The 53,124-nt window shown below is 47.7% G+C and carries 44 protein-coding genes and 1 tRNA gene (1 of these 45 cut by a window edge); 30 read left to right on the forward strand and 15 right to left on the reverse strand.

From position 1 onward, the window contains the following. The 6 genes in view from RJ32_RS10510 to RJ32_RS10535 are tightly spaced (at most 60 nt apart) and all read right to left on the reverse strand, a layout consistent with a single transcriptional unit that may run on beyond the window. A protein-coding gene (locus RJ32_RS10510) for a hypothetical protein (RefSeq protein ID WP_034822090.1) crosses the window boundary here: on the reverse strand, positions 1 to 784 show its 5' portion. The gene continues 176 nt to the left of window position 1, outside the view; 784 of the gene's 960 nt are visible here — the first part of the coding sequence; it begins with the start codon at positions 782 to 784; its stop codon lies off the left edge, out of view. Positions 785 to 805: 21 nt separating this feature from the next. Further along, complete coding sequence (locus RJ32_RS10515) at positions 806 to 1,096, reverse strand: hypothetical protein (protein ID WP_034822093.1); 291 nt, start codon at positions 1,094 to 1,096, stop codon at positions 806 to 808. A gap of 37 nt (positions 1,097 to 1,133) precedes the next feature. Beyond that, positions 1,134 to 1,568 (reverse strand): Holliday junction resolvase RuvX, encoded by a 435-nt coding sequence (gene ruvX, locus RJ32_RS10520; RefSeq protein WP_034822096.1) that lies wholly within the window; start codon positions 1,566 to 1,568, stop codon positions 1,134 to 1,136. After that, complete coding sequence (locus tag RJ32_RS10525; protein WP_034822099.1) at positions 1,565 to 2,122, reverse strand: YqgE/AlgH family protein; 558 nt, start codon at positions 2,120 to 2,122, stop codon at positions 1,565 to 1,567. Before RJ32_RS10525 ends, ruvX begins: the two co-directional genes overlap by 4 nt. A 60-nt stretch (positions 2,123 to 2,182) precedes the next feature. Then, positions 2,183 to 3,127 (reverse strand): glutathione synthase, encoded by a 945-nt coding sequence (gene gshB, locus RJ32_RS10530; RefSeq protein WP_034822102.1) that lies wholly within the window; start codon positions 3,125 to 3,127, stop codon positions 2,183 to 2,185. A 10-nt stretch (positions 3,128 to 3,137) separates the two neighbouring features. Then, positions 3,138 to 3,869, reverse strand: a complete 732-nt coding sequence (locus tag RJ32_RS10535) for a 16S rRNA (uracil(1498)-N(3))-methyltransferase (protein WP_034822105.1) — start codon at positions 3,867 to 3,869, stop codon at positions 3,138 to 3,140. A 115-nt stretch (positions 3,870 to 3,984) separates the two neighbouring features. Between RJ32_RS10535 and metK the strand changes: the two genes are divergently transcribed. From metK to tgt, 11 genes are all read left to right on the forward strand, one after another. Beyond that, entirely contained in the window at positions 3,985 to 5,130 is a 1,146-nt protein-coding gene (metK, locus tag RJ32_RS10540; RefSeq protein ID WP_011235442.1) for a methionine adenosyltransferase, read from the forward strand. 91 nt (positions 5,131 to 5,221) lie between these two features. Beyond that, positions 5,222 to 7,222, forward strand: coding sequence for a transketolase (gene tkt / locus RJ32_RS10545; RefSeq protein WP_034822108.1), 2,001 nt, complete (start codon positions 5,222 to 5,224; stop codon positions 7,220 to 7,222). Then, the gene (gene epd / locus RJ32_RS10550) at positions 7,223 to 8,248 is read left to right on the forward strand and encodes an erythrose-4-phosphate dehydrogenase (protein ID WP_034822110.1); all 1,026 of its coding nucleotides are present in this window, start codon (positions 7,223 to 7,225) and stop codon (positions 8,246 to 8,248) included. Between the two features lie 18 nt (positions 8,249 to 8,266). After that, the gene (locus tag RJ32_RS10555; RefSeq protein WP_034822114.1) at positions 8,267 to 9,448 is read left to right on the forward strand and encodes a phosphoglycerate kinase; all 1,182 of its coding nucleotides are present in this window, start codon (positions 8,267 to 8,269) and stop codon (positions 9,446 to 9,448) included. Positions 9,449 to 9,478: 30 nt separating this feature from the next. Next, the gene (fba, locus tag RJ32_RS10560; RefSeq protein WP_034822116.1) at positions 9,479 to 10,543 is read left to right on the forward strand and encodes a class II fructose-bisphosphate aldolase; all 1,065 of its coding nucleotides are present in this window, start codon (positions 9,479 to 9,481) and stop codon (positions 10,541 to 10,543) included. A gap of 37 nt (positions 10,544 to 10,580) precedes the next feature. Beyond that, positions 10,581 to 11,366: a YdiY family protein gene (locus RJ32_RS10565; protein WP_051018782.1), complete on the forward strand. Its 786-nt coding sequence runs from the start codon at positions 10,581 to 10,583 to the stop codon at positions 11,364 to 11,366. 118 nt (positions 11,367 to 11,484) lie between these two features. Beyond that, positions 11,485 to 13,407 (forward strand): methyl-accepting chemotaxis protein, encoded by a 1,923-nt coding sequence (locus RJ32_RS10570; protein ID WP_034822121.1) that lies wholly within the window; start codon positions 11,485 to 11,487, stop codon positions 13,405 to 13,407. 91 nt (positions 13,408 to 13,498) lie between these two features. Beyond that, on the forward strand, positions 13,499 to 14,179 hold the full coding sequence (locus RJ32_RS10575; RefSeq protein WP_011235435.1) for a TIGR00153 family protein: 681 nt from the start codon (positions 13,499 to 13,501) through the stop codon (positions 14,177 to 14,179). Between the two features lie 14 nt (positions 14,180 to 14,193). Then, complete coding sequence (locus RJ32_RS10580; protein WP_034822123.1) at positions 14,194 to 15,465, forward strand: inorganic phosphate transporter; 1,272 nt, start codon at positions 14,194 to 14,196, stop codon at positions 15,463 to 15,465. A 93-nt stretch (positions 15,466 to 15,558) separates the two neighbouring features. Then, a complete protein-coding gene (queA, locus tag RJ32_RS10585; RefSeq protein ID WP_034822125.1) occupies positions 15,559 to 16,614 on the forward strand; it encodes a tRNA preQ1(34) S-adenosylmethionine ribosyltransferase-isomerase QueA in 1,056 nt (351 codons plus the stop codon). A gap of 31 nt (positions 16,615 to 16,645) precedes the next feature. After that, a complete protein-coding gene (tgt, locus tag RJ32_RS10590; protein WP_016341397.1) occupies positions 16,646 to 17,761 on the forward strand; it encodes a tRNA guanosine(34) transglycosylase Tgt in 1,116 nt (371 codons plus the stop codon). On the opposite strand, the gene RJ32_RS10595 is transcribed toward tgt, so the two are convergent. Further along, on the reverse strand, positions 17,737 to 19,074 hold the full coding sequence (locus tag RJ32_RS10595) for a protein kinase (protein ID WP_034822127.1): 1,338 nt from the start codon (positions 19,072 to 19,074) through the stop codon (positions 17,737 to 17,739). The genes tgt and RJ32_RS10595 overlap by 25 nt on opposite strands. A gap of 201 nt (positions 19,075 to 19,275) precedes the next feature. Between RJ32_RS10595 and RJ32_RS10600 the strand changes: the two genes are divergently transcribed. The 7 genes from RJ32_RS10600 to RJ32_RS10630 all read left to right on the forward strand — a co-directional run bounded on the left by RJ32_RS10600 (position 19,276) and on the right by RJ32_RS10630 (position 26,483). Next, on the forward strand, positions 19,276 to 20,034 hold the full coding sequence (locus tag RJ32_RS10600; RefSeq protein WP_034822129.1) for a glycosyl transferase: 759 nt from the start codon (positions 19,276 to 19,278) through the stop codon (positions 20,032 to 20,034). Positions 20,035 to 20,090: 56 nt separating this feature from the next. Beyond that, positions 20,091 to 20,306, forward strand: a complete 216-nt coding sequence (gene rpsU / locus RJ32_RS10605; protein ID WP_011235429.1) for a 30S ribosomal protein S21 — start codon at positions 20,091 to 20,093, stop codon at positions 20,304 to 20,306. 139 nt (positions 20,307 to 20,445) lie between these two features. Continuing rightward, the gene (gene dnaG, locus RJ32_RS10610; RefSeq protein WP_034822131.1) at positions 20,446 to 22,191 is read left to right on the forward strand and encodes a DNA primase; all 1,746 of its coding nucleotides are present in this window, start codon (positions 20,446 to 20,448) and stop codon (positions 22,189 to 22,191) included. A gap of 102 nt (positions 22,192 to 22,293) precedes the next feature. Further along, positions 22,294 to 24,123: an RNA polymerase sigma factor RpoD gene (rpoD, locus tag RJ32_RS10615; protein ID WP_034822133.1), complete on the forward strand. Its 1,830-nt coding sequence runs from the start codon at positions 22,294 to 22,296 to the stop codon at positions 24,121 to 24,123. A 25-nt stretch (positions 24,124 to 24,148) separates the two neighbouring features. After that, on the forward strand, positions 24,149 to 24,925 hold the full coding sequence (locus tag RJ32_RS10620) for an amidohydrolase (protein ID WP_011235426.1): 777 nt from the start codon (positions 24,149 to 24,151) through the stop codon (positions 24,923 to 24,925). Positions 24,926 to 24,943: 18 nt separating this feature from the next. Continuing rightward, the gene (locus RJ32_RS10625; RefSeq protein ID WP_034822135.1) at positions 24,944 to 26,362 is read left to right on the forward strand and encodes a HAMP domain-containing sensor histidine kinase; all 1,419 of its coding nucleotides are present in this window, start codon (positions 24,944 to 24,946) and stop codon (positions 26,360 to 26,362) included. A gap of 45 nt (positions 26,363 to 26,407) precedes the next feature. Next, positions 26,408 to 26,483: transfer RNA gene (locus RJ32_RS10630), tRNA-Ile, on the forward strand. A 99-nt stretch (positions 26,484 to 26,582) separates the two neighbouring features. Here the strand turns inward: RJ32_RS10630 and RJ32_RS10635 are convergent. Together RJ32_RS10635 and RJ32_RS10640 are read right to left on the reverse strand one after the other, a co-directional pair. Continuing rightward, positions 26,583 to 27,524 carry an NYN domain-containing protein gene (locus RJ32_RS10635; RefSeq protein WP_034822182.1) on the reverse strand — a complete coding sequence of 314 codons (942 nt, stop codon included), beginning with the start codon at positions 27,522 to 27,524 and terminating at the stop codon, positions 26,583 to 26,585. A 252-nt stretch (positions 27,525 to 27,776) separates the two neighbouring features. Then, positions 27,777 to 28,394, reverse strand: coding sequence for a DMT family transporter (locus tag RJ32_RS10640; RefSeq protein WP_235598947.1), 618 nt, complete (start codon positions 28,392 to 28,394; stop codon positions 27,777 to 27,779). Positions 28,395 to 28,466: 72 nt separating this feature from the next. On the opposite strand from RJ32_RS10640, the gene RJ32_RS10645 reads away from it, so the two are divergent. The 8 genes from RJ32_RS10645 (at position 28,467) to RJ32_RS10680 (ending at position 37,233) form a co-directional block, all read left to right on the forward strand. Beyond that, a complete protein-coding gene (locus RJ32_RS10645) occupies positions 28,467 to 28,853 on the forward strand; it encodes a LysR substrate-binding domain-containing protein (RefSeq protein ID WP_235598948.1) in 387 nt (128 codons plus the stop codon). Between the two features lie 127 nt (positions 28,854 to 28,980). Then, positions 28,981 to 29,520 carry a hypothetical protein gene (locus tag RJ32_RS10650; RefSeq protein WP_235598949.1) on the forward strand — a complete coding sequence of 180 codons (540 nt, stop codon included), beginning with the start codon at positions 28,981 to 28,983 and terminating at the stop codon, positions 29,518 to 29,520. A 20-nt stretch (positions 29,521 to 29,540) separates the two neighbouring features. Beyond that, on the forward strand, positions 29,541 to 30,824 hold the full coding sequence (locus tag RJ32_RS10655; protein ID WP_034822138.1) for a hypothetical protein: 1,284 nt from the start codon (positions 29,541 to 29,543) through the stop codon (positions 30,822 to 30,824). Positions 30,825 to 30,845: 21 nt separating this feature from the next. Continuing rightward, on the forward strand, positions 30,846 to 32,279 hold the full coding sequence (locus RJ32_RS10660) for a hypothetical protein (RefSeq protein WP_034822141.1): 1,434 nt from the start codon (positions 30,846 to 30,848) through the stop codon (positions 32,277 to 32,279). Between the two features lie 41 nt (positions 32,280 to 32,320). Next, positions 32,321 to 34,303, forward strand: a complete 1,983-nt coding sequence (locus RJ32_RS10665; RefSeq protein WP_034822144.1) for an SUMF1/EgtB/PvdO family nonheme iron enzyme — start codon at positions 32,321 to 32,323, stop codon at positions 34,301 to 34,303. Between the two features lie 137 nt (positions 34,304 to 34,440). Then, positions 34,441 to 35,211 (forward strand): MotA/TolQ/ExbB proton channel family protein, encoded by a 771-nt coding sequence (locus tag RJ32_RS10670; protein ID WP_011235411.1) that lies wholly within the window; start codon positions 34,441 to 34,443, stop codon positions 35,209 to 35,211. 13 nt (positions 35,212 to 35,224) lie between these two features. After that, entirely contained in the window at positions 35,225 to 36,283 is a 1,059-nt protein-coding gene (locus tag RJ32_RS10675) for a VWA domain-containing protein (protein WP_034822147.1), read from the forward strand. Further along, positions 36,283 to 37,233 (forward strand): vWA domain-containing protein, encoded by a 951-nt coding sequence (locus RJ32_RS10680; RefSeq protein ID WP_034822150.1) that lies wholly within the window; start codon positions 36,283 to 36,285, stop codon positions 37,231 to 37,233. Before RJ32_RS10675 ends, RJ32_RS10680 begins: the two co-directional genes overlap by 1 nt. Here RJ32_RS10680 and RJ32_RS10685 read toward each other — a convergent pair. Continuing rightward, on the reverse strand, positions 37,230 to 39,419 hold the full coding sequence (locus RJ32_RS10685) for an OsmC domain/YcaO domain-containing protein (protein ID WP_034822153.1): 2,190 nt from the start codon (positions 39,417 to 39,419) through the stop codon (positions 37,230 to 37,232). The two genes, RJ32_RS10680 and RJ32_RS10685, sit on opposite strands and share 4 nt — an antisense overlap. A gap of 201 nt (positions 39,420 to 39,620) precedes the next feature. On the opposite strand from RJ32_RS10685, the gene RJ32_RS10690 reads away from it, so the two are divergent. Beyond that, positions 39,621 to 41,030: a YdgA family protein gene (locus RJ32_RS10690; RefSeq protein WP_034822156.1), complete on the forward strand. Its 1,410-nt coding sequence runs from the start codon at positions 39,621 to 39,623 to the stop codon at positions 41,028 to 41,030. A 70-nt stretch (positions 41,031 to 41,100) separates the two neighbouring features. On the opposite strand, the gene kynU is transcribed toward RJ32_RS10690, so the two are convergent. Further along, the gene (gene kynU, locus RJ32_RS10695) at positions 41,101 to 42,348 is read right to left on the reverse strand and encodes a kynureninase (RefSeq protein WP_034822159.1); all 1,248 of its coding nucleotides are present in this window, start codon (positions 42,346 to 42,348) and stop codon (positions 41,101 to 41,103) included. Then, positions 42,345 to 43,184: a S9 family peptidase gene (locus RJ32_RS10700; protein ID WP_034822162.1), complete on the reverse strand. Its 840-nt coding sequence runs from the start codon at positions 43,182 to 43,184 to the stop codon at positions 42,345 to 42,347. The genes kynU and RJ32_RS10700 overlap by 4 nt, the downstream gene beginning before the upstream one ends. A gap of 190 nt (positions 43,185 to 43,374) precedes the next feature. On the opposite strand from RJ32_RS10700, the gene RJ32_RS10705 reads away from it, so the two are divergent. After that, positions 43,375 to 45,732, forward strand: coding sequence for a TonB-dependent receptor (locus tag RJ32_RS10705; RefSeq protein WP_034822165.1), 2,358 nt, complete (start codon positions 43,375 to 43,377; stop codon positions 45,730 to 45,732). 66 nt (positions 45,733 to 45,798) lie between these two features. Here RJ32_RS10705 and RJ32_RS10710 read toward each other — a convergent pair whose 3' ends face one another. The 3 genes from RJ32_RS10710 to RJ32_RS10720 all read right to left on the reverse strand — a co-directional run bounded on the left by RJ32_RS10710 (position 45,799) and on the right by RJ32_RS10720 (position 49,341). Next, entirely contained in the window at positions 45,799 to 47,493 is a 1,695-nt protein-coding gene (locus RJ32_RS10710; protein ID WP_034822167.1) for an alkaline phosphatase, read from the reverse strand. Positions 47,494 to 47,584: 91 nt separating this feature from the next. Then, positions 47,585 to 48,856: a mechanosensitive ion channel family protein gene (locus RJ32_RS10715; protein WP_011235402.1), complete on the reverse strand. Its 1,272-nt coding sequence runs from the start codon at positions 48,854 to 48,856 to the stop codon at positions 47,585 to 47,587. Beyond that, positions 48,853 to 49,341, reverse strand: a complete 489-nt coding sequence (locus RJ32_RS10720; protein ID WP_034822170.1) for a DUF962 domain-containing protein — start codon at positions 49,339 to 49,341, stop codon at positions 48,853 to 48,855. Before RJ32_RS10720 ends, RJ32_RS10715 begins: the two co-directional genes overlap by 4 nt. Before the next feature lie 168 nt (positions 49,342 to 49,509). Between RJ32_RS10720 and RJ32_RS10725 the strand changes: the two genes are divergently transcribed. Continuing rightward, positions 49,510 to 51,429 carry a hypothetical protein gene (locus tag RJ32_RS10725; protein WP_034822173.1) on the forward strand — a complete coding sequence of 640 codons (1,920 nt, stop codon included), beginning with the start codon at positions 49,510 to 49,512 and terminating at the stop codon, positions 51,427 to 51,429. 146 nt (positions 51,430 to 51,575) lie between these two features. Beyond that, on the forward strand, positions 51,576 to 53,124 hold a 1,549-nt coding region (locus RJ32_RS15440; protein WP_034822176.1), incomplete at its 3' end, for a methyl-accepting chemotaxis protein.

Genomic DNA, 53,124 nt, shown 5'->3' on the forward strand with positions numbered 1-53,124 from the left:
CGTGCTCAGGCAAATAAATAATGGCCATTTTGGGCGTTTCGATAATTTGCTTTATAACCGAGGTCATTAAGGTGACTTTGCTGTCGCAGTCCCCCTGATTGTAATAAAGCAACTGGTTTGGAGGGACAAAGCCATCGCCCCGGCTATCCAGTTTGCTGTTTAAGTCGTTGTACGGTATTTGCTGAATAAAACTGGCGACATAGTTGATGTAATTTCTTTGGGTATTCGTACCCAGCTGTTCACCAATGGCCTGTATTAACGGTCTTAGAGTTGGAGTAACTTCACTGGCTATAGCCGGGTGGTCGGGAATAATACCCTGCTCTCCGGGAGGCAGGGTCAACTGACGGTAGAAGTTTGCATCCAGATAGTCATGCCAACGTTCGTTATAGTAATCACGCAAACGCCTTTTGTAGTCGTTAAACTGTTGCTGTTTTTGTGCTGTTCTGGCGTTTGCCGTAACTAACTCAACGGACTGCTGGCGCGGAGTTAAACGAGCCTGAATGCCTTGCCACTGCTGTTGCTTAATGTAACGGTTGAGTTGATGTGCCAGTTCGCGTTGACTGCGTTCACGATTAAACCCGCGGTAACGTTTTAGTGGCTGTAGGAACTCTTTTTTATCGACCTGGAAACTGAATGACTGTTGACGGTCATCGAAATCGCGCCACTGGTAAGAAAAAACAAGTTGTTCGTTATCGGTTTCATTAAGCTGGAAAAAGTTTTGGCTGTAGGCGACAGAGGGGATGACAAAGAGTAACCAGACAACAGCACAGAGTTTATGTGTCATTCTGGTTACTCCCGTTAATTTCTAGAACTTCATTTCTGTAATAGGACTGTCTTCAAATTTAAGGTCAACTTGATACTCGACGCCACCGGCACGAACAAAAAAGTAGGTTTTATCTTTTTTAAAGACTTCCTGCAGAGTTACAATCCGGAAACCCGGGCGACGCTCAGCCGACATGTCCGTTAATTCTACAGAGCCGCGCGAAACCAATATGTTTTGGTAACGAGGACCAGTAATTAAAAGCAGTTTTTTATTTTCATCTTTCAGTAAAATGGTGTTACCGGTTACTGAATAGGGTTCTTCATTACCAAACAAGGCCAGCTCCTATCGCTTTAACTTATTACTGACGACACTATAACGAATTATCGCTTTTTGGCAAATAACCGTTCATAAAATCTTCAACAATAATTAATGCAGCCTGACTATCAACCGCACCTTTTTTCAGTTTACGAAAGCCTCCTTCAGCAAACAGGCTTTCTCGTGCCGAGGTCGAAGTCAGGCGTTCGTCCTGAAATGCTACGGGTAAACCGAAGCGCCCATGTAAACGGTTACCAAACTTTTTGGCTCTTTGAGTTAGCGGCTGTTCGGTGCCATCCATATTTAAGGGCAGACCCACTACCAACTGTTCGGGCTGCCATTCGGCAAACAGCTTTTCAATCAGTTGCCAGTCGGGAATGCCTTCTTTGGCCTTAATAGCTGCTAAAGGCGATGCGGTTGCTGTTATGGTCTGGCCCACTGCAACGCCAATACTTTTGGTGCCAAAATCAAAGCCTATTACTGTGCTCATGCGTGTCCTACATCCGGCCCCAGTTGCCACACGTCAAACCCCAGTTGCTCGGTGGCTTTTCGCCAACGTTCGGAGGGTGGAGTATTGAACAGCAGCTCCGGGTCTGCCGGAATAGCCAACCAGGAATTTTCCCCTAGCTCCTCTTCCAGTTGTCCGGCCTCCCAACCTGCGTAGCCTAAAGTCAGAAGAAACTGCGGTGGCGCAGCCGATGATCCAAGAGCTTCCAGAATATCGCGCGAGGTGGTCACCATAATATCGTCACTCATCTTCTGGCTTGCGCGCCAATTGTCCTGCGGAGGGTGGATCACAAAGCCACGCTCACGGCCTACAGGCCCGCCCTGATAAACGCTGCCCTGTAAGTGCTGGTTATTTTCCGGGTAAACAATTTCCAGTTTATCCAGCAGCGAGGTTACGCTTAAATCGGCCGGCTGATTAATAACTAAGCCCATAGCGCCTTCTTCATTGTGCTCGCAGATATAGGTCACGGTCCGTTTAAACATTGGATCGTTCAGCATAGGTGTTGCTATCAATAAATGGTTCTGCAAACTGTTCATCGATTCACCGACTCCTTAACGATAATCTCTACTTACAACATGGGGGCGCATAGTTGAATTTCAATTCAGTTTTGCTTCTATTGCCTTAAAGACCTGTTCAGCAATATTAATGTCGTAGGCGTTTTCAATTTCGCGCATACAAGTTGGGCTGGTCACATTTATTTCCGTAATGCGATCACCAATAACGTCCAGGCCAACAATAATGAGCCCACGTTTTTTCAGTTCCGGTGCGACTTTACGAGCCAGAGCCCAGTCACTGTCAGATAAAGGCTGAGCGCGCCCGCTGCCTCCGGCGGCAAGGTTTCCACGGGTTTCTCCGGCGCTGGGAATACGCGCTAAAGAATAAGGCACAGGCTCACCATCAATAATTAAAATGCGCTTGTCGCCGTCTTTAATCTCTGGCAAGTACTTTTGCACCATGGCGTAGCGCTGACCTTTCTCAGTCAGAGTTTCAATAATAACGCCTAAGTTACTGCCATCGGCGCCCACTTTAAAAATTGAAGCGCCTCCCATACCGTCCAGCGGTTTTAAAATCACCTCACCATGCTTTTTATGGAAAGCTTTAATGACATCCGCTCTGGAACTCACTAGCGTGTCGGCAATAGAATCCGCGAACCACGAAGTAAAGAGTTTTTCGTTGCAGTCACGCAGGCTCTGCGGTTTATTCACCACCAGACTACCGCGTTGCTCGGCCAGTTCCAGAATCTGCGTGGCGTATAAAAACTCGCTGTCAAAAGGCGGATCTTTACGCATCATAATGACGTCAAAATCCTCCAGCGGACGGTATTCACTGTCGCTTAAGCTGTAAAAGTCCGTCTTTTGATCTTGAACGCGAACTTCCCGTGCAAAGGCCATTGGTTGACCGTTATCAATAACTAAGTCGCCCATTTCCAGATAGAAACACTGATAACCACGTGCCTGAGCTTCCAACAATAAACGAAAGCTCGTGTCTTTTTCGGTTTTAACGGTGGCGATAGGGTCCATCACCATAGCTAATTTCTTCATGTAAACTCCTTTAGCTTAAATCGCCAAACTGGTACTGCACGGCGGTTAGCGCTGAAAGCGCGGCGGTCTCTGTTCTTAGTACTCTTGGTCCTAAACGCATGGGTTTAAACCCTTGCCGCTCTGCGGCACTGACTTCAGTATCAGTGAACCCGCCCTCTGGACCAATCAATAATTGTATTCCCTTATCGGCCTGCTGGAATGACGACAACGGCTGGGTGGCGGTTGGGTCTAAGGTTAGGCGCAACCCTTCAAAGCTGCTTTCAATAAACTCAGTGAGTTGCTGTGCTGGCCTTACTTGTGGAACCACACTACGGCCACATTGCTCGCAGGCAGAATGGACAATTTTCTGCCATTGCAGCTGTTTCTTCTCCAGCCTGTCGCCACTTAATTTAACACAGCAGCGCTCACTAAACAGTGGGGTAATTTCGGTTACCCCCAGTTCTACCGACTTTTGCAGTACAAAGTCCATACGGTCACCGCGCGAAACAACTTGTGCTAAATGAACATTGACCGATGACTCAGATGCGTTAGCCTGACTGTGGGTGGCAATAAACTGTGCTGATTTTTTTTGAACCGAGGTAATTTTCGCCTCATAGTTCTGCCCGTCACCGTTAAATAAAACAATGCTATCACCTACGTTCAAACGCAATACTTTGATCAGGTGCTGGAAAGCATCCGGACTCAATTCGGTTTCAGTTTGTAAGCTTATAGAGGCGGGGTGATAAATCCGCGGTACTCGCATGTCGTCAGCCTTATTCGGACTTTTAGACGTCCAGAAGTAGAAAAAAACAGAGTGATCGGTTACATTATGCAACCAGTATTAAACGATTTCATTAAAATTAAGGAATAGTGGGCATATGTCACGTCACCTGTTTACCTCAGAGTCAGTGTCCGAAGGGCATCCGGACAAAATTGCCGACCAGATATCCGATGCAGTTTTAGATGCAATTTTAGCAAAAGATCCTAAAGCCCGTGTTGCTTGTGAAACCTACGTGAAAACCGGCATGGTACTGGTTGGTGGTGAAATTTCGACAAAGGCCTGGGTTGATGTCGAAGACTTGGCGCGTCAAACCGTAAAAGATATTGGTTACCGACACTCTGACATGGGTTTTGATGGTGCTTCGTGTGCTGTCTTAAATGCCATTGGTAAGCAAAGTGGTGATATCAATCAGGGCGTTGACCGTGCTAACCCGGAAGAGCAGGGCGCCGGTGATCAGGGCTTAATGTTTGGTTATGCCTCAAACGAAACCTCCGTTTTAATGCCTGCTCCTATTACTTACGCGCACCGGGTTATGCAGCGTCAGTCGGAAGTACGCAATAACGGTACACTGGACTGGTTGCGTCCGGACGCGAAAAGTCAGCTGACCTTCGTTTATGAAAACGGTAAGCCAGTCGCCATTGATACAGTCGTGCTTTCCACTCAGCACCGAGAAGACATTACTCAGGAAACGCTGCGCGAAGCGGTGATGGAAGAAATTATCAAGCCTGTATTGCCGGAGCAATGGGTTTCAAAAGACACACAGTTTCACATTAACCCAACCGGCCGTTTTGTGGTCGGCGGGCCTATGGGCGACTGCGGGCTGACCGGGCGTAAGATTATTGTCGATACCTATGGCGGCATGGCGCGTCATGGTGGTGGAGCCTTCTCGGGTAAAGACCCGTCAAAAGTTGACCGCAGTGCGGCTTATGCCGCGCGTTATGTTGCTAAGAACCTGGTCGCTGCGGGTCTGGCTGAACGTTGCGAGCTGCAAATTTCTTACGCCATTGGTGTGGCTGAGCCAACCTCAATTAGCATCGATACCTTTGGTACGTCTAAGCACTCAGAAGAGCAATTAATTGCGCTGGTTCGTCGTCATTTTGACTTACGTCCATATGGATTAATCAAAATGCTTGACCTGGAACGCCCAATCTATAAACAGACAGCGGCATACGGGCATTTTGGCCGGGACAACCTGCCGTGGGAACAAACCGACAAAGCTGCCGATTTACAGGCTGATATTTAAACAAAATATTGCCTATAAATTTGCTTGTACCCCCTGAAATGTGGAGAATACGCGCATCGCAAGTTGCTCTTCATCTTCCAGGGGGTTTTTCATGTCAGAACGTCAATATCTCGCCAATGCCATCCGCGCGCTTAGTATGGATGCGGTTCAGAAGGCCAAGTCAGGCCACCCCGGAGCGCCCATGGGTATGGCGGATATCGCAGAAGTTCTCTGGCGTGACTATTTAAAACATAACCCTCACAACCCAGGCTGGGCTGATCGCGACCGTTTTGTGTTATCTAACGGGCACGGGTCAATGCTAATTTACTCGCTATTGCATCTGTCCGGTTATGACCTGAGCATTGAAGACATTAAACAATTCCGTCAGTTAGACTCAAAAACCCCGGGTCACCCTGAATACGGCTACACCCCTGGTGTAGAAACCACTACCGGGCCGCTGGGCCAGGGACTTGCAAATGCCGTGGGTATGGCGCTGGCCGAGAAAGTACTGGCTGCGCAATTTAACCGCGACAACCATGAAATTGTTGATCACCACACCTACACTTTCCTGGGCGACGGCTGTTTGATGGAAGGCATTTCGCACGAAGTTTGCTCTCTGGCCGGCACTTTAGGCTTAGGTAAGCTCATTGCCTTTTACGATGACAACGGCATTTCCATTGACGGCGAAGTAGAAGGTTGGTTTACCGACGATACCGCAAAACGTTTTGAGTCTTACGGCTGGCACGTAATTAATAAAGTTGATGGACACGATTCAGCTGCCATAACCCGTGCGATTGATGAAGCCCGTGCGAATGACGACAAACCGACTCTTATTATCTGCAAAACGGTAATTGGCTATGGCGCACCGAACAAACAAGGTTCTGAAAGCTGCCATGGAGCCCCGCTGGGTGACGACGAAATTGTTGCTGCGCGTAAGCAATTGAACTGGCCGCACCAAGCCTTTGAAGTACCGGCCGATGTTTACCAAAAATGGTCTGCGGTGGATAAAGGCGCAGCAGTTGAGTCCTCCTGGAATAAGCGCTGGGTTGCGTATGAGCAGGAGTATCCGCAGCTGGCAAAAGAACTGAAGCGTCGTTTAAACGGCGAACTGCCTGAAGGGTTTGAGAATACGGTGCACAATTACGCGAAGCAGTTACAGAGCAGCCCTGAAGCGGTAGCGACTCGTAAAGCCTCACTGAACGTACTGAATGAATTCGGTCCTAAACTACCGGAACTGCTAGGCGGCTCCGCCGACTTAGCTGGCTCAAACTTAACCTTATGGAACGACGCAAAAGGTATTACTGCCGATGACGCCAGTGGTAACTATGTGTTCTACGGAGTCCGCGAGTTTGGCATGTCTGCCATAATGAATGGCGTTACTTTGCACGGCGGCTTTAAAGCCTATGGGGCTACCTTCCTGATGTTTATGGAATACGCGCGCAACGCCGTGCGTATGTCTGCGCTTATGAAGCAGCCCAGTATTTTTGTTTACACTCACGACTCTATAGGCTTGGGTGAAGACGGGCCGACGCACCAGCCGGTCGAGCAACTGGCTAACTTACGTCAAACACCAAACCTGCAGTGCTGGCGTCCGTGTGACCAGGTTGAAACAGCCGTAGCCTGGGGAGCCGCAGTACAAAGCAATAAAACTCCGTCTGCTTTAGTGTTCAGCCGTCAGGGTATGCAACAGCAAGAGCGCAATGACGACCAGTTAACGAATATTGCCCGCGGTGGTTATGTGCTGAAAGACAGTGACGGCGAGCCGGACGTTATTTTAATTGCGACAGGTTCTGAAGTTGACTTAGCCGTTAACGCCTTTGAGCAACTGACTGAAGAGGGGCACAAGGTGCGCGTTGTTTCTATGCCGTCGACCAATGTGTTTGATATTCAGGATGCTGAATACAAAGAGTCGGTGTTGCCATCGAGCGTGACTCGCCGCGTTGCCGTTGAAGCTGGTATTGCCGACTTCTGGTACAAATACGTGGGGCTTAACGGTGACGTCGTTGGCATGACAACCTTTGGTGAATCTGCTCCGGCCGGCGACTTATACAAACACTTTGGCATTACCACAGAAAACACCGTGGCTGCCGCTAAACGTTTGTTGGGAGCTTAAATGAGCGAACCGGCTCGTATTGCGATTAATGGTTTCGGCCGCATTGGCCGGAGCTTTTTGCGCGCGTTATACGAAAACGGCTATCGCGACAGCGTGCAGGTAGTGCTTATTAACGAGCCTGCGGCGTCGGAAGCGATAGCGCATTTGCTTAAATACGACTCAAGCCACGGTCGTTTTGGAGAAAAGGTAACACAGTCGGGCGATGCGCTGACGGTTGCCGGAGATGATATCGCTTTAACTCATCAGACCGAGATTGAAGCCATTGACTGGCGCGCTCATGAGGTCGATTTTGTTGTTGATTGTACCGGTGTATTTGGCAGTCAGGCCGACGGTCAGCTTTATCTGCAGCAAGGCGTAAAACGAGTGTTGTTTTCTCATCCCGGCAAGCCGGACGTTGATTTCACCGCAATTTATGGCGTGAATGAAAAAGAGCTCACCGTTGACCATAAAGTGGTGTCGAATGGCTCCTGCACAACAAACTGCATTGTGCCGGTCATTAAAGTACTGGACGATGCTTTCGGAATAGACTCCGGTGCGATTACAACCATTCACTCAGCTATGCACGACCAGCAGGTTATTGATGCATACCATCCGGATTTAAGACGAACCCGCGCCGCCGGACGTTCTATTATTCCGGTAGACACCCGGCTGGCACGAGGCATTGAACGAATACTGCCGCACTTAGAAGGCCGTTTTGAAGCCATTGCCGTGCGCGTGCCAACCACCAATGTGACCGCTATGGATTTAAGCGTTACGCTAAACAGCGACGCCACTATTGAGCAAATTAATCAGGTTTTACGTGAGCAGAGCGAGCGGCAGCTGGCGGGTATACTGGATTACACCGAAGAGCCTTTAGTTTCAATAGATTTTAACCATGACCCACATTCATCCATTGTTGATGGCACGCAAACCCGTGTTAGTCACAAGCGGCTGGTTAAGCTGCTGTGCTGGTGTGACAACGAATGGGGTTTTGCGAATCGCTTGCTGGACACAGCAAAAACGATGGCTGAACAAACAGAACATTAAGCTTAGAGAGGATATCGCATGTCTGTCATTGCTATGACTGATTTGGATTTAAGTAACAAGCGCGTACTTATTCGTGAAGATTTAAACGTTCCGGTTAAAGACGGAAAAGTCACTTCCGACGCGCGTTTGAAAGCCGCACTGCCCAGCATTCAGCAAGCGTTGAAAGCTGGCGCTAAAGTCATGGTAATGTCTCATCTGGGTCGTCCAACTGAAGGCGAGTACGACGAAGAGTTTTCGCTGCAGCCTGTTGTTGATTACTTACAAGATATGCTGGATTGCCCGGTACGCTTATGTAAAGACTACCTCGACGGTATTGAACTAAAGGCCGGGGAACTGGTAGTTTTTGAGAATGTCCGCTTTAATGTTGGCGAAAAGAAGAATAATGACGAGCTTGCTAAAAAATTAGCCAGCTTATGTGATGTCTATGTAATGGACGCTTTTGGCACCGCGCATCGAGCTCAGGCATCCACTCATGGTGTGGCTAAATACGCACCAATTGCTTGCGCAGGGCCTTTGCTGGCCGGCGAATTAGACGCTTTAGGCAAAGCACTGGAAAATCCGAAGCGCCCGCTAGTGGCTATTGTCGGTGGTTCTAAAGTATCGACAAAACTGACGGTATTAGAGTCCTTGTCCGGTGTTGTTGACCAGTTAATTGTGGGCGGCGGTATTGCGAACACTTTTGTTGCGGCGGCAGGCCATAATGTGGGTAAGTCGCTTTACGAAGCGGACTTAACCGACGAAGCTAACCGTTTAATGGCGCAGGCAAAAGCTAAAGGCGGCGACATTCCATTACCTGTCGATGTAGTAACAGGTAAAGAGTTCAGCGCAGAAGCCAAGGCAGAGACTAAAGCCGTTAATGCTGTTGCTGACGACGATATGATTTTTGATATTGGCCCTGACACCGCAGAGCAATTAGCGTCTATGCTGAAAAATGCAGGAACCATTGTCTGGAACGGGCCGGTAGGTGTGTTTGAATTTGAGCAATTTGGGCATGGTACAAAAACCATAGCCGAAGCGATTGCGCAAAGCGATGCGTTTTCAATTGCCGGAGGTGGCGACACTTTAGCAGCAATTGATCAATACGCTATCGCTGATAAGATTAGTTATATCTCGACAGGTGGTGGGGCATTCCTTGAATTCCTCGAAGGTAAAACATTACCAGCCGTTGCTATTTTACAAGAACGGGCTAACGACGCCTGAACACAAGTTTTTTAATTAAGGAGTATTTTTATGGCCCTGGTGTCATTACGACAGTTACTAGACCATGCCGCAGAACACGATTACGGCGTACCGGCGTTTAACGTCAACAACTTAGAGCAAATGCGCGCCATTATGCAAGCCGCCGATGCCACTGACAGCCCGGTTATCGTGCAGGCCTCAGCTGGTGCTCGTAAGTACGCCGGTGCACCTTTCCTGCGCCACTTAATTCAGGCTGCGGTTGAAGAATGGCCCCATATTCCGGTGGTTGTTCACCAGGATCACGGTACTTCTCCGGCGGTATGTCAGCGTTCTATCCAACTGGGCTTTAGCTCGGTAATGATGGATGGCTCATTGCTGGACGATGGCAAAACGCCTGCAGAGTACGATTACAATGTAAAAGTAACCAGACAAACCGTAGAAATGGCACACGCTTGTGGGGTTTCTGTTGAAGGCGAATTAGGTTGTCTGGGCTCACTGGAAACCGGTGAAGCTGGTGAAGAAGACGGTGTTGGTGCTGAAGGTAAGTTGTCACACGAACAGCTACTGACTGACCCTGAAGAAGCGGCGGAATTTGTTAAAGCAACAAACGTTGATGCCCTGGCAATTGCCTGTGGTACGTCACACGGTGCTTACAAGTTTACGCGTCCACCAACAGGCGATATTTTAGCCATTGACCGCATTAAAGAGATTCATCGTCGCATTCCGGGTACACACTTAGTTATGCATGGCTCATCATCTGTACCGCAGGAATGGCTGAAAATTATTAACGAATTTGGCGGCGAAATTCCGGAAACCTATGGTGTACCGGTTGAACAAATTCAGGAAGGTATCAAACATGGTGTGCGTAAAGTGAACATCGATACCGATTTACGTTTGGCTTCAACGGGTGCTATTCGTCGTCATTTGGCCGAGAATCCGTCAAACTTTGATCCGCGCAAATTCTTTACCGCGGCAACCAAAGCGATGGAAGACATTTGTCGCGCGCGCTATGAAGCCTTTGGTTGTGCGGGTATGGCGAGTAAAATAAAGCCAATTAATTTAGAAACAATGTTTCAGCGTTACGAAAACGGCGAATTAGACGCCATAGTTAAGTAACGAAGAACTTTATAAAAGATACAGATACGAGGTTAGTGTGCGACTTTCTTTATTATTCGCTAGTTTGTTTTTACCCGTTGTAGCAAGTGCGCAAACGTTTATGTTTGACGATGCTGACGACATTGATACTGAAACCGTAGAAGAGTGGGAAGCCAGCGCCGAATTCGGCCTGCTTTACACCTCAGGTAACACTGAAACAGAAAGTCTGAAAGGCAAGTTTACCGCATCGCGGGACGTGCAGAACTGGCGCCATAAAGGTGTTTTCGATTATTACACCTCGGAGCAGGAGAACCAGGATACTGGTGAGAGCGTAGAAACCGCTGACCGTATGTTTATATCGGCTCAGAGCAACTACAAGTTTGCACCAGATAGCCGTGACTCATTGTTTGTCTTCGGTTCCTATGAAGAAGATGAATTCAGTGGTTTTAACTATCAGGCTACTGTCGCAACGGGTTATGGTGCTCGTTATCGTTATGATCAAGACATTTACGCCGACTATGAAATTGGTCCGGGTTATTCACGCACCAAACCTGTGCAGGTTGAAGGTGAGCCGCCGGTTGAATCCGATGGCTCAATGATTCTGCGTGTAGCTGGTAGCTTAAACTGGAAAATCAGTGAAAACTCACGTTTCAGCGCCTTACTTTCTTCTGAAGTTGGTGAAGACAATACGAAGAGCAAAGCCGAGTTGTCAGTCTCAGCAAACATCAACAGTTCGCTGGCTATGAAGGTGTCACTGGGAGCAAACCATAACTCTCAGGTTGCTGATGAAAGTATCGAGAAACTTGATACTGAAACAGCTGTTACGCTGGTTTATTCTTTCTAAGAAAACTTAGCGTTATACCTCAGAAAACCTCAGAGCCGTGGCAATTGCCGCGGCTTTTTTCATTAAGCTGTCATAAAAACGTCTTAAGCTAGCCCGGTGATATCAACTGGGCTTATTTATGCGCGTTTCAACTTTTAGTCGTGTTTCTTCTTTTTCTTTGCTGGGCTTGTCGTTGGTGTTTTTGTCAGTGCTTATTTGGGCTAATAGTCAATTGCAGCACTTTGAACAACAGCAGAATATTTACTCATCGATAAAAGAGAAACTGATGGTTGAAGTAGTAACCGAGCTCAGTGGTTATCTGCAATCGGGGAATGCGCTTTTACTGAACCAGGCCGAGGCCTCGGTCAATGAGGTGAACGCCCAGCTTGGTACACTGAATTTAGTCTCCACTTCGGTTATGCAGGAACAGTTGGATATCATCCGCAGCAGAATATCTGACGACTACCGCGCCATAGGTAAACTCTCTGGTCAGGAGGCTGCTCTGCTAGTAAATGCCGAGCGGTCTTTATTTAACGAATTATCTCGTTTGTTTGACTACGTGCAAAAAGGTAGCAGCAATAACCCGGCGGCTGCCGAAACTTATCAAAGTATCGGTAGCGACTTAGTGTTATTAATTGCTGACCTGGTGCATACGCGGGAACGTTTATCTAATGGTGAGGCCGAGGAGCAGGCACTGGAGCAAGTGCTTACCGCTATGCAAAAAGAAATTGCCCGGCTGCAGCAATTACCCAAGCTAGGTGTAAAAGAAGAGCTGCCCGACCAGTCAATGATGCTTGTACCGCGAGAAGCCAAAGAGCTGGGGCCGAAAATCATTTCAGAAATGAACAGCTTAATTCAGCGGTACCCAAAAGAGCTGTCCTCTACATTACAGCTTATTCAGTCGAGACGTGAAGCCTTTGCTTCGATTTCCGATGACATTGCCAACATTCAGTCACTGGCTGTAAAGGTAGAGCAGAGTCTCTTGAAAGATCAGCAAGCCAGCCTGATGCAGATAAAGCTGAGTCTTGTGGCCTTGGTGGCGGTGCTGTTGGTGTTTGCCATACTGAACTTTGTGTTACTTAAACGCATGGTTCTGACGCCTCTGCGAAGCTTACGCAATGCCATGGAGACTTTGTTGGTTAAGCAGGAACTCAACTATTTACCTAACGCCGATCGTGACACCGAGATGGCGGAGATTGCCCGGTTCTTTAACGGCATACTTGAACAGACTCAGCGTAGCGACGAGGAAAAGTCTCAGCAAATGACGGTAGTTAATGAAGCGTTGAAGCGGGTAATACAAGAGTTACAGCAGATTGTGCAATCCTCTGCCGATACGCAGTCATCCGCATCGGATACTATTCACGGTATTACTGAACTGAGCGAATTAACTGAAGAATTAAACCAGTGCACCAATACTCTGGAAAAGAATGCGCTAGATACCCAAGACTCAATGAAACAGAGTCGCCAACATATTCTTAAATTAAGAGACGCCTCAGAGCTGAATGAAAAAGCGATTGAGACGGCCAAACGCTCCGCCGAAGAGCTGGACCATTCGGTAAATGAGGTAAAAGACGCGCTGTCCATTATTTCAGGCATTGCCGATCAAACCAATTTACTGGCGCTGAATGCCGCCATTGAAGCTGCCAGAGCGGGAGAGCAAGGGCGCGGTTTTGCAGTGGTGGCTGACGAAGTCCGGCAGTTGGCGCAGAAAACACAGTCCTCTCTTGGTGGTATTAACGACTCTCTGAACCAACTGACGGACGCATCGCTTTCCATTGAAAAAGGCTACCAGGACATTGCCGAGGCAAGTCATTCGCAACAGCAATTCGTTGAACGCCTGGTAGAAACTGCAAATGAGGTTTCTGCTCAGGCGCAGGCTTCAACCGAGGAAGCTAAAACTTCATTTCGGTTGGCGGAGCAGCAAACAGACAAAGTTAACGGATTCTCAGTGCAGTTACAGCAATTAGTCAACGAAATGGACAACGCACACCAGTTGTTAAGACAAGTGGAAGCTGAAGTGGATACTCAGCGAACTCAAATAGAACGGGCGTTCAGCGAGTGATGAATTAATCAAATCTTACGGTTCCCTTTACCTTTAGATTTCGCTAACATTCGCCGCAGCTAACATCGGCTGAAAAAAATCGGATAATGTTATGTCAGTGAACTCATTTCTTGGGGTATTTGCAAAGTCCCCTATTAAACCGATGATTGAGCACATGGACGAAGTGCACCGCTGCGCTTATGCGCTTAAAGATTTCTTTAAAGCGGTTTATTCGAAGGATTGGAAAAGCGCAGAAGTGGCTCGTGCAACCATCGTAAAACACGAATCAACCGCGGATGATATGAAGCGTAAAATCCGTTTGAACCTTCCCAGTGGCTTATTTATGCCTGTAGAGCGAGCGGACTTGCTTGAGCTGGTTTCTCAGCAGGACAAAATTGCCAATAAAGCCAAAGACATCTCCGGTCTGGTTACGGGGCGTGAGTTGATTATCCCGGAACCACTGATTAAAGATTTTGATGCTTACTTAAACCGTTGTCTGGATGCGACCGATAAAGCCCGCGAAACCATCGGCGAGTTTGATGACTTGCTGGAAACTGGTTTTAAAGGACGCGAACGAGACCTTGTCGATAACTTCATTATAGAACTTGATGCCATTGAAGCCGACACCGATCAACTTCAAATTAAACTGCGTCAGGATCTACGTAAAATCGAGCTCGATATGAACCCTGTAGATGCGATGTTCTTATACCGTATTCTTGACTGGGTTGGCGACTTAGCCGACCTGGCTGAACGAGTCGGTGCACGTTTCGAACTAATGCTAGCGCGCGTCTAAGCGGAGTCTGATTTATGGATATTATTTCTAGCTATAGCGTCCTGCTTATCGGGATGGCCGCGGTTTTCGGTTTCTTTATGGCCTGGGGTATCGGCGCAAATGATGTTGCCAATGCTATGGGTACCTCCGTTGGATCCAAGGCGCTGACCATAAAGCAGGCGATTGTTATCGCAATGGTTTTTGAGTTTGCGGGGGCTTACCTGGCGGGTGGTGAGGTTACCTCAACCATTCGGAAGGGGATTATTGACTCGGCTTACTTTGTCAATCAGCCAGAACTGCTTGTGTTCGGTATGATTTCAGCGTTATTAGCTGCCGGGTTCTGGCTCTTAATTGCCTCTTATCTTGGCTGGCCGGTATCAACCACTCACTCCATTATTGGTGCCATTGTTGGTTTCTCTGCTGTCGGCGTTAGCATGGAGTCGGTACAGTGGGCAAAAGTCGGGGGGGTGGTTGGAAGCTGGGTCGTCACTCCGGCCATATCCGGGTTCATTGCTTACCTCATATTTATGAGTGCACAGAAGCTCATTTTTGACCGCTCTAATCCGTTAGCAATGGCCAAGCGTTATGTTCCTTACTATATGGGGTTAGCGGGCTTTGTGTTGTCGCTGGTCACCATCAAAAAAGGTCTTAAGCACGTAGGGCTGAATCTTGGCAGCATTGAAGGTTTCCTGTGGGCATTAGGTATTGCGGTACTGGTGTTTGCTATCGGAAAGTTTGCCATTGGACGTCTTAAATTTAACCCCTCAGACGACAAAGACATGCACTACACCAACGTAGAGAAAGTCTTTGCAGTACTGATGGTGGTCACTGCCTGTGCGATGGCTTTCGCGCATGGCTCAAATGACGTGGCTAACGCTATTGGTCCTCTTGCTGCAGTGGTGAGTGTGGTAACCAGCGGTGGTGATATTGGCAGTAAAGCGACATTGGCCTGGTGGGTTCTGCCTTTAGGTGCGGTTGGTATTGTTGCTGGTCTGGCTATGCTGGGTAAACGTGTTATTGCCACCATTGGTAATGGTATTACGCACTTAACCCCCAGTCGTGGTTTTGCGGCGGAACTTGCTGCTGCGTCAACCGTGGTTCTTGCCTCAGGTACCGGGCTACCAATTTCTACTACCCAGACTCTGGTAGGTGCGGTGTTAGGTGTCGGTATGGCGCGAGGCATTGCCGCTCTTAACCTCGGTGTTGTGCGTAACATCGTTATATCCTGGGTAGTTACACTGCCTGCAGGTGCTATTATGTCGATTGCTTTCTTCTACATTTTAAAAGCAATTTTCGGCGTAGCATAAACTTGCGATAAACAGGCAGCCTGCAACAGTGACAGGCTGCCTACTTTCCAGTAAAATCCGCGCTTCACTACATCTCGCAATTACAGCACGGATATGTCAGATACCAATCATTCTACTTTAAAAGTCAGTGACTTTTCATTTGAGCTACCCGATGAGCTTATTGCCCGCTATCCGCAGGAGCAACGTAGTGCCAGTAGGTTGCTCTCGGTAAAAGCCAGTGAAAACAGCATTGAGCATAAACACTTTAAAAATATTGTGGATGAGATAAACGCCGGTGACTTGTTGGTGTTTAATGACACCCGGGTTATTCCTGCGCGTTTGCTGGGCGAAAAAGTGTCCGGTGGTAAAGTCGAGGTTCTGGTCGAGCGACTACTGGATGACCATAGGGTGCTTGCGCATGTCCGTGCTAACCGCGCTCCCAAAGCGGGTGCTGAATTGCTGTTGGAAGGCCACGTAAAGATAACCATGCTGGCGCGCCACGACGCACTCTTTGAACTGAAGTTTGAACATGACAAGACGGTACTGGAACTGCTTGAGCAATACGGGCATATGCCTTTGCCGCCGTACATTGACCGTCCGGATGAAAGCTCTGATAAAGAGCGTTACCAAACCGTTTATAACCGCGAGCCGGGTGCTGTTGCTGCCCCTACCGCCGGTCTGCATTTTGACGACGAGATACTGCAACAGCTGCGCGATAAAGGCGTGAACTTTGCCTATGTGACTCTGCACGTAGGCGCCGGAACCTTCCAGCCGGTGCGTGTGGAAGACATTAACGACCATGTTATGCATAGCGAATACGCGAAAGTCAGTGCTGAAACCTGTAACGCCATTAAGCAGACCAAAGCCTCGGGTGGCCGGGTTATTGCTGTAGGCACAACTTCGGTTCGTTCGCTGGAATCGGCCGCTCAGGCATCAACTGATGAAAGCATAAAACCGTTTTTTGATGACACCGATATTTTTATTTATCCGGGTTATGAATTTAAAGTGGTCGATAGCATGATAACCAACTTTCACCTGCCCGAGTCCACGCTCATTATGCTGGTTTCGGCATTTGTTGGTCGTGATTTAATTATGAAGGCTTATAATGAAGCCATTAAAGAGCGCTATCGCTTTTTTAGCTACGGCGACGCCATGCTGTTACAGCGCTAAACTTAATACACTGAAGTGAATACTTATGACAATGAAATTTGAATTAGACAAAACCAGTGGTCGCGCGCGTCGTGGGCGCATGGTATTTGAACGTGGAACCGTAGAAACGCCAGCGTTTATGCCGGTAGGTACTCTGGGTACCGTAAAAGGTATGACACCAGAAGAGGTAAAAGACACCGGCGCACAAATCTGCCTGGGTAATACCTTTCACCTAATGCTGCGTCCGGGGACGCAAATTATCCAGCAGCATGGCGACTTGCACGACTTTATGAACTGGGACAAGCCTATTCTGACCGACTCCGGCGGTTTTCAGGTGTTCAGTCTGGGTGAGCTTCGTAAAATTACCGAAGAGGGCGTGACTTTCCGTTCGCCCATTAACGGTGAGAAAATACTGCTGACCCCGGAAAAGTCTATGCAGGTTCAACGCGAGCTGGGTTCAGATATTGTCATGATATTTGATGAATGCACGCCGTTTCCTGCCACGCAGGCAGAAGCACGCAGTTCAATGGAGCTTTCGTTGCGCTGGGCCGAACGCTCTAAACAAGAACACGGTGAGAGCAAAGCCGCGTTGTTCGGTATTATTCAGGGCGGCATGTACGAAGAGCTGCGCGATATTTCTCTGAAAGGTCTGACCGATATCGGGTTCGACGGTTACGCTATTGGTGGTTTGTCGGTAGGTGAGCCGAAAGAAGATATGATGCGCATTTTAGAGCACACTGCGCCGCAAATGCCCGAGCAAAAACCTCGCTATTTAATGGGTGTGGGCAAGCCGGAAGACTTAGTTGAAGCCGTGCGTCGCGGCATTGATATGTTCGACTGCGTTATGCCAACGCGTAACGCGCGTAATGGTCACTTATTTATTAGCACTGGCGTAGTAAAAATTCGTAATGCAGTGCACCGTACAGACACCTCTCCGCTGGATGAAAACTGCGACTGCTACACCTGCAAAAATTATTCGCGGGCGTATTTGCACCATTTGGATCGTACCAATGAGATGTTGGGGTCACGCCTGAATACCATTCATAACCTGCGCTTTTATCAAAAAGTAATGAGTGATATGCGCGACGCACTGGATGCCGGTACTTTTGATGACTATGTAAAAGAGTTTTACCGCTTAAGAGATCAATCCGTCCCGGCACTGGACTGAGACTTATCGATTTCAGTACGTAATTGCTGGTAGCGATCGACATCAGGCTGGTGCTTGATCGCTGCTTCTACTGAACTCAGCGCAGATGCTTTCCATCGTTCAACTAAATGTGGTTGTTCGCTATTAAGTTCAGCGAGACCTAAATACATTTCTGCCCGCAAATAATGGGCAGCCGCTTTTTCTTCATAGATATCCGGGTTACCCAGTTCATTAATGGCATTAAGCAGCATAGTCGTGCGTTGTGAGCGGGTAAAAATGTTGTCTGAACTTAGCACAAAATGAGCGCGTTCAGAGTGGTACTTAAGCAGCTCAGGACTGCTTGCTACAGCGTCGTCGAAGTGGGTAAGCGCTAACTCAGCCTGCTCCGCTGCCTGTTGAAGCTGGCCGCCGTTGGCAAGATGTCGTGAATAATGAGCAAAAACAAGCGCATGTGCGTATTGGTTCTGTTCAACCGAGTAACCATCCAGCAAATGTCGGTTTGTCTGCTCCCGCAAAAAAATGAACAAGACAAAAATAATAACCAAAATGGCAGCACCACCAGCCCCCAGCCAGAAGAAACGTTTTCTTAACTGATAGTTTCGGAGCCAGCCATCAAGCTCCTGCTGAAGCTCACGGCAATGTTGAAAGCCCTCGTTCGGTTCTGCGGAGAGTGCCTTCTTTATTATGCGACTGAGTTCGGCAGGAAGTCGGTTACGGTGCGCTATTGGACGCAGAAAAAACTGCTCCGGCTTCATGTTGGTCAGTAACAACAACAATAACGCGCCCAGTTGGTATATATCGCGCTTAATGGTTGTGGGTGAACTCGGCGCTGCAATACTCAAATCAACCAGAACCGCGGAATTATTGCTCTCGCCTTCAGCTTTGTCTGCTGAGCGGATCATAATGTTCTGGGCGGTAATATCGTTGTGAGCGTAACCGGCCTCGTGCATACGACAAACCCCGTCAGTAAGAGATTTAACCACTTTGGCGGCGTCATAAACAGACAGGCAACTGCGTTGTTTGCTTAAAGGTTTTCCTTCAATGTACTCAAGCACCATAAATAATGAAGAAGAAGAAACTTCCGGCTCGCCAACATCAAACACGCGACAAAGAGCAGGGTGGTCAACGCTGGATAGCAAACGCGCTTCATTTACCAACCTGTGCCGACTGACAATAGAGGGCGAGCGGGCAAACTTAATTGCAACCGTGCGTTTTAAACGCTGGTCGTAGGCTTTATAGACCAGGCCACTACCACCTTGCCCCAGTAACTTTATCGACTGGTAACGTGCTGGTATTGGATAGGGAAAATTGTTGTCCGGATGTACTTCAGCCAAACTTTTATCCTTACTACTTAAGCTCAAATCCAGTCTAACGATGACAAACACCAAACAACAGGTTTTGAGGAAGAGCTTACAGTGTATGCATTAAATGACGTCAATTGACATCAAATAAAAATAATTGGTCTATTGCTTAAAAAATATTCTAGATAGGCTATGATAAGTTTCATAAAAATAATAAAGCAGGGGTTAACACTGATGCGGGAAAACAGCGATGTTTTGGCAAACAGTGGATTCAGGCAGTCCGTCGAAGTCCAAATTAAAGATAACCAGAGCTATAAACGTTTAAATATGACGCTGGTGGGTCAACAGCATCCCGATTATCTTATTCTGGAACTTTCCAGACAGTATTGCTGGCAAGATATCTTGCCAATGCTGGCTACAGAAAAGAATGTTGCAATAAAAACGGTCTCTCCAAAAGGCGAGCAGGTAACCGGCGTGGTCGACATTCTCCACATTACTCAATACCCACAAAAACTTTTGTTTGTCAGTTACCCCAGAAATGCCAGTGTGGAAATTCTGCGGTCGTCACCAAGGGTTGGCGTAAATTGCGATGCAAGACTCCAGCTGCAGCTAAAAGATAAACTCGGTGAGCCTCTTACCGGTAAAATTGTGGATATTTCCAATAAAGGTATCGCATTTAATTACTTTGGCACCTCGCCGGTTAATATCGAGGACAGCAGAGGCTTAGAAGCTGAAGTCAGAGTCAAAACTGACGACGAAACCATTTTGCTTCAGCAACTGATAACCCGAAGTATTCGGTCGGTCGGCCCGCAGTTATGGCAACTCGGTTTGTCGTACAAAGAAAAACCAAATAATTTACAGGATTTAGTCAGTAAGCTTTTCCTTCACTCTACGCCAGTCCGCGAACTGCTTAGCGATAATGACCCTGGATGGGATGCTTCGGATAACACTTTACAAGGCGAATCTGAGTCGGTACAATTCAGCACCAATTGAACCCGTAGTGGTTAATTTTTAACCGAAACAGATAATTTACCCGAGGTGATTTTTTAATGCCAGTCGTTAAAGTGAAAGAAAACGAGCCGTTTGACGTAGCTTTGCGTCGCTTTAAGCGCTCTTGTGAAAAAGCAGGTGTTCTCTCTGAAGTTCGTCGTCGCGAGCACTATGAAAAGCCGACTTCAGAGCGTAAGCGCAAGAAAGCTGCTGCGGTAAAGCGTCACGCGAAAAAACTGTCTCGTGATAACGCTCGTCGTACTCGTCTTTACTAAGACCATACCTACGACAATTTGAGTGTTCACTTTTCCGTAAAGTGCTGAAAGCCGTGACTATATCGTCGCGGCTTTCGTGTTTCTGCTACTTTTTGTTTTCGCAACTTTCTTGTTTTCGCAACTTCGGTATTGAAACAATATGGCAGGCCTGATCCCCAAAAGCTTTATCCATGATTTGCTCGAACGAGCAGACATTGTTGAAATAGTTGATAGCCGCGTACCGCTGAAAAAGGCCGGTAGAAACCATCAGGCCTGTTGCCCGTTCCATAATGAGAAAACGCCGTCGTTTACCGTTAGCCAGGATAAGCAGTTTTACCATTGCTTTGGCTGTGGGGTGCACGGTAACGCTATTGATTTTCTAATGGAATTTGACGGTTTAAACTTTCCCGATGCGGTGGAAGAACTGGCCGGCATTATGGGAGTTGAGGTTCCTCGGGAACAACCGGAGAACCCTCAGTTAGCACAAAAGAAACAGCAACAGATGCAGGACGACTCCGAGCTTATGAGTAAAACAGCTCGTTTTTTCCAGCATCAGTTAAAGCACCATGAAAACTCAAATCGGGTTATAGACTACTTAAAAGGTCGGGGCTTAAGCGGCGAAACGGTAAAACGTTTTCAAATTGGCTATGCACCCGACGCCTGGGACGGCCTGCTAAGCACATTTGGCAGCTCGGCCCCACAACGCCAGCAGTTACTGGAATTAAAGCTTATTAACCGTAACGAGAAAGGCCGGCATTACGACTTTTTTCGTGACCGGGTCATGTTTCCTATTCATGACCGGCGTGGCCGGGTGGTGGGCTTTGGTGGTCGCATTATTGATGGCGACGGACCTAAGTACTTAAACTCTCCGGAAACCCGCCTGTTTCACAAAGGCAGTGAGTTATACGGTTACTGGCATATGCAACAGGCCGTAAGGAAACCAGAACAGGTTTGTATTGTCGAAGGGTATATGGACGTGGTGGCTTTGTCCGAAGCGGGCATTCACTACGCCGTTGCGTCGTTGGGTACGGCTACTACCAGTGAACAATTACAGCGTTTATTCCGTACTAGTGGCAGAATTGTTTGTTGTTACGACGGTGACCGCGCAGGCCGCGACGCTGCCTGGCGTGCATTAGAAAATGCGTTGCCACTGTTGCGCGACGGCCTGGATATGGCGTTTCTGTTCTTGCCGGAAGGTGAAGACCCAGATTCAGTTGTGCGCGAGCACGGTGCCGAAGCCTTTGAGCGTGAATTAAAAAAGGCGACACCATTCACTGAATATTTCTTCGAGCATTTACAGGCCGACATTGACGTTAGTAGCGATGCCGGACGCTCTCAATTACTGAATATTGCAAAACCCTTAATTGAGAAAGTGGCGAGTGAATATTATCGCGACACCTTAATGCAGCGGTTAGCAGAAAAGCTTCGCCGCGAAACGTCGCAACTGGAGCGTCAGTTTGAAAAGCCGCAACGTCAGTCGCGACCAAAAGAAAGCGTAAAAATGACGCCGTTACGCAAAGCCATTGCTTTGTTACTGCAATACCCGCAACTGGCGCAATCGGTTCCGGTTCGTGAGGAACTACGAGAACTGCAGGTTAGCGGCATTGATTTACTAATAGCTTTGCACAAGCAGTGTGCAGAACGCCAAATGACCACGGCGCAGGTGTTAGAAGGCTGGCGCGATACCGAGTATTACCAGCCTTTGCTGAAACTCGCGTTATGGCAACATCAGCTTGACGAAGATAACGTTGAGCAAGAATTTAACGATATATTTATTTATCTAATTGACCAATATTTTGAGCAGCGCGCGAACGCACTTTTAAAGAAAGAGCAGGAAGGTGCATTAACACGAGTTGAGCGTCAGGAATATCAGACGCTGATTCAGTATTTAAGTAAGGCAAGATAGTACATCAGGGTACGCCTTACGCTAGCTTCAAAATCAGTATTCTGATATACTATTTGGTCATTTTGGATACTCTACATTCACAGTCACAGGTGGAACGTCTGTATGCAGCAGAATCGGCAATCGCAACTTAAGGTCCTTATTGCGAAAGGCAAAGAACAAGGGTTTTTGACATTTGCTGAGGTCAATGACCATTTACCGCAGGAAATTGTTGATTCCGATCAGGTTGAAGACATTATTCGCATGATCAACGACATGGGTATTCGCGTGTTTGAAAGCGCACCCGATGCCGATGATCTGATGATGGCAGAAAGTGCTGCAGATGAAGACGCTGCCGAAGAAGCTGCGCAAGCATTAGCCTCTGTCGATGGCGAAATTGGCCGCACAACTGACCCAGTGCGCATGTACATGCGTGAAATGGGGACCGTTGAGCTACTGACTCGTGAAGGCGAAATTGACATTGCCAAGCGTATTGAAGAAGGCATTAACCAGGTTCAGTGCTCTGTTGCAGAATACCCGGAAGCCATTAACTTCTTGCTTGAGCAGTGGGACTCTTACGAAGCCGAAGAGCTGCGCTTAACCGACATTATTTCCGGATTCATCGACCCAGACGAAGTAGACGAAGCGCCTGTAGCCGCTACTAACGTTGGTTCTGAACTTCCAACCGAAGAGCTGGAAAAATCAGACGACGATGATGACGAAGACGAGGAAGAAGCGGATACTGGTATTGATCCGGAATTTGCACGCAGCAAATTTAATGCACTGCGCGAACAATACGAAGCTACACGTCAGGCGATTGCTAAGCATGGCCGTGATGGTGCCGGTGCTCGTGTTGAAATCGATAAGTTAAGCGACTTATTCAAACAGTTCCGTTTGGTTCCTAAGCAATTTGACCGTTTGGTTAAAGACATGCGTGCCATGATGCAGCGTGTTCGTGTGCAGGAACGTATTATTATGAAGATAAGCGTTGAACAGGGCGAAATGCCTAAACGCAACTTCATGAAAGCTTTTGCTACCCATGAAAACAACATGGCCTGGGTTGATAAAGAAATTGACTCTGGTGCAAGCTACTCCGACACATTGAAAGAAGTGCGCGGCGAAATTGAACGCTGTGTAAACAAGCTGGTTGATGTTGAACGCGAAACTGGCTTAACCATTGGTAAAGTTAAAGAAATTAACCGTCGCATGTCCATTGGCGAAGCCAAAGCGCGCCGTGCGAAAAAAGAAATGGTTGAAGCTAACCTGCGTTTGGTTATCTCCATTGCGAAAAAATACACCAACCGCGGCTTACAGTTCCTGGACTTAATTCAGGAAGGTAACATTGGTTTGATGAAAGCCGTGGACAAATTCGAATACCGCCGTGGTTATAAGTTCTCAACTTATGCAACCTGGTGGATCCGTCAGGCAATTACCCGTTCAATTGCGGACCAGGCGCGTACTATTCGTATCCCGGTTCATATGATTGAAACCATCAATAAGCTGAACCGTATTTCTCGCCAAATGTTGCAGGAAATGGGCCGCGAGCCACTGCCGGAAGAACTGGCAGAGCGCATGATGATGCCGGAAGACAAAATTCGCAAAGTACTGAAAATAGCGAAAGAACCTATTTCAATGGAAACCCCAATTGGCGACGATGAAGATTCGCATCTGGGTGACTTTATTGAAGACAGCACGCTGGACTTGCCAATTGACTCGGCAACATCAGAAAGCCTGCGTAACTCGGTTCGCGATGTGCTTGGTGGTTTAACGGCACGTGAAGCGAAAGTATTGCGTATGCGCTTTGGTATTGATATGAATACCGACCATACTTTAGAAGAAGTGGGCAAGCAGTTTGATGTGACGCGTGAACGAATTCGTCAAATTGAAGCCAAAGCATTAAGAAAGCTTCGCCATCCAAGCCGCTCAGAGCAGCTTAAATCGTTCTTGGATGAGTAAGATATTCTCTGACAAAGGAGGCAGCATGGGTAACAACCGTGACAATTGGCCGAAACGTATTATTGACTCGCATTTACACATTTATGATGACGAGTTTCCGCTAATTGAAAACCAAGGTCATATCCCTGAGCCTTTTTACATTGATGACTATCGTAACCTGGTACGTGGCATGCCTATTGAAGGCGGAGTCATTGTGTCAGGTTCGTTCCAGGGTTTTGAACAGCGCTACCTGAAAGCCGCGCTGGAAAACCTGGGCAACAACTTTGTGGGTGTTACCCAGTTGCCGGGAACTGTTAGCGATGAAAAAATTCAGCAGTTGAAAGAGCACGGCATTCGCGGTGTGCGCGTTAACTTGAAGCGCGGTGTGCATCGTGATATTGAAGGTATTGTTGATTTTGGTAAGCGCATTTGGGACTTAGCCGGATGGCACCTGGAAATCTATGTTGACAGCCGCGAGCTGGACGACATGGTTCCTACTCTGCTTAAACTGCCGAAACTCAGTGTTGACCACCTAGGTATGGCGAAGTCGGGCTTGTCTCAGGTTCGTCGTTTAGCCGAAGGTGGCGTAAAAATTAAAGCCAGTGGTTTTGGTCGTACTGAAGTGAATATTGAAGAGGCCATTAAAACCCTGAATGAAACGAACCCGGACGCGTTGATGTTTGGTACCGATTTACCGGGCACACGCAGTAATCGTTCATTCGAGCCTTCAGATATCACCAATATTGTGAATGCTCTGGATAGCGAAGAGGCAGTTGATAAAGTCTTTTATCAAAATGCCCGCAGTTTTTACAATTTACCTTAAAAATAGAGAGTGAGGTAAGTGCAGTCTCTCTCATCTCACACTAAACATAACCGCCGTCTGGCTATTGCGTTAATTGCAGTGGCTGTCGGCGGTTTGCTAGTTGCGTTCTGGTTTTCTGCAGGCGAAACCCTGCAGCGCAATCAAAATGCCATGAGTCGCTCCTGCCAGAATGTGCAATTAGCGGTAAATAGCCTGTTCCCTGCTTCTGAATCACCGCAACAACAAGTAGCCAACCCCGACTTAATGCATCAGGCGCTCAGCGACGCTATAGCTGACACTAAGGGCGTTAAAGGTGGTTTCTGGCACACAGCCCAAGGCTTTATGGGATTTGCATTCCCAACCAGCGGCAGTAGCGCCTCGGAAATTGGCATTAGTAATGACGATGTTCCTATTGTTCGTTCCGCAGTACAGCGCTCTTTAGAGCAGCAACGCGAGGTAGTTTCGGTACAGTCGAATGACCGTGTGGCAACCGTGGTCGCCGCCTGCCCCGAGACCAACCATTACAACCTGGGCATTTGGCTGAAAAAAGAAGTGCAGCTGGTACCGGCAGACTTCTCTATTATTGTCAGCGTACTCTTTGTTTTGCTGGCCATTATTGGTGGCATATTGGTGGTGTGCGAGTCGGTGTTTAACCGCAACTGGCACTCTGAACGTGACCGCATTGTGGTGCAGGCCGAAGACAGCTCTCAGGCCGTTACCGTTACCACCGAGATACCAGAAATTCAGCCATTATTGCTGTTGTTGTACCAGGCGCGTCAGAAAATTCAGGCCAAAGAGCGTGAGCTTAGCCAGCAGATGAACAAAGTTATTATGGCTAACCAGAAAACCCTGGTAGGGCGCATTGCGCGCTCAATGACAGCGCTGGTATTAGCCGATTTGGAAGACATGCAGCGCAAGCTCTCAAAAATGAGTGAAGACGACATTAAGGGCAAGGTTTCGCAGCTAACCGAACTGTTTAATTCGTTTGAGAAAGTTACCTCAGAAATGGGCAATGGCAAAGCCGTGTCACTGGATGTAGAAGACTTTCTGCAGAACCTGGCCGACTACCACGAAGGCCATAGTAACGAAAAAGATATTACGCTAACCGCCATAGCAGAAAAAGGGCTGAAGCTAGAGGCTGACCCCTTACTTGTGCGTTTTGCAATGGACTATTTAATACGCCATATAATGAGCTTTGTGCCGGTAAATTCCGAAATTATGTTGCAGGCAACTGCTGAAGAAAACTTTATAAAAATTGCCGTTAGCGACGAAAGCACGGGCATAGAAGAGAAAAACAAGCATTTACTTTTCCACGCCGACGAGCTGGCACCAACCCAGTATGGCATAGGGCTTAAGGTAGTGCGGGACACACTGCACAGCCAGGGTGGCGACATCAGTTATGAAAAAGTTGATAAAACTTCACGATTTAACGTGCTGATACCCATGACAAAAGCCTAAAAAGTTCGTATAATTTGCGCCGCTTCACAGCTTCCAATCAAAAATGGCCCCTTAGCTCAGTGGTTAGAGCACCCGACTCATAATCGGTTGGTCCCCAGTTCAAATCTGGGAGGGGCCACCATTTTTAAAGGCTTTCAGTATTAGTTATTACTAATGAAAATTAGTTGGTGAGTCGATGGTTTAACTACAAGATTAATGTCGATTTAACTAACACTGTCAATTAGAGTCGTGAGCGTTTATAGGCCGCATAGGCTTGAACGTGCTGTAGAATGATTTTTAGCGAATCTTTATTGTCTAGCTGGTCGCAGGGTAAGCCGTTAATATTCTCAAGATCTTCCGATGGATAAAGTGGTTTTTCAAGCCACTTCCAAGCTTTAGCAGGACTTGCTTCTAGGGTTTTATCACTTAAAATTGATATAATTTTTTCAATTTCTTCGGGGTGCTTGAACCAGCTAAAAGGCCTTATTGCCGATTTTCTTGCGCCTCGAACGCGGCAAGGCATCTGAGACTGAGCAAGCTCACATTCATCTATAAAATGAATAGTCCAATCGGATAGGGTGCTTAAGCTATTATTGGGTTTACGGTAGTCTTCGTACCGTTTTATAGGAATAACAACACCTATTTGTATTTGACGATGACGGTTTAGTTTGTTGTATTCTCGAATTTTCTTTAGAGCAGGTACAAAGTCTGTGTCGTTCGTTACAAAAACGACTTGTTCTAGCTCTGGTTCCATCATCGCGTCGTAAACAGCTTCAAGCGCAAGGTGAACATCACTTTGTTTTTCTTCCATTTTCCAGATTTTAATGCGTTCAGAAGCGCGTGGCTCTAACTCCCTACCGTCGTTACCGTACTCTACTTTAGGGAATTTTGTTTTATCAATTGAGTAGCTACCTTTGAAGGTTTCCAGACGGTCACCCAAGTGGAGCTTGAGAGCTAAGTGATAAGCACGTTGATCATTAAGAGAATTGGAGTCAGCAGCTGCTCGTTGACTAATTTCAGCTGTGAAAAATTTAACTGCAAGCGGGTCTAACTTCGAATTCGGAGCGCCTGAGCGAGTGAGAAGTTTTTCAGATAACGAGACTGGGTTAAGCCATTTATAGGGAGTCCCCTTTAAACAGCCAAAATACAAATTGTAGCCATCGATATAAATTCTTGTTCTCAAACTTTCCATCCCTGAAATGAAAAAACCGACGCAAAGGTCGGTTCTTTCGCCCAACTCCAGGGGTCTGTATGTCGCCACGCGTGGAAGATGGGTAAGTTGTTGTATAAAGTTATACTATTAGTTGACAATCTGCAAGGTGTTTTACGTAAAATCTTTCTAGCGATCTTCGAATTTAAAAAAATCTGTGAATTGTAGTGGTCAACTAAATGTGGTCACTTAATTAGAAGCACTACTGTCACGCTAAAACACATCTCACCCCATCCGCGCAAAACGCTGCTGTCGCCAATGAGTTAGTCGGGGCAGTAGCAGTCCTGAAATGACAACCGCCATACCAAGCAGCTGCAAACCGGTAACGTTCTGGCCAAAAGTTACGGCCGTAAGTGCAGCGAAAATGGGCACGAAGTTAAAAAACAAAGAGGCATTTGCTGCACCAAGCTGTTTGACGCCGGAAATCCATAAAAGGTAGCCACCCACGGTGCCAAAAACACCAATAAAGAGTAAGTCGGCTAAGACAATTTGGCTTATTGCCAGGCTTTCCTGAACAGGGTGGGCTTCCGCGCTAAACGCCGCTACTACAGAAATAACGCCAAGGCCGGCTAACATGCCAATAAAGGTATAGGGGATCATGGGCATCCAGCGGCTAATGCCTTGCGTTAAATAGGTGTACAGGCTCCAGCACAGCATACCTAAAAAGATGATCTGGTCGCCGTGGTTGAATTCAAAACTGAGTAAGCGTTTCAGTTCGCCGTTGGTCAGCACAAGCAACACGCCCGACAAGCACACCACCAGGCTGAATACGGCGCCGCGGGTCAGCAGCTTACGCTGTAATAAAGAACCAATTAGCGATGTGGTTAACGGGCTTAGCGCCATAATCAAAGCGCAACTCACTGGATTGGCCGACAGTTAACCAATATTCGTTTTGCTATTTGCGGTCCGGCAAATTTGGACGTATCCCACATTAAGGCTCCCGCCGATTTAGCCGGGTTACCCACTGTGCTGTGTTCGCCTATGCTGACCTGGAGTCTGCAGCATATTCACTCGGGTGAAAAGCAGGCTTATACGGCTACCGACAACATACGCTTAAAAGTGGATGACATGAGCTTACTGACTGAAGTGATAGCCGGTGGCATAGGCGTTGGCTTTATTCCCGACTACCACGCACAACCTTTGCTCGAGTCGGGCAAAATTCAACATATTTTACCGGACTGGAGCAACCAGGCTCGCGGGTGCGAAATGCTTTACAGAGACCGGGAGAATATTCCTTATAGGGTGCGTCTATTTATCGATTTTATGCTACAGCGTTTCCAGGGTAATAATGGAGTGATGTAAATAGCAGCAAACGAACGGCTTCCTCACAAAAATTTTACATTTACAGTTTATTTACATTCGCGAATATAATAACCTTAACTTGTTAAGGATAAGTAATACCCCTCAAGTCATTTTATAGGTTCCTACCGTGGATAAAATCAGTTCATCACTCATTAACTTCTTTGCATACGTGCCCGTGTGTTTTCTGGCGGTGTTGTGCTTGGGTAGTGGTGTGGCTGAAGCACAGGAAAAAAGCTATTCCGATTGCGCTTACATAGAGTTCGACGACGTCGACCCCAGCACGCTGACTCTGCAAGAACGCATTGCGCTTGAAGAGGCTGCGTTGTTTGCCTCTTTAGATGACTCTGCCGAGTGTATGGAAGAGGCCACTGCGTCGGCTTCCGGCAGCCTTGCTGATGCTGCCAGCGGCAGCGGTTCTGGTGCGGCGGGCGGTGCTTCGGGCTCTGATGGCAGCTCGGGTAATAGCGGCGCAAATTCGAGTGAGCAGCAACAACAATCTACATCTACGGCATCGGAAAGTTCGGTGGACACCAAAGATCATCCGCGTGGCAACACGGGTAGTGGCAGTTCGGCCGTGTGCGACGCTGTGAAAGAAGGCATGGCTTCGGCAACAACGGAAGCTGAGAAAGAGCATTTTAAAGGCTTAATGGCCGAGTATGGATGTTAATAATTAACGGAAGAAGAACCATGAATACACTAGCTCAACTAAAAAAACTAAAACGATTTTCAGTCGTTATGACGCTTTCTGCAATGTTTACATTAGCCGGCTGCCAGTCAACCCAAACTAATGTTACCAGCGTTGGCCCAAGCATGAATGGTCCGTCAGACTCTAAAGCCTTGGGCAAAGAAGAGCGTAGCTACAGTTACAACTCTGATATTTACCTTAATGTGGCTATTCCGGTGTTTGACCCGGGCTTGCCGAAAGACAGTTCCGGCAATATTGATGATGAAGCCATAGTTGAAGAAGACATTTGGCCACAGGTACGCCGTTTAGAAGCGAACCGTTTTGCGGTAAATACCCGCGAAGCACTTTCTGATACTAAAGCCTTTGGTGCTGTGAACGTCACTCCTAATGCTAACGTCAGTGCCGATGTTTATGTACTGGGCAAAATTAATTACTCAGACACCGAAACCGTTGAAATTGGTGTTCGTGTTATGGACGCCAGTAACCAAATTTGGGGCGAGGAAGAGTTTGAGTATCAGGTAGGCGCAGGCTTTTACCGTGATGCGCTAAGAAAGGGCGAGAACCCTTACGGCCCCATTTTTAAAAGCATTGCGGGTTATGTTTACGACTTGCTAATTCAAAAGTCTGAAGAAGAAAAGAAAACCATTCAGGCGGTTTCAGATATGCGTTACGCCTCTATGTACAGCCCTGAAGCCTTTGGTGGCTACCTGGGCGAGTCCAGCAGCTTTTTCTCGAACCGTTCAACTATTACATTGAACGGAGCACCGGCTGAATCGGATCCTATGTACCAACGGGTAAATGTGATTAAAGCGAAAGACCAGCAGTTTGTTGACTCATTACAGGACAGCTACGACACGTTTTACGCAACCACTCATGACGCATACCGCGCTTATCAGGAAGAGACTTTACCGGTTGCTATTGATATTCGCCGTAAGAAAGCAGAAAGAACCCGCGCGCAGGTTGGTGCGGGTATTTTAGCTACGGCGGCTATTTTGCTGGGTAAAAACTCGGGCTCTACTGCGGGGCAGGTGGCAAGTGCTGCGGCAGGTTTAGGTGCGGTTTACAGCTTAAGCGAAGCAATAAAAACCAACCGTGAATTAGGTACTCAACGCGCATTGCTTGATGAAATGGGACAAAACCTGGACATAAAAGTAACGCCGCAGGTGGTAGAACTTAATGACCAGAACATTGAATTAACCGGTACCGCTGGTGAGCAATACGCGCAATTACGCGAAAAGCTGAAAGAGATTTATGATCTCGAATCAACGCCGTTAACTCAGCTTTAATTCACTCAGGGAAAGGTAACGATGTCGTCTGTTGATCAGCAAATAGCAGAAAACCGTGCTAAAAAGAAAAAAATGATAGTAACCGGCGTAATTGCCTCTGTTTTTGTCTGTTTGCTGATTGGCGTTGTCGTTACTTTGCTCGCTTATTTCCCGGTTTCGGGTAACGCGCCGGTAGTCGCGGAAAAACAAGAGAAAAGCGAGCCGCAGATAAGCTCTGCTAACCAGGCAATAGACAGAAAAGCGCTGCAAACGGCCTTAAATGAGACCAATCAGCGCGTTTCTGAGCTTGTTGCTACCCCGTATATATCGACGTGGCAGCCCGCCAAAGTTGAGGCTTTTCAGGCCGACATAGCTCAGGCTTTTAATGACTATGGCGCCAGTAATTACGGCCAGGCGCAAACCACTATCGAGCAACTTAATACGGATATTGCAAACTACCAAAGCGCGTTTGAAAAGGCTTATAAACAACCTTATGCAGACGCAGCAAAAGCCTTTACTGCAGACGACATTGATGACGCCGCCCAGTTGAATGCTCAGGCTTTAAAGGTAAAAGGCGATTTTAGCGACGCGCTGGCGTTGCAGAAACGTATAGATACCTACCATGAAGTCGCTGATTTGTATGAACAGGCCAGAGTAGGCGGTGTAGAAGGCAATATAGAGAAGCAGCGTGCTGCTTATCAACAAATTCTGAAGCTTGATCCGCAACAGCAGGAAGCAAAGGCAGCCTTAGCGAAAGTGGAACAGCAAATTAAACAACAACGTTTTTCCCGTGCCTTGGCAACGGCGGTCAATGCCATTGATAGCAAGGACTTTGATCGCGCCCAGGAGGCATTAGCCAAAGCTTCGGCTATAGACAACAACCGGCCGGAACTGGCAACCCTGCAGGCGCAAATTGACGCTGAACTAAAAAGTCAGGGTGTGAAGTCGTTAGAAAAACGCATTCAGGTGTTTGCCGGTGCCGACGAATGGCAGACGGTACAGATGCTGGCAGAAAAGGGTTTGGTCGATTATCCGGACAGCCGGGTTGTGCAGCAGGCTAAACAAAGCGCGGAAGAAATATTAGCCGCCAGCAGTGCGCTGGATGTTTATATTGAAAGACCGGGCCGGCTTGCTGACAACAACATTCGCCAAAATGCCGTGAATGCGGTGTCCAAATACAGTGGGCTCACGCAATTGAGCGCAAAGCTGGGTGAAAAAATAAACCAGGTTGAGCAGCTTATTGAAAACGAAAATCAGCCCATAGATGTGACCATTCGCTCCGACAACCGCACTTATATAAAAGTACTGGGCGTTGGTGTTGTGGGTGAGGTAAGAGAGAAAACCATCCAGTTAAAGCCGGGTAAATACCAATTAGAAGGCCGCCGCGAAGGCTACCGCTCAACCATTGTCGATGTTGTGGTGGAGAAGTCGGGCACGCCAATTGTTATTAACGTTCAGTGTAACGAACGCGTTTAGCATAATTTAGCGTAGAATAATTAAAAAACAGGAGAGACTTCGTGGCCACACTTGACGAAGCCATTGAGAAAGGACGACGTAAACGACGGTTAATGGCTATTGGCTTCTCGGTCAGTATTCTTGCACTGCTGGTTATTTATTTTGGCTGGCTGTTTTTAACCAAAGGCTACAGTTTTACTGTAAAGCCAGCAGAAGCGGCGCAAACTCAGCGCTTTGCGGTTAATTCCGGTATTGGTTTTTTCATCGACAATAAATATTACGCGGTAGGCTCTGGTGGCCTTGTAGCCGTGTCTGCCGACAAGTACCAAAGCAAAGAAGTGCAGGTAAATGACAACAGCCCTTCAACCATTGAAGTTGAGCTGGAGCCTAAGCCGGCAAAAGTGACGATAACAACAGAGCCGGGCGCAAATGATATTGTCTGGTCAGTTAACGGTGAGCAGCGAGAAACAGCTTCTACCTTTGAGGGGGAATTTGCTCCCGGAACTTATACGGTGTCGGCCTCGCATCCGGCTTACGAGCCTGCTTCAGTGGCAATTGAGGCGTTAATAGACGGTAAGGTTGAAGAGCAAATTCGGCTAACCCCTATTAGTGGCACTATCTCTATTAATTCCAGCCCGGCTGGCGCGTCGGTTACCCTTGACGGCAAAGAGGTTGGTTCAACACCGGTAACCGTTGCTAAAGTGGGTGGCGACTACCCTGTGGTGGTGAATTATCCGGGGTATGAACCGGTAACGGACACCGTGTCTTTAACCGTGCGCAATAAAGAACCTAAGCGTAATTACCGTCTTCAGCCAGTGCAGGCAACCGTTAATGTTTCGGTGAGTCCGAAGGGCGGAGCGTTGCTGGTTAACGGCGCACCGGCAAAAAATCCAATTAGCGTTGATGCCAATAAAGAACACGTTATTCGTTACGAAAAGGCTGGCTACATTAAGCAAAGCCGGACCATTAAGCTGGGTCCAGCCGAAAACCAGCAGCTGACCTTTAACTTAGACCCGGAAATGGGTGACGTAGCTTTTACCGCCAACGAACCCAGCGACCTGTACATTAACGGACAAAAGCAGGGCGTTACGCCGCTTCGCACCAAGCTACAGGCTTTACCGTCAGAAGTTGAGTTTCGTAAAACCGGTTACCGTACGGTCAAGCAAGAGTTTCAGCCAAGCAGCGAGCGGCTGGTGAACGTAAAAGCCGAGATGCTGCGCGAGTTTGATGCCAGAAGAAAAGAAGGCAAGCCGTTGTTTGTCAGTACTTTGGGCATTGAAATGAACCGTCTGTCGCCGAAAAAATTTACTATGGGCTCGCCGGTTAATGAACCTAGTCGCGGGCGCAATGAGCACCAGGTGAAAGTGGATTTCTCGCGTGATGTATGGATATCGCGCCATGAAATTACCGAAGCGCAGTTCGCCGCGTTTAAAGGCTCGGGCAGCAAAACTAAAATGCCGGTCACCAATGTGTCCTGGGACGAAGCTGCTTTATTTACTAACTGGCTGAGTGAACAGGAAGGCTTGCAGCCTTTTTATAAAATCAGTAATGGTAAAGTGGTAGGAACCGATGCGAGCTCGCGTGGTTACCGCTTGCCGACCGAAGCCGAATGGGAATACATAGCCAAAATTAATCGCAGAGCCGACTCCACTATTTATGTATGGGGCAGTCAGGATCACCTGCGTGACAAGCAGGGCAACTTTGCCGATGAGTCAGCAAAAGGTCAGCAAACTTTCATTTTACGTGGCTACAATGACGGTTTTGCCGGTAAAGCACCGGTAGGCAGTTTTAAAGCAGAGCGCGGCGGTTTTTTTGACTTAGACGGTAACGTCAAAGAATGGGTGCACGACAGCTACACTTTAAACCCTCCCGACCTTGACCGGGTTTACACCGATTACCTTGGTGCGGCTCGCGGCAATGGAAATGTGGTAAAAGGTGCGTCTTATAAAACTGGACGGTTGAAAAATATTCGTGCCAGCGTTCGCGACGGCGAAAGCGCTTCGGCAGAGGATATCGGCTTTAGAATAGCCCGGTATCATGAGTGATGAGGAGAAACATCATGAAGAAACGCGTGATTTTGGGCGTCATACTGCTGGCTTTGGCCGGCAGCGCGACGGCCTACTTTGTGTCTTTGGATGCACCACAAGATTTCCCCACCAACATTTAACGCCCGGAATGCATAATGTCTAAAAATAATACGCTTTCAATGAGCCCTAACTTTTTTGTCAGTGGTGGTGTGCTACTGGCTATTTTTACCCTGATACATTTGCTGTATGCAGGACTTATTCGCCCGGCGGCCGAAGTGGCAATGGCAGAGAAAGGGACAGAAGCTTTAACTGCATTTTCGGTCATCTTCAAAGATGTTGAACAGCAGGTGTGTATTTCGCTTATGTTGTTCTGCTTATTCCTTATGCTGTACAAGCTGTGGCGGCTAATTGACGAAGAAGAAATTTATTCGCGCGACTTACTGGAAAGCTACGACAAGTCGGAAGCGCTGGACGTTGATGCGGCATTAAATGATTTAGAAAGCTCGGCCTATAAAGAAACCCCCGCATACAGCACCTGGATTAACTGTATTCGTCGTTTTAAGAACACCAAAAACGTTCAGCATGCGGCTGACACCATCGAGTCGTCGGTAGACAATATTGCCATTCAGTTAGAAAGCGGCAACAACATGATCCGCTACATTATCTGGGCTATTCCGTCTATTGGTTTCGTGGGTACGGTTCGCGGTATTGGCTCGGCGCTGGCGCAGGCCGACAAAGCACTGGATGGTGACATTGCCGGTATGACTGCATCGCTGGGTGTGGCTTTTAACTCAACTCTGGTGGCACTGTTCATTTCTTTGATTCTGATGTTATTTATGCACTTGCTGAATAGCCGTCAGGACAAGATGGTGATCCGTACGCAAGAGTCCTGCGAGAAACACTTGCTGTCTCATTTACACAGTTAATTGAGCGACTCAGATGCGACGAACACGCCAGGCTGGCGACGGCTTTAATTTATCTTTTCTGGATGTCATGGCATGCGGGCTGGGCGCCGTCATTCTTATTTTTATCCTGATAGATTTTAAAGCTTTTACGCCCGACCCTTCAGAAGAAAAAGAAAAGCTTGAGCAGGAGCTGGCGGCGTCAATGGACGAGCAGCAGCGTCTGAAAAAATCCATTGACGAAATTAATGACAAAATTGCGCTGGAGTCGGCTAAGCAGGAAGATTCCGAAGAAGCGAAAAACGACACCACCCAGGAACAAACCAAAGCTCTGCAGGACTTGTCGACTCAGTTGGCCGTAGTTGCCGATCTGGAAAACCAGTTAGCGGCCTTGTCCAAAGAAGTTGAGAAGTCAGCAAACGTTGAGCTTTCGGGTACGGGTGAGCAGAACTTTATCACCGGCATGAAAGTGGAAGGCGAGCAAATAGGCATTCTGGTGGACAAGAGCGCCTCCATGATGGGCGACAACTTAATTGACGTGCTGAGCAAACTGGCTTTAAGCGACAGCAAAAAAGTGTCTACTGCTAAATGGATAAGGACACGGCGGGTTGCACAATGGTTGCTGGCACGGCTGCCGCAAACCTCAAAAGTGAGCGTGGTGACTTTTTCCGATACCGCCAAACGACTGGGCATGCGTAATGTGAGTACAGCATCAGTCAGTGGCTCTATGAATTCTATTGTGAAGGACTTAGGCGCGGTTGTGCCAGAGGGCGGCACCAACCTTCAGCTGGGCATTAGTACGTTATTTGAGACGAACCCGGATATTACCGACGTGTATATTGTAACGGATGGCCTGCCAACTCTGGGTGACGGCCTGCCGATTTCCTGTCGTAACTTTATTTCGACGAAAAAGTCCATCTCCTCAGACTGCCGTCAGGCATTGATGGTTGAGACCATCAAGCGCGCGCCTAAAGGCGTTCGTTACAATATTATTCTTCTGCCGATAGAAGGTGACCCCTACGCTTCACCGCTATACTGGAACTGGTCGCGGGTCAGCGGCGGCACATTCTTATCACCTGCTCCGGAGTGGCCATAATGAGAAAAATTCAGCGTGCGCCAATAGAGGTTTTTAACCTCTCTTTTCTGGATATTATTTCCTGTGCTTTTGGTGCGGTGATTATGCTGGTGTTGTTAGCGAAAAATGGTACCGAAGACACCGAGCGTGGGCCAGCTAACCTCAGTACCTTAGTTGCAGAAGTATTGCAGGCGCAGCAGTCGGTGGAGGAGCTTCAGGGAGCTTTATCAGACAAACAGGATGAACTGTCCGCTGCCGAGCAGAAAACGGCGTCAGTCACCGAACAGGAAAAGAATTTAGAAAGCTCTATTCCGCGGGCACAGAAAACCCTGCAACAGTTGCAGGATAAAGCCTCGTCGTTAAGGGCTGAAATACGGCAAGCCACCGCAATGCTAAACACGCCGAACAGCACTGACACACCGGATGATGACGTAGGTGGTATTCCAACCGACGCTGAATACGTAGTTTTTGTTATTGATAATTCCGGGTCTATGTCGGGGGGCCGGGGCTGGAACCGGGTCATTAGCGTAGTTAACGACATTATAGAAAGTCACCCAAAAATGAAGGGCTTCCAGATTATGGCTGCCGACGGTGACTTTATGTTCAGCAGTAAAGCGGGTGACTGGTTACCTGATAGCAAACGGTTCAGACAAATGGCCATGCAACAAATGCCAAACTTTACCGGCGGTAAAAGTGCGCCTGAGCTGGGTATTCTGAAAGCCATTAACCTTTATAAAAAAACCAAGGGCACAACCAGCTTGTACGTTTTTGGTGATGACTACCGCGCCAGTGACTTAGACGCCATAGTTCGGCAAATAACCAGCCAGAACCAGGGAGCCGATGGCAAGCCGGTAATGCGTATTCATGGAATAGGCTTTAGCCGTGCACAAGGCAACGCAGAAACCTTCGCTGCCTTTATGCAGGCTGTTGCTAAGCGTAACCGCGGCGCCTTTGTCGGGCTGAACTTTTAGTTTTGAACCTGCCGTTCAGCCCGTGCCGCATGCAGCTTTTTGTAGCTTTCTATTAAGCGTAAATGTCTGTCCAGACCTTCAAGCTGCATATTGGTTGGTGTCAGGCCGTAAAAACGTGTGGTGCCTTTAACAGAGCCTATAACGGCCTCAATGGTCTCTTCACCGTACATGCGGCCTAAGTTGTAGCGGTAGTCTTCTAATTCCAGTTCTTCGTCCAGAGTAATTTCCAGCACGGCCTCAACAGCACGATAAAACAGCGTGCGCTCAACGGTGTTGTCGTTGAATTGCAGGAACATTTCTACATATTCGAAGGCGTCGTCATGGCGTTGCAGTGCAAGGTAAATTAGCAGCTTCAACTCGAGAATAGTGAGCTGGCCCCAGACGGTGTTTTCATCAAACTCAATGCCAATCAGGGTGATAATATCCATGTAGTTATCAAGCTGACTGTCTTCCAGGCGTTCGACCAAGTCTTCTAACTGATCATCGGTTAAGCGGTGCAGGTTGAGAATGTCTTCACGGTATTGCAGAGCAATATTGGTGTTGTCCCAAATAAGGTCTTCCACAGGGTAAACTTCAGAATAGCCCGGTACCAGAATACGGCATACCGGCGCGCCTAAATCTTCATGCACGGCTACGTAAGCTTCTTTGCCCATGTCCTGCAAAATACCAAACAGCGTATCGGCTTCTTCCTGGTTAGAGCCGCTGAAGTCCCACTCAACGAATTCAATGTCGGACTTAGCGCTAAAGAAACGCCAGGACACCACACCCGACGAATCAATAAAGTGCTCAACAAAGTTATTTGGCTCGGTTACGGCCATGGAGTTGAAAGTTGGTGCCGGCAGGTCGTTTAAACCTTCAAAGCTGCGGCCTTGCAATAACTCGGTCAGGCTGCGCTCTAGCGCCACTTCAAAGCTTGGGTGCGCACCAAACGATGCAAAAACACCGCCGGTTCGTGGGTTCATTAAGGTAACACAGGCCACCGGGAACTGACCGCCCAATGATGCGTCTTTAACCAACACCGGGTAGCCTTGTTCTTCTAAGGCTTTTATTCCTTCAAGAATATTCGGGTACTTGTTAAGCACCGCTTGGGGTACGTCCGGTAGGGCAATTTCGTCTTCAATAATGTGCTTTTTAACCGCGCGCTCAAAAATTTCTGATAAGCACTGAACCTGTGCTTCGGGCAACGTGTTACCCGCACTCATACCGTTACTTAAATACAGGTTTTCAATTAAATTCGACGGAAAATAAACCGTCTCGCCGTCGGAATGACGCACAAATGGCAAGGACACAATACCGCGGTCAGCACGGCCTGAGTTAGTATCAATTAAGTGTGAACCACGCAGTTCACCTTCCGGGTCATAAAGCTCACGGCAGTACTCATCGAGGATCTCCGCGGGTAGCTCGTCGTTCGCGCCGGATTTAAACCATTTTTCGTTGGGGTAGTGTACGAATTCGGCGTTTGCTATTTCTTCACCAAAGTACTGGTCGTTATAGAAGAAGTTGCAGCTTAAACGTTCAATAAACTCGCCCAGTGCGGAGCATAAAGCGCTTTCTTTGGTGGCGCCTTTGCCATTGGTAAAGCACATAGGGGAGGCGGCATCGCGAATATGCAGCGACCAGACATGCGGGACAATATTACGCCAGGAGGATATTTCTATCTTCATGCCCAAATTGGCCAGTATCGCCGTCATGTTAGCTATGGTTTGTTCCAGCGGTAAGTCTTTGCCTTCAATAAAGGTTCGGCTGTCGCTGTCCGGGCGTATGGTCAGTAACGCCTGAGCGTCCTGAGTAATGCTTTCAACGGCTTCGACGTCAAACTCTAAATCGTTTTCTATAACGCGCTTAACAGCACAACGCTCGGCTGCACGAATAATGGCTTTGCGGTCTTTCTCGGAAATATCGGCCGGTAACTCAACCTGAATTTTAAACAGCTGCTTGTAGCGGTCTTCGGGGTCGACAACGTTGTTTTGTGAAATACGGATATTTTCGGTTGGAATATCGCGTGTGTCGCAATAAAGTCGAATGAAATGTGCCGCACACATAACCGAAGACGCCAGAAAGTAGTCAAAAGGGCCGGGGGCGGAGCCGTCGCCTTTGTATCGAATAGGCTGATCCGAAATAACCGTGAAGTCATCGAATTTTGCCTCAAGGCGCATATTGTCGAGAAAGTTTACATTGATTTCCATTTAAGGGGCACCGCGGTTGATAAGTTGACTGCTGTCAGCGAGCAATAGACGCCATTATCCCATTTTTTTACTTATTGATCATTATCCGCGTGGGTTTCATTAACCTTCCTTTACACTCAAAAACTTTGCCGTTATTAAAAAGTTTCTGTATCATTTACAACATTATAATTACAATCCAGCCCTATAAATGAAAGGTATATTATGAATAAGAAAGGACTCCTTGGTGGCGTCGGTATCGTCATAGTTGCAGGCGCTCTAATTGGCCCTAAATTCGTTGGCCCTCAAGTTGAGGGTGCGTTAAAGCAACACGTGGAAGTGATAAATCAATTACCCGCTTATAACGCTCGTATGGTCTCGTTTGATAGTGGCTGGTTCGGTTCAACTGCAACAATATCGCTGGGCGTAGATTTCGGTTCTATTTACCCGGAAGGGTCAGCACCTGATGACTTGTCTTTTGAAGTGGTTATTGATGTTCAGCACGGTCCGGTTCTGACTCAATTTTCTCCTGGTCTGGGTATGGCTTCGTTTGAAGCTCATGCCAAGGACGATGGGTTACGTGAGTATATTGAATGGGAAGAGAACACGCCTTTTTATCACCTGACGGGTTCAGCAGGTTTTTTTGGTGGTGTTAGTTATGACGATGAAATTGTCGCGTTCAGTTCTAAACCGAATGATGAGCAAACGTCACTGACCTTTACTGGCTATGAAGGTGAAGGTTCCATTTCTTCGGATGAGTTCAGTTACGAAGGAAAACTGGAAGGCGCAGAAGGTCTTATTGAGGGCCAGGCTATCAGCATTGGTGAGTTTGAAATAAGCACTGAAGCTAAAGGCAACATGCTGGAAATTGTGAAGGGCGAGCTTTATGAAGGCGAAATGTCTATGAAGCTTGATAAAATCATTGTAGGCCAGCCGGATGATGTCGACCTGTTTGAATTGAAAGATCTTGGAATTGAATTCGTTAGTTATTTCAGCGACGACAAAGAAAGCATGAATATTGATATGAACTATTCTGTAGAGTCGCTGAAAGCCGAAGACTTTGACCTTGACGATCTGAAGTTAAAGATGGCTTTTAATAACATCGATTCTGAGTTCTTGCTTGCTTATAACCAAATGATGCAAAAGATTTATGACCAGAACCCCGACGAAATAGAAGTTGCGACGCAAAAGCTGGTAAAGGAAAACCTACCTAAGTTACTGCAGGCAGAGCCTGAGTTCGTTATTAGTGAATTTAGCGGGAAAATGGAGCCGGGCGAATTTAAAGGTGATCTAAGCGCTAAATTGGCGGGTGTAAACCAAATGCCGGACAATATGGAAGACACGCAATTCTGGCTTTCCAGCCTGATTGTTGACTCATCCATTGCTATTGATAAGCCGTTGTTGAAATGGGTTGCTGAACAGCAGATGTTGTCAACAATGCGTATGCAAATGCCTGGTGCCGATGAAGCTGAACTGCAGAAAATGGCTGAACAACAAGCACCAATGATGATTGATATGTACATACAACAAGGTTTGCTGAAGGAAGAAGACGACGAGTACCGCAGCGAATTCCAGATGGAAAACGGTGAAGGTGTACTGAACGGTCAGAAAATTCCAATCGCGAAAATGATGTAATTATTGTTTGGTGATAAAAAGATGGTAATGAAAAGCCTCAGCCGAATACATCGGCTGAGGCTTTTTTGTTTCAGGTTACGGTATTACGACTTTGCCAACGAGAATCGAGATGTTCTTTGGCTTCAATAACTTGCCGCAACTGCTCAATGGCCTTCCAGATATCTTCAAAGCTGTTATAAAGAGGGGTAAACCCAAAGCGGATATAATTTGGGGCACGAAAGTCAGCTATTACGCCTCTTTGAATAAGTGCCTGACATAACCCATAAGCGTGCTCGTAACGATACGACAACTGACTGCCTCGCTGTTCACGTTGCTGTGGAGAAATAAGCTGTAGGCTGCTACCCAGTGCCGCGTCTTCTAATAATTGATGAAAAACCTCAGCCAGCTGTAAAGACTTTTCTCTTAACTTTTCCAGGTCCACATTCTCAAAAGCTTCGAGCGCCGAGTCGATCGCGGCCATAGCGAGAATGGAAGGAGTGCCGGTTAGCATTTGTTGAATGCCGTTAGCGGGCTCGTAGTCTGGTGTGAAATCAAACGGGCGGGCATGTCCGAACCAGCCGCTTAAAGGCTGACTCATATTCTGATGATGGCGTTTTGCGGCATAAATAAAGGCTGGCGCGCCGGGGCCGCCATTTAGATATTTGTAAGTACAGCCAACCGCAAAGTCTGCTTTCCAGTCGTCCAGGTGCACGGGCATTGCCCCTGCGCTGTGGGCTAAATCCAGAATAACCAGGGCTCCGTGGCTGTGTGCGCTGGTAATAAGTTGTTTAGCGTCAAGCCGTCTTCCGGTTCTGAAATTCACTTCAGTTGCTAAAACTATTGCGGTTTTATCGTCAATCTGTTGCTCCAGCTCGTTTTCATCAACCAGCTTTAGCTGACAACGGTGTTCACCAAAAAACTGTGAAATTCCCTGCACCATGTATAAGTCTGTCGGGAAGTTGTCTTTGGTGGATAGCACTATGTTGCGGTCGGAATCCTGACGTTGCGCGATGGTTAGTGCCGCTGCCAGTGCCTTAAATAAGTTGACCGATATTGAGTCACAGCAAATGGTTTGCTCCGGCTGTGCGCCAATAAGGCTGGCAATTTTCTCGCCGACGCTTTGCGGCAGATTAATCCAGTCATGTTCGTTCCAGCTACTGATAAGATCCTGCGACCACTGCTGCTGAATAACCTGCTGTAAGCGGGTTGCCGTTCCTTTGGTCATGGCACCCAACGAGTTACCATCCAGATAAACCTTATTAACCGGCAACTGAAATTGTTCACGGTGCAGGGCAAAGGGGTCAATGCTGTCGAGTTCTTTTATGTCAGTAAGGTTCATGGTTTTAGCTCTTTGTTCAGTCGCTGAATAATGGCTTCCCACGCGGAGGAATTCGGGTGTATCAAGTCAAAATGACCTGCGCCTTCAAGTTGTTCTGTTTTTACGTCGAGATCGGCGGTTTGGCTCATGGGGACAATTTTGTCTTTGGTACCCTGCATCAGCCAGGTGTTGGCGTGGAGCTTTTGTGCTTTGGGGCTGGCAGTACGGTAGTCCTCTTCGCTGGTGTAAGCTGTTTTCATTAAGTTGCTGGCGGCGCGGTTACAACTGCCTTGCGCCTGAGTGTAACTGACCATATTAGTAATGGCGGCCAGACCAATAACTGCGTTTATACTTTCAGCCGAGGGCGTATTCCGGGTGGTAGCCAGAAGTGCGAGGTGCCCACCGGCAGAGTGGCCCATAACCGCTACCGGCTGGTTATTGAGCTTTTGCTGTATAAAGCGAATTGCGGTTTTCACGTCATTGAGACTCGCTGGCCACTCTCCGCCTTGCTCGCCCAAACGGCGATATTCAACAGACCAGACATTAAAGCCGGCTGTTCTCATTGCGCTGCTTGCCGGGTTGGTGTGAGTAATATCGTATTCTTTTAGCCAGCAACCACCGTGAATAAAAATCACATTAGCGGCCGTGTCTGGCTGCTTTGGTGCATTCCAATACTGAATAAACTGGGAGGGGTGAGAGCCGTAACTGTAGCTGTTATCGGGGCTGCCGGAAGGCAGTTCGAGCACTGACTGGAAAGACACTTGCTGCAAAGAATTGTCACCAGCAGAGGCATGAGAATAAGTCAGGCAGAAAATAATAAGCGCGCAGACTGCCAGTTTTGGAGGAAGCTTTATCAAGTAATACCACCCGCTTTAATGTTTTTAAATATAAAGGACTAGAGACCATACAAGTATTTATAAGGCGGCTCAACAAAATTGACAGATCAGCAACAAATGCGTCATTTATTCGTCATCGTATCGTCAACTGACCTCAGTACATTAGCCCGGCGTTAACGCGTTAACCACTCACATTAAGGTTTTAAGGGTTATGACTACTTATAAGAAAACATCGGCATTACCGTTCCCAACAAATAAAGTATTAAACTCTGTTGTTGCTGCGCTTTGTGCGTTAAGTGCGCCGGTTGCTTTTGCGCAACAGGACACCTCAGATGAACTTGAGCGAATTGAAGTGACTGCACAAAAGCGTGTGCAGTCTATTAATGATGTGCCTGCCAGTATCAGTGCGTTTGAAGGAAGCCGTCTGGACGAGCTGGGCTTAAACGAACTGGATATGATTTCCGATCTGACGCCGGGTTTGGTTATTCAGGAACAAAGCCCGAATAACCCTGGTTTTGTTATTCGTGGCATTACCTCAGACAGCGGTTCGGCTCAGGCATCTCCGCGGGTGTCGGTTTATTACAACGGAGTGGATGTCTCACGCTCACGTGGCTCCTACTTTGAACTGTTTGATATAGAGCGTGTTGAGGTGGTTAAAGGCCCGCAGGCAACGTTATTTGGTACGGCTGCATCGGTTGGCGCCATTAGTGTCATAACTCGTAAGCCAGAGCCTGGCTTCTCCGCCGAGCTAAGCGCTGGTGCAGGAAATGAATCTCAGAAACGACTGGGTGGTTTCATTAATGGTGGTAGCGAGTTAGTCAGTGGACGGCTGGCGTTCAGTTACCGCGAACGCGACGGGTTTATTGAGAACATTGCGCCGGGTCAGGACGACATGAACGGCGTTGACAGGCAAGCCTTGCGTGGTTCTCTTCGCTTTCAGCCCAGCGATGTGGTGACCGCTGACTTAATTTACAGCTATGAGAAAAACGAAGATACCGGAACCTCCTTTAAGAATGGCATTTTCGCGCCGACCGGCGGCGACACCAGCCCCTACAGTTTTGTTGAAATGACAGGTAGCCCTTACTCGGCCTCGGTATTAGGCCGTGAAAAGCTGGGTCTGGAAAGAACCGTCGATGACATTAATTTAACCGTAGACTGGACTATTAGCCCGCGCTTAAGCTTTACCTCGGTGAGTGGTTATCGCAGCTTCGACTCACTGGAAGTGTTCGACGCAGACGGCACCCAGGCATGGTTCCTGGAGTTTGGGGAAGATGCAGAAGGTGACCAGTTCAGTCAGGAGTTTCGCTTTAACTACGCCGGCGATAATCTCTTAATGCTGTGGGGCATAAATTACTTCACAGAAGACGGCAGCCAACGCGTACCGTTCAGCACAGAAGAATCTATTTTCCTAAATTGCGCCGGTGCTTTGCCAAGTGGTTTGCCTTGTATTAATGCTGACGGTTCGGTTAACCAGCTAACGCCGGTATTAACGGGTGGCGCTTTGCAGGAAATTCCATACGCAGGCGAGTTTACAAACTTTGGTGACAATGAGTCCTGGTCGGCTTTTGTCGATTTTACTTACCAGTTAAACGATAAAACCGAAGTTGCTGCGGGTATCCGCTATGTTTCAGAAGATCGTGAAAGTGGCTTTGCTGCGACCATGCCGAACAGCCAATTGCTGCCTTTGCTGGGCCTTCCAACACAAACCTTGTTGCCGACTGTTTCAACTGACGGCGAGGTATTTTCTGCAAGCAACAGTTCAGACGCCTGGTTACCTCGCTTTAATATTCTTTATAAGTTGAACGACAACAACAATTGGTTCGCTACAATTTCAAAAGGTCGGCGCTCTGAAGTTGTTGATGTAAGCTCGACTCTTGATGCAGAGGGTGAAGCAGTGGGGGATTTTGGTTTAATTCCGGCGGAAGTTATCTGGAATTATGAAACCGGCCTTAAAGGAAACTTAACCGAAAACCGTGTACGTTATTCTGCGTCGGTGTTTTATCAGGACTATTCAGACTTTCAGGTAACGCTGCAGGACGATTCGGGCAACTTTTACACCGCAAACGCAGGCTCTGCGACGAACTTTGGTGTCGAAACTGAAATTAATGCGAATTTAGGCGCAGGCATTGAGCTGTTTGGGCACCTGGCGTACCTGGATGCGAAAATTGATGACGACAGCACCAACGGCAGTTTAGCCGGCAACCGCTTCCGTCTTCAGCCTGAATGGACTTCAAGCCTTGGGGTTATATACGAGGCGGCGCTTTCCAGCCAATACGCATTGCGTGGCTCTGTAGTCGGCACTTATCGGTCTGAAGTGTTCTTTGAGCCAGAAAATGCGCCGGTAGCGGGTCTCGATATTAGCCAGGATTCAGTCTCTTTAGTGAATGCGTCGCTGGGTCTTTATAATGACTCTGCCGACTGGAGTCTGGCGTTGAAAGCAACCAACTTATTCGACAAAGAATACCTGGTTGATGCCGGGAATACGGGCGGAAGCTTTGGTAACCCAACCTTTATTGCTGGTCCACCGCGTTTGTTTTATTTAGAGTTTACCAAGAAGTTTGGTATGTAAAACTGTGCTAAAACGAGAAAAGGGAACCTGTGTCATGGTTCCCTTTTTTATTTTACGAGCTAGAAACTAACTTCCCGTGTAGCGCGCTTTGTGCTTATTCACTACCCGATAGTCTTTGCTGCGAATCGTGTCCACGAATACCCATTCTGCTTCTACCGCGTCCTCGGATGCAAAGAGATTCATATAACCACGCTGATGCAGGTTGGTATATTTTAAGTCTTCTATAAGCGTAGGGAGTGCTTTTGCCAGCTGTTCTGCAGTTTTTGTGTCCAGACTTAGGTAAGTTTCCATTCCGGGAGATGATACCGAAGACGTGGCAAACTCCACCCCAATGTGAGCTCCATCTGAACTGCGCAGCTCGCTGTGCCACGCGTTATGAGTGTCACCGGCAATAACCACCAGCTGTTTATTGGCTTTTTGCGCCGCCCGGTAGAGCATTTCTCGTTCAATGGGGTAACCGTCCCATGCATCAAGGTTATAGGGAGTAACCTGAGTGACCATTGCCTTTTGCTGGGCTGTTAACTCTTCGCCGTTCTGCAGGCGCTTTTTAAGCTCTGCTATTTGTAACAGCAGTGGTGTGACTTTACTGCGGTCATCTGCCGCGAATGCGGCCGAAGGAAAGTTCATTTTCCCCATAAGCAATTGTTGACCTAAAACTTGCCAGCGCGCTGAGCTGTTATTCAGTTTATTAACCAGCCACTGTAACTGCTTTTTGCCCATGATGCTGCGGTCAGAAGACATGTCCTGCTGGAATTTTTGGGTATTGAACTGACCGCTTTCTGCATCGCGGTAGTCGTCATAATTCAGCTGTTTATCACGTCCGATAACGCGGGTATCCAGCATGATCAAATCAACTAAGTCACCGAATTTGAAATCACGATAAATAGTGAGGTTGGCTTCGCCCTGTGGCGGACGAATAGGCAGCCACTCATAATACGCCTGAACTGCGGCTGCGCGCCTTTCAATAAAGCTGCCTTCATCTTCCTGGTGGTTTTCTGCACCGTTTTTCCAGGTGTCATTGCTAATTTCATGGTCATCCCACACGGCAATAAAAGGGGCATGTGCGTGCAGTGCCTGTAACCCTTCGTCGGTGCGGTAAAGCGCGTAGCGGCGACGATAATCAGTCAGGGTAAAAAGTTCTGTATTATTGTTGTCGGGTAAGCCGCGGCCAATTTCTTGCGAACCTTGGGTGGCGTAACCGCCTGCGCCATACTCGTAAATGTAGTCACCTAAATGAATGACCGCATCAATAGAATCGTCCTTTGCTGCTTCGGAGTATGGGTTAAAGTAACCGGCGGGGTAGTTAGAGCAGGAGAAAACCGCAAACTTCAGCGGTTTTAAGCCAGATTCAGGAAGCGTTTGCGTTTTGCCAGAGGGGCTTTTGCTGTTCTTACCTAAAAAACGATAGTAGTAACGCTGGTTTGGCGATAATTGAGTAACGTCGACTTTAACTGTGTAGTCTCTGCTGGCGCTTGTTGTGGCTGTTCCAGAACGAATGATACTTGAAAAGTTTTCATCGGCGGCCAGTTCCCAGCCCAGCGCTACTTGTTTTTCTGTACTATTTTCCGGCACGGCGCGCGTCCACAACAAAATGGCGTTTGAAGTTGGATCGCCACTGGCTACGCCATGGTCAAACTTGACGGAGCTGCGCTCACTGGTTTTGCCAACACTTGCACAGCCCTGTAATGCGGTTGATACGGTGACTGCTGCGCCCGTTGCTGCAAATAGCTTTAAAAAGTCACGTCGGTTAAATTGCTTCACTGTTTTACTCCATGCATTTTTCCCAGAGTAAAAGAAATTACTCCGTAAACATGAAGACTTAATGACAGTAAAGTGTTAGTTCAGTCTTAACTTATTCATCATCACTTTTGGGTTTAAGCTCCAGCGCTTGTACCGCCGAACGAACGTCCTGCCCTGAGGTTTCCTGAAAAACCTGTAAGTCAAATTGTGGCAGTATGGCAAACAAGTGATCAAAAATGTCGGACTGAATACCTTCGTAGATTTCCCACGCGGTATCGTTACTAAAGCAGTACACTTCAATGGGCAAACCCTGAGGCCCCGGGTTTAACTGACGAACCATCAGTGTCATTCCTTCGTGTATGTCGGGTCGCTGCTTGAGGTACTGTTTCACGTAGGCGCGAAAGGTACCAATATTGGTTACCTGACGTCCGTTTATAGGGTCGAAGCCTTTCTTTTCCAGACCCGCGTTCCATTCAGATATATCTTTTTCTTTTTGTTCCAGATAATCGCTAAGTAGCGAGAAACGTTTCAGCTTTTTCTTCTGCTCAGCGGACAAAAAGTGAATACTGTTCTGGTCAATGTATAACGCTCGTTTTATACGGCGTCCACCGCTTTCCTGCATGCCCCGCCAGTTTTTAAACGACTCGGAAATAAGACGTTTGGTGGGAATGTTCGTAATGGTTTTATCCCAGTTTTGAACCCTAACCGTATGCAGTGCCACATCAATGACATCGCCGTCAGCGTTTAACTGGGGCATTTCAATCCAGTCGCCGACACGAAGCATGTCATTAGATGAGAGCTGAATACTGGCAACCAGTGACAGAATGGTGTCCTGAAATACCAGCATGGCAACCGCACCCATGGCACCAATTCCTGATAGCAGAATAACCGGAGAGCGGTCCAGCAATGAGGCAATAATGAGAATAGTCGCCACCACATAGACCACTATTTTCGCAATTTGCAGATAACCCTTTATTGGCTTTGTATGCGCGTCAGGCTGACGACTGTATATTTCGTTAACGCTAGTCATGGCCGCGCTAAACGAACGCGCCAGAGTCAGGATGAGGTACGCAATACTGATGTTGCGTATGATTGTGGTGGCGGTTTCCGGTAAGTCCGGCACCAGATAAATACCACCGGACAGCACTAACGCAGGAACAACCTGAGCCAGGCGGCTGACAATAACGCGAATGCCTATACCCGGGTCACTGCCCAACTGGGTTTGAGACAGCAGACGGGAAATACCACGCAGTAAAACGTGTTTGGTCACAAGCTGAGACAACCAAACCGCTATAACAAGGAAAAAGCAGGCTCCAATTGTGTAGGCCCAGGGTTGGGTTGCCGCCCAATCATGAAACCACTGCGGGTAATCCAGTTCCATCATAATTTTTGTTCCACCGCTGCTTTTAAGTCCTTTCTAAAGCCCAACATAAATACGACTTCTGCTACGACGAATAAGGGGCCAATGGCTAAGCCCATAATATCATCAACAAAAGCCGGTTTGCGGCCTTCAAAATAATGGCCGATAAATTGAAATACCCAGCCGACAACAAACAGACCAATGCTCCAGCTAAGCCATAAGCTGGTTGGTAATGCGGCTATGTCGCGGCCAACTGACAGCGACAGCCATAGCAAAATGGTCATGAGCAAACCTAACTTGATATCCAGACGGATATAAAAAATAACCGCCGCCAGAACAACTAAGTTGGCGGGGGTAATCAAAAAGTAGTCCAAGGGTAGCGCAGGCCGTGATAATAAACTAATGATGCCGACAACAATCAGTGGAATACCGACAAGATGAGTCATGACATTCTTACGGTTCCGATGATAAGCCGCATACTGTGCCAGGTGATCAACGATGGTTTTCATAGTCTGTGCCGCTTGATAGCAAAATAGAGGCTTAGATTGCTACGCACATGGCTTGATGTCAATGGAGCTCAATGCTTTCAGGCTTTTATTTTTCTATTGCTCAGCAGTTAACTTACCGCTAACCTAAAGCCTTTATTTTTTATAGGCATATAGAGTAGGGGAAGTTCGGTGGCGTTTGATTACGGTTCGATTGATCTTGGATTAAAAAATCCGTTTAAAACAGAGGGCTTGGTAACCAGTATTCGTGGGGTTGTGCAATCGCTGTTTGGTGTATATTTGCTGGTAGCAGGTGCTGGTTCCGTAAAGCAAGATCCGATTATGGGGTGGGTGCTGGCTATTTTCGGTATTTCGCTTCTGGCAGTCGGCATTAAAGTACTGAGCGGCGGCATTATGGCAATGCTGCGTTACTTTGTTGGCCGTAATCACCCTACGTCACTGGCTCCTAACTTTAGTAAGTCTGAGCGCAGTACCGCGCAGGAAGAGTCGCGTTATGTTGCTTATAACGATCAGGCTCTGGAAGAAATGCTTATGGGCCGTAAAAACAGCACCTTTATAGAGCCCAAAGGCTTACTGGCGCGAATAGCTCACACGGTATTTCCAAAATTACTGTTTATGCCTTATCCCATTCGTAATATGGCGCAACGCCTGTTAGGCGCCTGGGTGCGTACTCTTACGGCAATGGTTGCGTTTGGCTTTGCTGCCTTTGTGTCCCTGGCTGGTTTTGCCGGAGATGCAGGCGTGCTGGCTTTCCCTGTCTACACTGTTTTATTGACGCTTTACATCATGCACGTATGGAAGGCCGCTGGTAAGGCGATATCCCGCGGGGCAGAGCAGACTATTGACTCTATGGGCAGTGGTGATTTGGTCAAGATTATTGCTTTCGCCTTGTTATTGCCTGTTGTGGTAGGGCTGGTGGTTAGCTGGTGGATGGCTTCAACAGACGTAACGGCGGCAACAGTTGAGCAATATTATGCGGCGTTGCCGGACTTTCATGCGGGTTGGTACTTATTTGGTATTTTTGTTGGTGCTTTAATTTGCACGGCTGTCACTGTGGTGTTGCTGAAAAGACGTTTAGCCCATGCGAATCCGGTTTCTGAAGTCTCTGAATTACGGGAAAACTGGCAGGAGTCGGTGCACCCTAAAGAGATTTTTATCAACCTGGACAATCTGGTCATGGCAAACCGTCGTTATCGCGAAGTGCCAAACCGTGTGTATCGTGAATTGGATCCTAACTTGCAGGAACACGTTGACGGCAAAGGAGCCTTTAGCGGGGAGATGATTCAGGAAATTCAGCCTCAGGTAAAACCTATGGGACTGGGCGGGTTATTTGATAAATCGCGCTTGGTCAGCTTGTTGCTGGGTAATAGCTTGTTCATTATCGGTGTGGTTTTTACGTTTTTCTTAGCCTATGCAACAGTCGATGTGGTCAAACTTCTTGATAGCATGAACTATAGGCTGACTGAAGAGACTCCCTATAGCGACTTAATGACCTTAGCAGGCGTAGTCATGACTGCCGTTCATTTTTATCTTATTGGCTATGTCCTGCGGGCATTTGCGGGTTTAGCCGCTAATATCGCGCATCTGTTTTATGCGGAAATTCAGTTTGAATCCATGCTTATTTACTTTAAGTGCGAAGGAACCTTTACTGAGTCTAAAATTTCAACCGGTACCGGTATTCACGACAGTACTCGCTCAGAAAATACGCTGGTTCGCAGTAGTATTACTCCCTGGGTTATCGTGTCACGTATTGTGTCGACAACTTTTGCTGCAACCGGAATGAAAAATCTGGAGCATCCGCGACATATTCTGGAAATGCATAAATCGGATGACGAAATGGCGTCTATCCGTAAGGATGTTATCGACTTCCTGAAAGACCGCGAGTCTATTGCTTCTATAACCAGTAATCGCGATTTGGGCAATGCCTCACAGATACATCAGTTAAATGAGCAGACCCGCGCCATTCCAACAGACCAGGACAGATTGCAGCAATCGCAGTCGAAGACTTCTGATGAAGAGGCCGCTGGTTACCTTCGTCAGCAGGAAGAATTGGGCTCAGACAACGACTCTGATACCGACAAAAATCGTTAATTTCCAACCTTAAAAACCGCAGGCGGGTGCGTTGCCCGTCTGCACCTGCTACCAAGGTCGTAGTGCAGCAGCATAAAGTTTCATGGAAACTGTTCGATAATTATACATGGTACGTTGCGTTTTTTACGCCTTACGGAAGCAGATAAATGTCCACAGTTGATGTGAAACCTCCTTTATTGATAACGGCTTTGGCAATAGCCGCCGGTGTCCTTGTCCTTGCTTTTGTGCCCTGGTTGTGGCTGCAGTTATGTCTGCAAAGCTTATTATTTATTGCCCTGAGCTGGTTTTATGCCCGTTATTTTAGCGCCGCCGGAATAGCGGATGATGAAGAGCCCTCTGAGGGAGACGGCACGGATCAGCTGGCCGAAAACTCCGGTAAAAATGCAATAGCAACGGCAGAGCTTAGTTTTGCGATAAGCCGTTTTAAATCCGTTTTGGCAGATATTGTCGAGCGTTTGAAAGAAAGTGTGGATAACTCGTCACGAGTGAGCGAACGGGCGAAGGGAATAGAAAGCTTTTCATCGGAAGTGGCTGTTGCTGCAGAGCAAACCAAGCAGATAAGCCACGAAGGCCGCGAGAGAATAAAGCAACTCACTCAGAAGATAGCTCTGGTAGTGGCGGACAGCCGAGAAAGTGCGGAAGCGGTCAGAGGTCTGCAGGCTAAAGCCGATGATATTCGTAAAGTGACCCAGGTTATTGACAGTATTGCAGAGCAAACCAACTTGCTGGCGCTGAATGCATCGATAGAGTCGGCGCGTGCCGGTGAACATGGTCGTGGCTTTGCGGTTGTAGCCGATGAAGTCAGAACGCTGGCCGGACGAACTTCGGATGCAACCGTAGAAGTGAGTAATTTGGTGGAAGCGATTCATAATGAAACCACGGTTGCGGTCAATAATATTGAGCAACTGTCAAAGCACATTGAACAGCAGTCGGAAACAACCGAGGGCATTATTGAACAACTGGCCAGCATTGTAGAACAAGCCGAAACCGTGGAGCAGCAACTGCAAAAAATTACCGGGTTAATGGGTGAGAACGCAGAGGATCTTTCCCGTAATGGTGAGCTTCTGCATTCTGTAAACTCAGACTTATCTGAACAATACCAGCAACTGGATGACGTAAGCGGGCAGGCCGAGCAACTGGAATTGCAGTCGGAGCAATTGTTCGCGCACTTGGTTGAAAATGATGCCGATGCTGAACATAAAGTGATTTACCAGGCCGCAACCGACGCCGCTAAACAAATTGGGCAACGTTTAGATCAGGCTATTGAGCAAGGCGAGCTGACGTCCTCTCAACTGTTCTCCCGGGATTATCAAGCGGTTCCCGGAACCGAGCCGGTAAAATACAAGACACCATACACGGAGTTTTTCGAGAGTATATTACCCGCTATTCAGGAGCCTACTCTGAAACGACATGAACACATTATTTACGCTATAGCCACTGACCCGAAAGGCTATGTAGCGCGGCACAACGATGCGTTTAATAAGCCGTTAACAGGTGATCCGAAGAAAGACCTGGTCGGCAACCGCTCGCGTCGGCTATTTAATGACAAAACCGGGGCACGTTGCGGAGCTCACACGCAAACGTTATTGTTACAGACCTACAAACGCGATACCGGCGAGGTTATGCACGACTTATCGGTACCCGTTTATGTAAATGGAAAACATTGGGGCGGCTTCCGTATCGGCTACAAGCCGC

The organism is Idiomarina sp. 28-8 (assembly GCF_000320945.2).
Taxonomy (GTDB): domain Bacteria; phylum Pseudomonadota; class Gammaproteobacteria; order Enterobacterales; family Alteromonadaceae; genus Idiomarina; species Idiomarina loihiensis.

Excerpts from the sequence above, each read along its gene's own strand:
- fba (WP_034822116.1), top strand. The coding sequence starts at position 9,479 with ATGGCCCTGGTGTCATTACGACAGTTACTAGACCATGCCGCAGAACAC.
- RJ32_RS10675 (WP_034822147.1), top strand. The coding sequence starts at position 35,225 with ATGCGACGAACACGCCAGGCTGGCGACGGCTTTAATTTATCTTTTCTG.
- gshB (WP_034822102.1), bottom strand. The coding sequence starts at position 3,127 with ATGAAGAAATTAGCTATGGTGATGGACCCTATCGCCACCGTTAAAACC.
- RJ32_RS10555 (WP_034822114.1), top strand. The coding sequence starts at position 8,267 with ATGTCTGTCATTGCTATGACTGATTTGGATTTAAGTAACAAGCGCGTA.
- RJ32_RS10600 (WP_034822129.1), top strand. The coding sequence starts at position 19,276 with ATGCGGGAAAACAGCGATGTTTTGGCAAACAGTGGATTCAGGCAGTCC.
- RJ32_RS10535 (WP_034822105.1), bottom strand. The coding sequence starts at position 3,869 with ATGCGAGTACCGCGGATTTATCACCCCGCCTCTATAAGCTTACAAACT.
- kynU (WP_034822159.1), bottom strand. The coding sequence starts at position 42,348 with ATGAACCTTACTGACATAAAAGAACTCGACAGCATTGACCCCTTTGCC.
- ruvX (WP_034822096.1), bottom strand. The coding sequence starts at position 1,568 with ATGAGCACAGTAATAGGCTTTGATTTTGGCACCAAAAGTATTGGCGTT.
- RJ32_RS10570 (WP_034822121.1), top strand. The coding sequence starts at position 11,485 with ATGCGCGTTTCAACTTTTAGTCGTGTTTCTTCTTTTTCTTTGCTGGGC.
- RJ32_RS10685 (WP_034822153.1), bottom strand. The coding sequence starts at position 39,419 with ATGGAAATCAATGTAAACTTTCTCGACAATATGCGCCTTGAGGCAAAA.
- RJ32_RS10715 (WP_011235402.1), bottom strand. The coding sequence starts at position 48,856 with ATGATGGAACTGGATTACCCGCAGTGGTTTCATGATTGGGCGGCAACC.
- RJ32_RS10660 (WP_034822141.1), top strand. The coding sequence starts at position 30,846 with ATGTCGTCTGTTGATCAGCAAATAGCAGAAAACCGTGCTAAAAAGAAA.
- RJ32_RS10620 (WP_011235426.1), top strand. The coding sequence starts at position 24,149 with ATGGGTAACAACCGTGACAATTGGCCGAAACGTATTATTGACTCGCAT.
- epd (WP_034822110.1), top strand. The coding sequence starts at position 7,223 with ATGAGCGAACCGGCTCGTATTGCGATTAATGGTTTCGGCCGCATTGGC.
- rpoD (WP_034822133.1), top strand. The coding sequence starts at position 22,294 with ATGCAGCAGAATCGGCAATCGCAACTTAAGGTCCTTATTGCGAAAGGC.
- RJ32_RS10640 (WP_235598947.1), bottom strand. The coding sequence starts at position 28,394 with ATGGCGCTAAGCCCGTTAACCACATCGCTAATTGGTTCTTTATTACAG.
- RJ32_RS10680 (WP_034822150.1), top strand. The coding sequence starts at position 36,283 with ATGAGAAAAATTCAGCGTGCGCCAATAGAGGTTTTTAACCTCTCTTTT.
- RJ32_RS10655 (WP_034822138.1), top strand. The coding sequence starts at position 29,541 with ATGAATACACTAGCTCAACTAAAAAAACTAAAACGATTTTCAGTCGTT.
- RJ32_RS10575 (WP_011235435.1), top strand. The coding sequence starts at position 13,499 with ATGTCAGTGAACTCATTTCTTGGGGTATTTGCAAAGTCCCCTATTAAA.
- dnaG (WP_034822131.1), top strand. The coding sequence starts at position 20,446 with ATGGCAGGCCTGATCCCCAAAAGCTTTATCCATGATTTGCTCGAACGA.
- RJ32_RS10705 (WP_034822165.1), top strand. The coding sequence starts at position 43,375 with ATGACTACTTATAAGAAAACATCGGCATTACCGTTCCCAACAAATAAA.
- RJ32_RS10525 (WP_034822099.1), bottom strand. The coding sequence starts at position 2,122 with ATGAACAGTTTGCAGAACCATTTATTGATAGCAACACCTATGCTGAAC.
- rpsU (WP_011235429.1), top strand. The coding sequence starts at position 20,091 with ATGCCAGTCGTTAAAGTGAAAGAAAACGAGCCGTTTGACGTAGCTTTG.
- RJ32_RS10670 (WP_011235411.1), top strand. The coding sequence starts at position 34,441 with ATGTCTAAAAATAATACGCTTTCAATGAGCCCTAACTTTTTTGTCAGT.
- queA (WP_034822125.1), top strand. The coding sequence starts at position 15,559 with ATGTCAGATACCAATCATTCTACTTTAAAAGTCAGTGACTTTTCATTT.
- tkt (WP_034822108.1), top strand. The coding sequence starts at position 5,222 with ATGTCAGAACGTCAATATCTCGCCAATGCCATCCGCGCGCTTAGTATG.
- metK (WP_011235442.1), top strand. The coding sequence starts at position 3,985 with ATGTCACGTCACCTGTTTACCTCAGAGTCAGTGTCCGAAGGGCATCCG.
- RJ32_RS10580 (WP_034822123.1), top strand. The coding sequence starts at position 14,194 with ATGGATATTATTTCTAGCTATAGCGTCCTGCTTATCGGGATGGCCGCG.
- tgt (WP_016341397.1), top strand. The coding sequence starts at position 16,646 with ATGAAATTTGAATTAGACAAAACCAGTGGTCGCGCGCGTCGTGGGCGC.
- RJ32_RS10720 (WP_034822170.1), bottom strand. The coding sequence starts at position 49,341 with ATGAAAACCATCGTTGATCACCTGGCACAGTATGCGGCTTATCATCGG.
- RJ32_RS10690 (WP_034822156.1), top strand. The coding sequence starts at position 39,621 with ATGAATAAGAAAGGACTCCTTGGTGGCGTCGGTATCGTCATAGTTGCA.